This window comes from Stenotrophomonas sp. WED208, assembly GCF_040984485.1.
Taxonomy (GTDB): Bacteria; Pseudomonadota; Gammaproteobacteria; order Xanthomonadales; family Xanthomonadaceae; genus Stenotrophomonas; species Stenotrophomonas riyadhensis.
The window spans coordinates 4,061,032-4,118,702 of the sequence record NZ_JAZARB010000001.1 but is presented as its reverse complement, the minus strand read 5'-3'; the positions used below and the strand labels follow the sequence as shown (position 1 = coordinate 4,118,702).

General features: G+C 66.1%; 48 protein-coding genes (2 of these 48 only partly in view). 20 read left to right on the top strand and 28 right to left on the bottom strand.

What is annotated here, in order from left to right; translation table 11 throughout:
• Nucleotides 1-79: the beginning of a TfoX/Sxy family protein gene (locus VPH47_RS18770; RefSeq protein ID WP_032128727.1), read on the bottom strand. 284 nt of this gene lie to the left of the window's left edge; only the first 79 of its 363 coding nucleotides appear in the window; it begins with the start codon at nt 77-79; its stop codon lies beyond the left edge, outside the window.
• The gene (locus VPH47_RS18765; RefSeq protein WP_368851466.1) at nt 76-558 is read right to left on the bottom strand and encodes a GAF domain-containing protein; all 483 of its coding nucleotides are present in this window, start codon (nt 556-558) and stop codon (nt 76-78) included. Before VPH47_RS18765 ends, VPH47_RS18770 begins: the two co-directional genes overlap by 4 nt.
• 68 nt (nt 559-626) lie before the next feature.
• Between VPH47_RS18765 and bioD the strand changes: the two genes are divergently transcribed.
• Nucleotides 627-1,310: a dethiobiotin synthase gene (gene bioD / locus VPH47_RS18760; RefSeq protein WP_312591265.1), complete on the top strand. Its 684-nt coding sequence runs from the start codon at nt 627-629 to the stop codon at nt 1,308-1,310.
• Nucleotides 1,311-1,385: 75 nt separating this feature from the next.
• Here the strand turns inward: bioD and VPH47_RS18755 are convergent, their stop codons facing one another.
• From VPH47_RS18755 to msrB, 4 genes are all read right to left on the bottom strand, one after another.
• Nucleotides 1,386-2,834 (bottom strand): PLP-dependent aminotransferase family protein, encoded by a 1,449-nt coding sequence (locus VPH47_RS18755; protein WP_368851465.1) that lies wholly within the window; start codon nt 2,832-2,834, stop codon nt 1,386-1,388.
• Nucleotides 2,835-3,039: 205 nt separating this feature from the next.
• On the bottom strand, nt 3,040-3,777 hold the full coding sequence (msrA, locus tag VPH47_RS18750) for a peptide-methionine (S)-S-oxide reductase MsrA (protein WP_049398354.1): 738 nt from the start codon (nt 3,775-3,777) through the stop codon (nt 3,040-3,042).
• 14 nt (nt 3,778-3,791) lie between these two features.
• Nucleotides 3,792-5,561, bottom strand: a complete 1,770-nt coding sequence (locus VPH47_RS18745; protein WP_368851464.1) for a cytochrome c biogenesis protein DipZ — start codon at nt 5,559-5,561, stop codon at nt 3,792-3,794.
• 2 nt (nt 5,562-5,563) lie between these two features.
• Nucleotides 5,564-6,136, bottom strand: a complete 573-nt coding sequence (msrB, locus tag VPH47_RS18740; protein WP_110710953.1) for a peptide-methionine (R)-S-oxide reductase MsrB — start codon at nt 6,134-6,136, stop codon at nt 5,564-5,566.
• Between the two features lie 144 nt (nt 6,137-6,280).
• Between msrB and VPH47_RS18735 the strand changes: the two genes are divergently transcribed.
• Nucleotides 6,281-7,000 carry a response regulator transcription factor gene (locus tag VPH47_RS18735; RefSeq protein ID WP_368851463.1) on the top strand — a complete coding sequence of 240 codons (720 nt, stop codon included), beginning with the start codon at nt 6,281-6,283 and terminating at the stop codon, nt 6,998-7,000.
• Nucleotides 6,997-8,466 (top strand): sensor histidine kinase KdpD, encoded by a 1,470-nt coding sequence (locus VPH47_RS18730; protein ID WP_164161807.1) that lies wholly within the window; start codon nt 6,997-6,999, stop codon nt 8,464-8,466. Before VPH47_RS18735 ends, VPH47_RS18730 begins: the two co-directional genes overlap by 4 nt.
• Here the strand turns inward: VPH47_RS18730 and VPH47_RS18725 are convergent.
• Both VPH47_RS18725 and VPH47_RS18720 read right to left on the bottom strand, forming a co-directional pair.
• Nucleotides 8,463-9,809 carry an ATP-binding protein gene (locus VPH47_RS18725; RefSeq protein ID WP_110710956.1) on the bottom strand — a complete coding sequence of 449 codons (1,347 nt, stop codon included), beginning with the start codon at nt 9,807-9,809 and terminating at the stop codon, nt 8,463-8,465. The two genes, VPH47_RS18730 and VPH47_RS18725, sit on opposite strands and share 4 nt — an antisense overlap.
• Nucleotides 9,806-10,495 (bottom strand): winged helix-turn-helix domain-containing protein, encoded by a 690-nt coding sequence (locus tag VPH47_RS18720; protein ID WP_004154050.1) that lies wholly within the window; start codon nt 10,493-10,495, stop codon nt 9,806-9,808. The genes VPH47_RS18725 and VPH47_RS18720 overlap by 4 nt, the downstream gene beginning before the upstream one ends.
• 350 nt (nt 10,496-10,845) lie before the next feature.
• Here VPH47_RS18720 and asnB point away from each other — a divergent pair, with 350 nt between their 5' ends.
• Entirely contained in the window at nt 10,846-12,747 is a 1,902-nt protein-coding gene (asnB, locus tag VPH47_RS18715; RefSeq protein ID WP_110710957.1) for an asparagine synthase (glutamine-hydrolyzing), read from the top strand.
• A 666-nt stretch (nt 12,748-13,413) separates the two neighbouring features.
• Here asnB and VPH47_RS18710 read toward each other — a convergent pair.
• Together VPH47_RS18710 and queD are read right to left on the bottom strand one after the other, a co-directional pair.
• Nucleotides 13,414-13,761: a phasin family protein gene (locus VPH47_RS18710; protein ID WP_107432464.1), complete on the bottom strand. Its 348-nt coding sequence runs from the start codon at nt 13,759-13,761 to the stop codon at nt 13,414-13,416.
• 117 nt (nt 13,762-13,878) lie between these two features.
• Nucleotides 13,879-14,241: a 6-carboxytetrahydropterin synthase QueD gene (gene queD, locus VPH47_RS18705; RefSeq protein ID WP_005407953.1), complete on the bottom strand. Its 363-nt coding sequence runs from the start codon at nt 14,239-14,241 to the stop codon at nt 13,879-13,881.
• 192 nt (nt 14,242-14,433) lie between these two features.
• Here queD and VPH47_RS18700 point away from each other — a divergent pair, with 192 nt between their 5' ends.
• Complete coding sequence (locus tag VPH47_RS18700) at nt 14,434-17,073, top strand: TonB-dependent receptor (RefSeq protein ID WP_180847378.1); 2,640 nt, start codon at nt 14,434-14,436, stop codon at nt 17,071-17,073.
• 74 nt (nt 17,074-17,147) lie between these two features.
• Complete coding sequence (locus VPH47_RS18695) at nt 17,148-19,742, top strand: M14 family zinc carboxypeptidase (protein ID WP_368851462.1); 2,595 nt, start codon at nt 17,148-17,150, stop codon at nt 19,740-19,742.
• A 544-nt stretch (nt 19,743-20,286) separates the two neighbouring features.
• Here the strand turns inward: VPH47_RS18695 and VPH47_RS18690 are convergent.
• Nucleotides 20,287-21,702, bottom strand: a complete 1,416-nt coding sequence (locus VPH47_RS18690; protein ID WP_049461652.1) for a DEAD/DEAH box helicase — start codon at nt 21,700-21,702, stop codon at nt 20,287-20,289.
• 896 nt (nt 21,703-22,598) lie between these two features.
• On the opposite strand from VPH47_RS18690, the gene VPH47_RS18685 reads away from it, so the two are divergent.
• Nucleotides 22,599-23,588, top strand: a complete 990-nt coding sequence (locus tag VPH47_RS18685; RefSeq protein WP_368851461.1) for a fumarylacetoacetate hydrolase family protein — start codon at nt 22,599-22,601, stop codon at nt 23,586-23,588.
• Nucleotides 23,589-23,602: 14 nt separating this feature from the next.
• Nucleotides 23,603-24,271 carry a maleylacetoacetate isomerase gene (maiA, locus tag VPH47_RS18680; protein WP_110710961.1) on the top strand — a complete coding sequence of 223 codons (669 nt, stop codon included), beginning with the start codon at nt 23,603-23,605 and terminating at the stop codon, nt 24,269-24,271.
• A gap of 76 nt (nt 24,272-24,347) precedes the next feature.
• Here the strand turns inward: maiA and VPH47_RS18675 are convergent, their stop codons facing one another.
• Nucleotides 24,348-25,475 carry a PilT/PilU family type 4a pilus ATPase gene (locus VPH47_RS18675; RefSeq protein ID WP_014645840.1) on the bottom strand — a complete coding sequence of 376 codons (1,128 nt, stop codon included), beginning with the start codon at nt 25,473-25,475 and terminating at the stop codon, nt 24,348-24,350.
• Between the two features lie 121 nt (nt 25,476-25,596).
• On the opposite strand from VPH47_RS18675, the gene VPH47_RS18670 reads away from it, so the two are divergent.
• The 8 genes from VPH47_RS18670 to VPH47_RS18635 all read left to right on the top strand — a co-directional run bounded on the left by VPH47_RS18670 (nt 25,597) and on the right by VPH47_RS18635 (nt 35,938).
• Nucleotides 25,597-25,962, top strand: coding sequence for a DUF4398 domain-containing protein (locus VPH47_RS18670; protein ID WP_005415160.1), 366 nt, complete (start codon nt 25,597-25,599; stop codon nt 25,960-25,962).
• Complete coding sequence (locus tag VPH47_RS18665; RefSeq protein WP_164162109.1) at nt 25,959-26,843, top strand: hypothetical protein; 885 nt, start codon at nt 25,959-25,961, stop codon at nt 26,841-26,843. Before VPH47_RS18670 ends, VPH47_RS18665 begins: the two co-directional genes overlap by 4 nt.
• A 324-nt stretch (nt 26,844-27,167) precedes the next feature.
• Nucleotides 27,168-27,404 carry a YdcH family protein gene (locus tag VPH47_RS18660; protein ID WP_005407964.1) on the top strand — a complete coding sequence of 79 codons (237 nt, stop codon included), beginning with the start codon at nt 27,168-27,170 and terminating at the stop codon, nt 27,402-27,404.
• Between the two features lie 300 nt (nt 27,405-27,704).
• Complete coding sequence (locus VPH47_RS18655; RefSeq protein WP_110710963.1) at nt 27,705-29,075, top strand: pyridoxal-phosphate dependent enzyme; 1,371 nt, start codon at nt 27,705-27,707, stop codon at nt 29,073-29,075.
• A 123-nt stretch (nt 29,076-29,198) separates the two neighbouring features.
• Nucleotides 29,199-30,383, top strand: coding sequence for a cystathionine gamma-synthase (locus VPH47_RS18650; RefSeq protein ID WP_368851459.1), 1,185 nt, complete (start codon nt 29,199-29,201; stop codon nt 30,381-30,383).
• On the top strand, nt 30,383-31,177 hold the full coding sequence (locus tag VPH47_RS18645) for an ABC transporter permease (RefSeq protein ID WP_010480643.1): 795 nt from the start codon (nt 30,383-30,385) through the stop codon (nt 31,175-31,177). The genes VPH47_RS18650 and VPH47_RS18645 overlap by 1 nt, the downstream gene beginning before the upstream one ends.
• The gene (locus VPH47_RS18640; protein ID WP_368851458.1) at nt 31,167-32,522 is read left to right on the top strand and encodes an ABC transporter ATP-binding protein; all 1,356 of its coding nucleotides are present in this window, start codon (nt 31,167-31,169) and stop codon (nt 32,520-32,522) included. The genes VPH47_RS18645 and VPH47_RS18640 overlap by 11 nt, the downstream gene beginning before the upstream one ends.
• Nucleotides 32,522-35,938, top strand: a complete 3,417-nt coding sequence (locus VPH47_RS18635) for a glycosyltransferase (protein ID WP_368851457.1) — start codon at nt 32,522-32,524, stop codon at nt 35,936-35,938. Before VPH47_RS18640 ends, VPH47_RS18635 begins: the two co-directional genes overlap by 1 nt.
• Before the next feature lie 601 nt (nt 35,939-36,539).
• Here the strand turns inward: VPH47_RS18635 and VPH47_RS18630 are convergent.
• From VPH47_RS18630 to VPH47_RS18570, 13 genes are all read right to left on the bottom strand, one after another.
• Nucleotides 36,540-38,453 (bottom strand): hypothetical protein, encoded by a 1,914-nt coding sequence (locus tag VPH47_RS18630; RefSeq protein WP_368851456.1) that lies wholly within the window; start codon nt 38,451-38,453, stop codon nt 36,540-36,542.
• On the bottom strand, nt 38,450-39,583 hold the full coding sequence (gene rffA / locus VPH47_RS18625; RefSeq protein ID WP_368851454.1) for a dTDP-4-amino-4,6-dideoxygalactose transaminase: 1,134 nt from the start codon (nt 39,581-39,583) through the stop codon (nt 38,450-38,452). Before rffA ends, VPH47_RS18630 begins: the two co-directional genes overlap by 4 nt.
• A gap of 30 nt (nt 39,584-39,613) precedes the next feature.
• The gene (locus tag VPH47_RS18620) at nt 39,614-40,240 is read right to left on the bottom strand and encodes a class I SAM-dependent methyltransferase (protein WP_368851453.1); all 627 of its coding nucleotides are present in this window, start codon (nt 40,238-40,240) and stop codon (nt 39,614-39,616) included.
• Between the two features lie 3 nt (nt 40,241-40,243).
• On the bottom strand, nt 40,244-40,609 hold the full coding sequence (locus VPH47_RS18615; RefSeq protein ID WP_010480655.1) for an EamA family transporter: 366 nt from the start codon (nt 40,607-40,609) through the stop codon (nt 40,244-40,246).
• 4 nt (nt 40,610-40,613) lie between these two features.
• Entirely contained in the window at nt 40,614-41,837 is a 1,224-nt protein-coding gene (locus tag VPH47_RS18610; protein ID WP_368851452.1) for an acyl-CoA reductase, read from the bottom strand.
• On the bottom strand, nt 41,834-42,940 hold the full coding sequence (locus tag VPH47_RS18605) for an acyl-protein synthetase (protein WP_368851451.1): 1,107 nt from the start codon (nt 42,938-42,940) through the stop codon (nt 41,834-41,836). Before VPH47_RS18605 ends, VPH47_RS18610 begins: the two co-directional genes overlap by 4 nt.
• Complete coding sequence (locus VPH47_RS18600) at nt 42,937-44,337, bottom strand: AMP-binding protein (protein ID WP_368851450.1); 1,401 nt, start codon at nt 44,335-44,337, stop codon at nt 42,937-42,939. The genes VPH47_RS18605 and VPH47_RS18600 overlap by 4 nt, the downstream gene beginning before the upstream one ends.
• The gene (locus tag VPH47_RS18595) at nt 44,338-45,081 is read right to left on the bottom strand and encodes an SDR family NAD(P)-dependent oxidoreductase (RefSeq protein ID WP_368851449.1); all 744 of its coding nucleotides are present in this window, start codon (nt 45,079-45,081) and stop codon (nt 44,338-44,340) included.
• Between the two features lie 2 nt (nt 45,082-45,083).
• Nucleotides 45,084-45,332: an acyl carrier protein gene (locus VPH47_RS18590; RefSeq protein ID WP_368851448.1), complete on the bottom strand. Its 249-nt coding sequence runs from the start codon at nt 45,330-45,332 to the stop codon at nt 45,084-45,086.
• A complete protein-coding gene (locus VPH47_RS18585) occupies nt 45,329-46,087 on the bottom strand; it encodes an N-acetyltransferase family protein (protein WP_368851447.1) in 759 nt (252 codons plus the stop codon). The genes VPH47_RS18590 and VPH47_RS18585 overlap by 4 nt, the downstream gene beginning before the upstream one ends.
• Entirely contained in the window at nt 46,084-47,007 is a 924-nt protein-coding gene (locus VPH47_RS18580; RefSeq protein ID WP_368851446.1) for a glycosyltransferase family 2 protein, read from the bottom strand. The genes VPH47_RS18585 and VPH47_RS18580 overlap by 4 nt, the downstream gene beginning before the upstream one ends.
• 507 nt (nt 47,008-47,514) lie before the next feature.
• The gene (locus VPH47_RS18575; RefSeq protein ID WP_368851445.1) at nt 47,515-48,456 is read right to left on the bottom strand and encodes an electron transfer flavoprotein subunit alpha/FixB family protein; all 942 of its coding nucleotides are present in this window, start codon (nt 48,454-48,456) and stop codon (nt 47,515-47,517) included.
• Nucleotides 48,456-49,202 carry an electron transfer flavoprotein subunit beta/FixA family protein gene (locus tag VPH47_RS18570; protein ID WP_153856243.1) on the bottom strand — a complete coding sequence of 249 codons (747 nt, stop codon included), beginning with the start codon at nt 49,200-49,202 and terminating at the stop codon, nt 48,456-48,458. The genes VPH47_RS18575 and VPH47_RS18570 overlap by 1 nt, the downstream gene beginning before the upstream one ends.
• Nucleotides 49,203-49,467: 265 nt before the next feature.
• Between VPH47_RS18570 and rfbB the strand changes: the two genes are divergently transcribed.
• The 4 genes from rfbB to rfbD are packed head-to-tail and all read left to right on the top strand — an operon-like array spanning nt 49,468 to nt 52,869.
• Nucleotides 49,468-50,523 carry a dTDP-glucose 4,6-dehydratase gene (gene rfbB / locus VPH47_RS18565; protein ID WP_197611123.1) on the top strand — a complete coding sequence of 352 codons (1,056 nt, stop codon included), beginning with the start codon at nt 49,468-49,470 and terminating at the stop codon, nt 50,521-50,523.
• A 14-nt stretch (nt 50,524-50,537) separates the two neighbouring features.
• Complete coding sequence (rfbA, locus tag VPH47_RS18560) at nt 50,538-51,425, top strand: glucose-1-phosphate thymidylyltransferase RfbA (RefSeq protein WP_368851444.1); 888 nt, start codon at nt 50,538-50,540, stop codon at nt 51,423-51,425.
• Nucleotides 51,422-51,979, top strand: a complete 558-nt coding sequence (gene rfbC, locus VPH47_RS18555; protein ID WP_368851443.1) for a dTDP-4-dehydrorhamnose 3,5-epimerase — start codon at nt 51,422-51,424, stop codon at nt 51,977-51,979. Before rfbA ends, rfbC begins: the two co-directional genes overlap by 4 nt.
• Entirely contained in the window at nt 51,976-52,869 is an 894-nt protein-coding gene (gene rfbD / locus VPH47_RS18550) for a dTDP-4-dehydrorhamnose reductase (protein ID WP_368851442.1), read from the top strand. The genes rfbC and rfbD overlap by 4 nt, the downstream gene beginning before the upstream one ends.
• 103 nt (nt 52,870-52,972) lie before the next feature.
• Here the strand turns inward: rfbD and VPH47_RS18545 are convergent, their stop codons facing one another.
• The 3 genes from VPH47_RS18545 to VPH47_RS18535 form a co-directional block, all read right to left on the bottom strand.
• Complete coding sequence (locus VPH47_RS18545) at nt 52,973-54,376, bottom strand: mannose-1-phosphate guanylyltransferase/mannose-6-phosphate isomerase (RefSeq protein WP_368851441.1); 1,404 nt, start codon at nt 54,374-54,376, stop codon at nt 52,973-52,975.
• A gap of 12 nt (nt 54,377-54,388) precedes the next feature.
• Nucleotides 54,389-55,735, bottom strand: a complete 1,347-nt coding sequence (locus VPH47_RS18540) for a phosphomannomutase (RefSeq protein WP_368851440.1) — start codon at nt 55,733-55,735, stop codon at nt 54,389-54,391.
• A gap of 96 nt (nt 55,736-55,831) precedes the next feature.
• Nucleotides 55,832-57,671: the 3' portion of a DEAD/DEAH box helicase gene (locus VPH47_RS18535; protein WP_368851439.1), read on the bottom strand. 785 nt of this gene lie beyond the right edge of the window; only the last 1,840 of its 2,625 coding nucleotides appear in the window; the start codon falls outside the window, past its right edge; the stop codon is at nt 55,832-55,834.

Below are 57,671 nucleotides of genomic sequence, written 5' to 3'. Positions count from 1 at the left end.
CCTCCCGGCTGCGCAGGCCGACCTGACGCAGCCACGCCGCACTCTTCGGGCCGATGTTGCGCAGCTTCGGTGCGCTCATCCCAGCGCCTCGACGAACACGCGGGCGATCGCCTCCAGACCGGCCTGGTCATCGGCATCGAAGCGGCCCACCTTCGGGCTGTCGATGTCGAACACGCCGATCAGTTCATCGTCGCGCAGCAGTGGCACCACCAGTTCCGAACGCGAGGCCGAATCGCAGGCGATGTGGCCGGGGAAGGCATCGACGTCCTCCACGCGCTGGGTCACGCGCTGGCTGGCGGCGGCACCGCACACGCCCTTGTCCAACGGGATGCGCACGCAGGCTGGCAGGCCTTGGAACGGCCCGACCACCAGCTCCTTGCCGTCGTTCAGGTAGAAGCCCACCCAGTTCAGGTCGGGCAGTGCGTGGTAGACCAGTGCGGAGAGGTTGGCCGCGTTGGCGATGCGGTCGGACTCGCCGTAGACCAGGCCACGGGCCTGTTCCAGCAGCTGGGCGTATTGTTCCGGCTTGCTGCCGGTAAGCGAGGCATTGGCGAACATGCCCGCAGTCTAGCAAGCGCGCCGGGCCGGCGATAATGCACGCTCTGTTGCCCCGCTGGAGCTTATCGATGCCGTTGCCCGCCACGCTGCCGCCCGCCCTGTTCGTTACCGGCACCGATACCGAGATCGGCAAGACCGCAGCCAGCACCGCGCTCTTACATGCACTGCGCCGGCGCGGCCTGCGTGCGGTGGGCATGAAGCCGGTGGCCAGTGGCAGCGAAGACCTGGGGCAGGGCCTGCGCAACGAGGACGCGCTGGCATTGCAGGCGGCCAGCTGGCCGGTGCCGGACTATGCCGACCTGAACCCGTACGCGCTGCGGCAGCCGCTGGCGCCAGAGCTGGCCGCTGCCGAGGATGGCGTGCAGGTGGAGCTGGCGCCGATCGTGGCCGCGTTCGAACGTCTGCGAGCGCGGGCCGACGTTGTGGTGGTGGAGGGCGTGGGCGGTTGGCTGGCGCCAGTCTCGGCCACGCTGGACCAGCTTGATCTGGTGCGCGCACTGCAGCTGCCCGTGCTGGTGGTGGTGGGCATGCGGCTGGGCTGCGTCAACCATGCGCGGCTGACCACGCAGTCGTTGCAGGCTAGCGGCGTGGAGTGCCTGGGCTGGATCGGCAACCACATCGACCCGGCGATGCAGCGCCAGGACGAGAACATCACCACGCTGCAGCAGCGCCTGCCGATGCCGTGCTGGGGGCGGCTGCCGTATCTGCCGGGAGCGGATGGCGAAGCGCTGTCGGCGTACCTGCTTGCGTGACCCTGGGTAGTGCCGGCCGCTGGCCGGCAACTGCATCCACCCGGCGATCCCGAGGTTGCCGGCCAGCGGCCGGCACTACCGTGCCGCAGCCGCCAGCTCCTTCGCGATCGCACCGAGCCGCTCCACCGCACCGATGAAGCGCGCATCCAGCGTCTGGCAGCACGACAGCCGCAGGCAGTGGCGATAGCGCGCACCACGTGAATACACCTGGCCGGGCATGAACACGATGTCCTCTGCCAGCGCACGCTCGAACAGCTCACGCGTATCCACGCCCGGCAGTTCCAGCCACAGCAGGAAGCCGCCCTGCGGCTCGGTGGCACGGGTGCCGGCCGGGAAGTGTTCGGCCACCAGCTGGCGCAGCCGTCCCACCTGTTCGCGGTACAGCCGGCGCATGCGATGCAGGTGGTGTTCGTAGCTGCCTGCTTCCAGATACGCCGCCACCGCATCGCCCAGCAGCTGCGGTTCGCCACCGGTGGACTGGAACTTGAGCAGTGCGATGCGCTCGGCGAAGCGCCCCCCGTCCAGCCAACCGATGCGGTAATCCGGCGCCAGCGTCTTGGAGAAACCACCGACCACCATCACCCAGCCATCGCGATCAAACGCCTTCAGTAGCGGTGCCGGCGGCTCGCAGAACTGCAGTTCGGCGTACACCGCATCTTCGATCAGCGGTAGCTGGAGAGCGTTGACCAGTTCGGCCAGGCGTTGCTTGGCGGGTGTCGGCATGGTGCAGCCCAGCGGATTGTGCACGGTGGGCATCACCACCAGTGCGGCCAGCGGCGTGTGCTCCAGCAGCGCATCCAATGCGTCGACATCCAGCCCGTGCTGCGGGTGGGTGGGCAGCTCGATGGCCTGCAGGCCGAGGTTGGCCAGCAACGGGTACAGGTTGAAGTAGGACGGCGCCTCGATGCCCACCGCATCACCGGGCTGGGTAACCGCACGCAACGCCAGCTGCAGGGCCTCCATCGCGCCGTGGGTCAGCAGGAGCCGCTCGCTGTGGGTGTGCAGGCCCATGCGTGGACCACGGCGCACGATCTGCGCCAGCAGCCGGGGTGAACCGTTGGGGCGCGCGTAGGTCTCCACCGTCTGCTGGCCGTGACGCAGCACCTGCGCGGTGTGACGGGCCAGCTGTGCGCCCGGATAGAACTGGCGACCGCGCGGACCGGCGAACGCCAGGTCGATCACTCCGGAGCGACGTTGTGCCTCCAGCACGCGAGCCATCAACACCTGCTGCAGCGGCGCGGTGGGCGCAGACGGCGTGTCGCGCAGCGAACGTTCCGGCACCGACAATCGCGGCGCGACCTCGAAGCCGGCTTTGGGCCGCGGAATGACCAGGCCGGCGTCCTCCAGCTGGCGATAGGCCGCGATCACCGTGTTCAGGCTGAGCCTTCGCTGCAGGGCCATCTGCCGCAGTGAAGGCAGGCGGCTGCCGACCGGAAGGCGTCCGCCGTGGATGGCTTCGGCCAGTTCATCGGACAGCCGTTGGTAGCGGGGTGGGATCATCGCGCTCTGGTTATCTGTATCCATCGAACTTCCCGCCATCTGGTGCTGTACCCATGATGATGGCGAGCCTAGCATGTCATCGTCGGACGGGCCTGATCGGGGCACGGCCGATACTTCCCAAGCGCACGGCTGGATGGCCGTGCGTCTTTTTTTGGGAGGTGGTACCGGCCGCTGGCCGGCGATCCCCAGATCCGCAGGAGCCGGCCAGCGGCCGGCACTACCCGGGTCGTTACCGCATCGGCACCAGCGCCGCGTCGCGCCGGTACAGCGCCGGGAACTGCTTGCCCAGTGCCGCCAGCTTCGGTGCGTCGTAGTAGCGGATGTAGGCCGCCTGCGGGTAGTTGGTCATGTAGTTCTGGTGGTAACTCTCGGCCGGGTAGAAGTGCTGGCCGCTGACCAGCTGGGTGACGATCGGTGCGCGGTAGCTGCCGGCCTGGCCGAGCTGGGCGATGTAGGCGCGGCTGGCCGCCTGCTGGCGTGCGTCATCACTGAAGATCGCCGAGCGGTACTGGCTGCCCTGGTCCGGTCCCTGCCGATTGAGCTGGGTCGGGTCGTGCACCACCGAGAAGAACACCTGCATCAGCTGGCCATAGCTGACCTGGCGCGGGTCGTAGTCGATCTTCACCGCCTCGGCATGACCGGTCTGGCCACCGCTGACGCGCTCATAGCGCGCATTGGCCGCGCTGCCACCGATGTAGCCGGACACCGCATTGCTCACGCCTTTGACGTGCTGGAACACGCCCTGCACGCCCCAGAAGCAACCGCCGGCGAACACCACGCTGGCATGGGTGGCGTCATCGCGGAACGCGGCGTCGCCGCTGGGCGCCGGTAGTGCCTTGGCCTGCGCGCTGGCTTCCAGCGGTGCCGCGACTGCGCCGTGGTCGACCAGCAGCACGCCAGCGATCAATGCAGTAGCTACCAAGCCGGCGACACCGGCGGCGATACCTTGTTCAAAAGAGAGTTTCATCGTGTGCTCCCGTTTCAACCGAAGGTGAAGGCATAGGCCTGCACGCCCGCATCGAGGAATTCGATCTCGAAGCGATGCGGGCCGACCGCGCCGTGCTGGCGCACCAGCTGGTACAGGCGGTGTTCGTTGACCACGCCGCTGCCATCGGCGCCGACATCGCTGCCGGCATCGGCGGCGGGCAGCGGCTTGCCATCCAGCCAGACGCGGAAGCGCACTGGCTTGCCGTCCTCGTTCGGTGCCAGCACCAGGTGCAGGTCACGTGCGTGGAACTGGAAGGCGATGCGGCCACCGGCCTGCTGCAGCTGTGCGGCCTCGTCGGTGACGGTCCAGCGCCCGGACAGTCCCCATTGGTTCAACGCCAGAGTGGTGGGCAGCGTGTAGTCGAACGCGGTGTCGCTGCGCTGCCCGCCGGGCGAGGCGAACTGCTCGGCGCGGGCGTGGCCCAGGTAGGTTTCCGGCGAACGCAGGTTGCCCATGTCGGCCTGCACGGCCACGCCCTTCAGGTCGGCGGCAGCGGGATCGGCCGGTGGTGGCAGGTTGGTCTGCCCGGCTTCGGTCAGCAGGCGACGGATCATCTGTTCCGAGCGCGCATAGTTGCCCTCGCCGAACTGGTGGCCGCGGATATTGCCCTGCGCGTCGACGAAGTACTGCGCCGGCCAGTAGCGGTTGTTGAACGCGCGCCAGATCGTGTACTGGTTGTCGAGCGCCACCGGGTACTCGACCTTCAGTTCCTGCACCGCTTTCATCACGTTGCTCGGGTTGCGTTCGAAGGCGAACTCCGGCGTGTGCACGCCGATCACCACCAGCCCATGGTCACGGTAGCGACGCTCCCATTCGTGCACGAACGGCATCGCGCGCAGGCAGTTGATGCAGGAATAGGTCCAGAAATCGACCAGCACCACCTTGCCGCGCAGCTGCTGTGCACTCAGTGGCGGGCTGTTGAGCCAGCCGGTGGCGCCATCCAGCGCGGGCAGGGTGCCCTCCACCGGCAGCGGTGCATCGGCACCGGCATTGGCACCGGCCATCATCATCATCGGCGGTGCAGCCGGCTGCGCGCCCGGCACTGCGTCCAGCAGGCTTTGCTCGATGCGCGCGGTGCTGACCGTGGACAGTCGGGTCAGCAGGCCGGTATCCCAGCCGAGGCCGATCGCCACGACGGCCAGCAGCGCGGCCACGCCCAGTACCTTGCGCAGGACATCGCCGAGGCCGAGCCGCGCCTGCATCGCGCGGAACACCCGGCCGCCGATCCACACCGCCAGCGCCAGTGCGGTGATCGCACCCAGTGCATAGGCCAGCAGCAGCGCAGTGGTGCCGACGCTGGCGCCATGCAGGGCGGCGCCGGTCAGCACCAGGCCGAGGATCGGCCCGGCGCACGGTGCCCACAGCAGGCCAGTGGCGATGCCGATCAGCAGCGAGGTCCACGCGCCGCCGTGCCCCGCGGCATCCGCCGCATCGGCGCGTGCGCTCAGGCGGGCACCCACGCGCTGGAACGGTGCCAGCAGGTGGTCGGCCAGCCGCGGCCAGAGCAGCGCGATCGCGAACAGCGCCATCAGCAGCAGGGCGATCCAGCGTCCGACCTGGTTGGCCTGTGCCACCCATTGGCTGCCCACCGCGGCAAGGCTGGCGACCACGGTGAAGGTGAGCGCCATGCCCAGCAGCAGCGGCAGCGTGCTGCGCAGGAACGGACGGTCGGCACGCGCGAACACGAACGGCAGCACCGGCAGGATGCAGGGGCTGAGCAGGGTCAGCGCGCCCCCCAGATAGGCAAGCAGCAACAGCAGCATCGTCAGGCTCCGGAAGCAGGGGAAGAACCGACCGGCACCCGCCAGCCGTCGGCAGTGCCATCAGTGGCACCGGGAACGAACACCATCGCCGCACCGTTCATGCAGTAGCGCAGTCCGGTCGGGCGTGGCCCATCGTTGAACACATGGCCGAGATGGCCGCCGCAGCGGCGGCAGTGCACCTCCACCCGCAGCATCCCGAAGGTGACGTCGCGGTCTTCGCCGATGGCGTTGTGCAGCGGCGCCCAGAAGCTGGGCCAGCCGGTGCCGCTCTCGAACTTGGTGGAGGAGGAGAACAGCGGCAGTGCACAGCCGGCGCAGGCGAAGGTGCCCTGCCGGTGTTCCTTGTTGAGCGGGCTGCTCCACGGCCGTTCGGTGGCCTGCTGGCGCAGCACCGCGTACTGCGCCGGGGTCAGGCGCTGGCGCCACTCGGCATCACTGTGCATGACCTCGAACTGTCGCGACGGACGCGCTTCGGCGGCGGCCGGGGCGGCGCGGCTGCAGGCCCCCAGGCCGAGCAGCCCGGCGGCGGTGGCAACACCGCCCAGGCCCAGCAGATGGCGGCGGGAGAGGGACATGGCGGACTCCGGGAAGGGGCGACGGGGCCATGCTGCGCCCGCCCGGGTCAACGAATCCTCACGCAGGATTCAATTTTTCGTGAGGTATCGGCGGCCGTCCCGCGCCACAATGCAGCCAGCCTCCCCACTGGCCCCGAGCTGCCGATGTCCGCCAAACGCGTGCTGATCGTTGAAGACGATGCCCACATCGCCGACCTGCTGCGCATGCATCTGGGCGATGAGGGTTACGACGTCGCCCATGCCGCCAGCGGCGATGCCGGCCTGAGCCTGCTCGAGCAGGACGGCCCGTGGGATGCGCTGGTGCTGGACGTGATGCTGCCCGGCGTGGACGGGCTGCAGGTGTGCCAGCGCGCACGCGCGATGGCGCGCTACGTGCCGATCATCATCATCAGTGCGCGTGGCAGCGAAACCCAGCGCATCGTTGGCCTGGAACTGGGCGCGGACGATTACCTGGCAAAGCCCTTTTCGATGCCGGAACTGGTGGCACGGGTACGCGCGCTGCTGCGCCGCGCCGAGGCGATGGCGCAGAGCGCGCGCATCGATGCCGGTGCGATCGAGCTGGGCGGGCTGCGGCTCGATCCGGTGGCGCGCACCGCATCGGTGGATGGCAATGCGCTGGAGCTGACCCCGCGCGAGTTCGACCTGCTGTTGTTCTTCGCCCGTCATCCGGACCAGGTGTTCGCACGCATGGAACTGCTCAACCAGGTCTGGGGCTACCAGCACGATGGTTACGAGCACACGGTCAACACCCACATCAACCGCCTGCGCAGCAAGATCGAACCCGACCCGGCGAACCCGCGGCGATTGCTGACGGTGTGGGGCCGCGGCTACAAGCTGGTCGATCCGGCCGGGGCGGCGGCATGATCAAGCCGAACCTGTGGCAGAAGCTGGCGGTGGTGACCGCCGCGCTGATGCTGATGTGCTGCATGGCGCTGCTGGCACTGCAGATGCGCGCCAACACCCGCCACGAGCAGGAGGTGGTGCAGCGGTTGTCGCTGGGCCTGGCCGAGCACATCGCCCAGCGCAGCGAGCTGATGGATACCAGCGGCATGCGCGATGCCGCGGTGCGCGCGCTGTTCGGCCAGTTGATGGCGGTCAATCCCAGCGTCGAGGTCTATCTGCTGGACGACCAGGGACGCATCCTGGGCCACGATGCGCCCAGCGGCCATCTGGTGCGCAACAAGGTGGACGTGGCACCGCTGCGCCGCCTGCTGTCGGGTGCGCCGTTGCCGATCCTCGGTGATGACCCGCGCAGTGCCGATGGCCGCAAGGTGTTCAGTGCCGCACCGTTGATCGTGCAGGGCCGCCAGGCCGGCTATGTGTACGTGGTGCTGGTCGGCGAGCACCGGCAGATGCTGGCTGACGATCTCGCCGCCGGCAGCCAATGGAACACCACGCTGTGGTCAGTCGTGCTGGTGGGGGGCCTCGGCCTGCTGGCCGGGCTGGTGGCGTTCTACTGGGTGACCCGCCCGCTGCGGCGGCTGACCCGGCGCATCCAGGCGTTCGACATCGACGCGCCGACCCCACTGCCGCCGCCGGCGCCACTGCGGCCCGGTGAGCGCGATGAACTGGTGATCCTGGAACAGGCGCATGCGCAGATGGCGCAGCGGCTGGGTGAGCAATGGCAGCAGTTGCGCCAGCAGGACCTGCAGCGGCGCGAACTGGTGGCCAACATCTCGCATGACCTGCGCACGCCGTTGTCGTCGCTGCACGGCTATCTGGAAACGCTGGCGCTGAAGGACGCCACGCTGTCGCCGGACGAGCGCCGCCGCTACCTCGGCATTGCGCTGGCGCAGAGCGCCAAGGTCGGTCGCCTGGCACGCGCGCTGTTCGAGCTGGCGCGGCTGGAACATGGCGAAGTGCGCCTGGAGTGGGAAGTGTTCGCGCTGCCGGAACTGCTGCAGGACGTACTGCAGAAGTTCGAGCTGGCCGCGCAGGCGCGTGGCCAACAGCTGCACGCGGCGTTTCCGCCCGGCCTGCCGCTGGTCCGCGCCGACCTGGGCCTGGTCGAGCGGGTGCTGACCAATCTGCTCGACAACGCGCTGCGGCATGCGCCCGACGGTGGCCAGATCGAGGTGCGCCTGCGTGCCACGCCCGACAGCGTGGAGGTCAGCGTGGCCGATGATGGCCCCGGGGTGGCGCCAGCGCTGCGAAACCAGTTGTTCCAGGCGCCGGCCGCGCTGGGCGCGCGGCGCGGCGAGAACGGCGGATTGGGCCTGTTGATCGTGCAGCGCATCGTGCAGCTGCATGGCCGCAGGATCGAGCTGCGCGACAGCGAGCGGGGCGCGCTGTTCGTATTTGCCTTGCCGCGTGCGGAGCCAGCGGCCTAGCAGGCCGCTTCGCACTCCACGATGCCGCCGGTCTCCAGCGGCAGGTGCAGGCGAATACAGGCACCGCCCAACTCCGAATCGGTGACCTCGACGTGGCCGCCATGCTTATCGGCCACCACCTGCACCAGCGCCAGGCCGAGGCCGAAACCGGGGCTGCCCGGGTCCAGCCGGACGTAAGGCTGCAGCACCTGGCCGCGCAGTTCCGGCGCGATGCCGGGACCGTCGTCCTCCACCTGCAGGCACAGCCAGCCGTCGTTGACCGTGCTGGCGATGCGGATCTGCCGCCGTGCATAACGAAGGGCATTGCCGAGCAGGTTGCGCAGCGCCAGTTCCAGCATGTGCCGATTGACGTTGACCAGGCCTACCGGTGATAGCGCCTGCTGCACCGGCATTGGCAGCGGTGCGAACTGGGCCACCACGCCACGTACCAGCGCCGCCAGCTGCAGGCGCTGGCGGGTCAGCTGATGGCAGCGACCGAGTGCGGCGTACTCGACGCCGGCATCGGTGAGGTGCTGCAAGCGATCGACGTCGGTGCGCAGCCCGCCCAGTGCATCGCGCTGCACATCATCGAGCGCGGTGTCCTCCAGGTCGGCCAGGCCGAAACGCATCCGCGCCAACGGCGTGCGGACTTCATGCGCCACCGCCTGCGCCAGCACGCGCTGGCTTTCCAGCAGCTGCTGCAGCTGCTCGGCCATGTGGTTGAAGGCATTCGCCAACGGCCGTACCAGGGCAGTACCGGCACGCGGTGCACGCGTGTCCAGCTGGCCGTCGCGCATCTGCCGTGCCGCCTGGGCCAGCTGAGAGACGTCGCGCCACAGCCGGTAGACCATTACATACATCGGCAGTGCCACTGCCACCATCAGGATCAGCAGCAGGATCGCCACACCGGATACTTCGCTGTCCTGCCAGCCTTCATCCGGCAGCGCTTCGTCCAGCGGCCCCAGCATCACCGCATAGTCGCTGTCGCCGATCCGCTGCAGGCTGCGCATGTGCTCCAGGTCGATCTGCACGCGGCCGTTGTTGAACGGCGGGCGTTGGCTGGCCGGCAGCTCCTTTACTGCCTCGGCCAGCGGCACCATGCGCAGCGCGTAGGCGAAATCGGCGTCGAGTTCGCGCGCCAGCGCCGGCCACTGCTCGCGTGGAGTCTCGGCGAAGCGATGCTGCAGCAGCGCATGTGTGCCGCGCATCTCGGCCTGCAGTCCGGCTTCGGTGCGGTCTTCCAGCAGGGCATCCCAGGCCCACAGGCCCAGCACGATCAGCAACAGGTGGGCAACCAGGAAGCCGATGCCGTAGCGCAGGAAGTGGAAGGCGTGGCCGCGCATCGCCGAGGGTGTGCGTTTCATCCCCATGCCGAGCGGCTGAACAGGTAGCCGCGGCCACGAACGGTCTTGATCCGTTCCGGCTGCTCGGGGTTGTCGCCCAGCTTGCGGCGCAGGCGCGAGATGCGGGCATCGATCGAACGATCCAGGCCATCGAAGGCGATGCCACGCAGGCCGCGCAGCAGCGCGTCGCGGTCCAGGATCTGGCCGGCATTGCTGGCCAGCAGGAACAACAGGTCGAACTCGGCGGTGGTGAGCTCCAGCAGGGCGCCCTGCAGGTGCACATTACGGGTGGACGGGTCGATGTTCAGCTCGCCGAAGCGCAGGCTGCCATCCCGCGGTTCGACCCGGCGGTGGCGGCGCAGGTGGGCGCGCAGGCGGGCCAGCAGCACCCGCGGCTCGATCGGCTTGCCGATGTAGTCGTCGGCGCCCAGCTCCAGCCCCAGCACCTGGTCGATGTTGTCGGTACGGGCCGTCAGCACGCAGATGATGCCATCGTAGTGGGGTCGGATCTGCCGACACACTTCGAAACCATCCTGGTCCGGCAGGCCGACATCGAGCAGGACCAGGGCCGGCTTCTCGGCCAGGATCCGGGTCACCGCACGCTCGCCGCTGCGTTCGTGGGCGACCTGGTAACCATGCCGCTGCAGATAGTCACTGACCATCGTACCCAGGCGGGCATCGTCTTCGACCAGTACGATATCCAGCATTTTCAAGGCCTCCGTGGGCGCAAACGTACCGCCACGGCACGAGCGCGGCGATGCTATCCCAGCCGTCGGGCCACCCGGGTCCAGGGGGCGGGCGCCATTCAGCCGGGGTTGCTGGCGCACGGGCCGGGTCTCAGCCCCGGCAACAACTTGGCGCCCAGCATAGCCGGTTGCCGTTACAAAACGTTACCTTCGTGATACGTCCGGTGACCATCGCTGACAGCAAAGCGACTGACGCCGGGTGGGGGACGGGCCGAGCATGGAGTCTCCTCCGTTCCGCGTGCCGTCCCCATGTCGCCCGCCGCCCTCTGCCTGCTGAACCCGTCCCGCCGTTGCCGCTGCGGAGGTGCCCGATGAGCGGCGTGGTCGGGGCCTGGCTGCCGCCGGCCGAGGACGAGCACCTGCTGCAGCAGCTGGCGCCGATGCTGCGTGCCCTGCAGCAACGCGGCCGCGGCCGGATCGGCTACTGGACCGACGCGGAGGCCGGCCTCGCATTGGGCCACTGCCGGGCGCCGACCGACACCCCGCTGCAGCCGCTGAGCTCGGACTGCGGCCGTTACGTGCTGTGCCTGGATGGGCGCCTGTACAACCGCGTTGATCTGCAGTCGCAGCTGCGTGATCTGCCGCGCAGCTGCAGCGATGCCCGCGTGCTGCTGCAGGCGATCGTCGAGTGGGGCGTGGAGCGGGCGCTGTCGCGCATCGAGGGCGCCTTCGGTTTCAGTGTGTGGGACCGCGAATCGCGTGAGTTGTGGCTGGCCCGTGACCCGGTGGGCGAGCGGCCGCTGTATTACGGCTGGTACCAGGGGCAGTTCCTGTTTGCCTCCGAGCTGAAGGCGCTGCAGGCGTTCGCCGGCTTTGCCCCAAGCATTGATCAGGACGCACTGAGCCTGCTGCTGCGCCATGACTATGTGCCGGCGCCGCACACCATCTACCGCGGCATCCACAAGCTGGTGGCGGGCGCGATGCTGCGCATCGATCTCAGCGACCATGCCGCGGGTTACTCCAGCCAGGCCGCGCAGGGGGGCGCGCGCTACTGGTGCGCACGCGATGCGATGCAGAGCGCACTGCAGGAACCGCTGCAGCCGGCGCCGAGCCTGGAGCAGGCGACCGACCAGCTGGAAGCTGTGCTGCAGAAGGCCATCGCCGCACGCATGCATTCGCCGCTGGCCTGCGGTGCGTTCCTGTCCGGCGGCACCGATTCCTCGCTGGTGACGGCGATGATGCAGGCGCAGTCGACGCTTCCGATCGAAGCGTGGACGGTCGGCTTCGATGATCCCGGCCATGATGAGAGCGACTGGGCCTCGCAGGTCGCGCGCCATCTGGGTGTGCAGCACCACCTGCACCGGATGGACGCGCGGCAGGGCCTGGATCTGCTGCAGCGGCTGCCGCAGGTCTGGTGCGAGCCGTTCGCTGATGCGTCGCAGCTGCCGACGCTGCTGGCCAGTGAACTGTTGGGCGCGCGCAAGCCGGTGGCGCTGACCGGCGATGGCGGTGATGAACTGTTCTTCGGTCATCCCAGCTATGGCCGCGCACTGCGCAATGCACGCCTGTGCGGTGGCTTGCCGGACTGGGTGCGTGACCTGGCGCGGCGCAGTGGCAACCGCATGAACGTGGAGCGTGGCCGCCTGGGCGGCTGGCGTGCGCTGGTGGCCGAGGTTGCCGCCAACGATGTGGAAGGGCATTACCTGCAGCGAGTGACGCGCTGGCGGCAGCCGGCGCAGGTGGTGCTGGGCGCACGTGAGCCGATGACGATCTTCCAGCAGCAGGACACTGCGCTGCCGGCCGAGGCGCGCATCCAGCTGTTGGATTTCCGCATGGATCTGGCCGAGGGCATCCTCGCCAAGGTCGATCGCGCGGGCATGGCGGCGGGCGTGGAGACGCGTGCGCCGCTGCTGGACATGGAGGTGGTGCGCCTGGCCTGGCGCCTGCCGCAGCACCTGAAGTACCACGATGGCGAGCACAAGCGGATTCTGAAGCACCTGCTGGCGCGCTACCTGCCGGAACCGCTGGTGTATCGCCCCAAGCGCGGTTTCGGTCCGCCGATGGCGCGCTGGTTGGCCGGCCCGCTGCGCGATTGGGCGGAGGCGCTGCTGGATCCGCAGCTGCTGCGCAACCAGGGGTGTTTCGATGTTGCGCGCGTGCGCGGTATCTGGGAGGCGTTCCTGCGTGGTGAGCGCAAGTGGCACACGCACCTGTGGAACGTGCTGATGTTCCAGGCGTGGCATCAGCACTGGCACGGTGGTCGCGGGCGCTGAGGTTCCTTCGCGGTGTGTTCTGCAAGGCGCAGGGCGGAGGCCCTTGCGTACGAATGTCCTCCGGCGCCGGCCGTTGGCCGTCACCTCCCCCTTTACTTCGTACGCAAGGGCCTCCGCCCTGCGTTCGGAGTTCGTCGGCGCCTCATTGAGAGGCTGCCGCGCGCTGCGCTCTACTCACCGCAAGCCTGCCCCGGCGGGGCCCATCAGTTCGCGGCGAATCCGGACGAAGACGCGCTTGTGGCGGTTTGTTCTGCGCGGCGCAGGGCGGAGGCCCTTGCGTACGAATGTCCTCCGGCGCCGGCCGTTGGCCGTCACCTCCCCCTTTACTTCCTACGCAAGGGCTTCCGCCCTGCGTTCGGAATTCGTCGGCGCCTCCTTGAAAGGCTGCTGCGAGCACTACGCTTTACCTGCCGCAAGCCGAGCCTCGTCGGGGCGGGCAGGGGTCTGGGCAAAGTAAAGGAGGAGGTGACGGCCAACGGCCGGCGCCGGGGGACATTTGCCCAGATCCCTGCCCACCCCGGCGGGGCCCATCAGCGGGCGGAGAGTCCAGACGAAGAAGCGCTCCTCAATCCAGACGACAGGCAAAAAAAGACCCGGCAGAGGGAGGGATCTGCCGGGTCCGGATTGCGTGGGGGGAGGGACCCACGCAATGAGCGTTGCGTCGCGTCAGTGGTTGCTCGCGTCCGCCGTTGATTCGTTGTAGCCCTGCACCAGTTCGGACCAGGCCTTGCCGGCCTGCAGGCCGAGGCCGACCACGTCCTGCTGGGCCTGGCCCAGCCGCTGCAGGTTGTCCTGCCACAGCTGCGCCCCCTTGTTGAGCATCCCGGCCGCATCCTCGCTGCGGGCCAGTTCGCCCAGCCAGCCGCTGGTCGCGGTCAGGTTGCGCTCCATCACCTTCAGCTGCACGCCGAACATGCTTTCCGCGTTCTCCAACGCCAACCGGTTCGCACGCGTTGCCGCGGCGGCCAGCTGGCGGGTGGCATCACTGAAGCGATCGCTGAAGGCGGCGGCCATGGGGGCATCAGGGAGTGGCTTGATGCAATGCAGCATACGCCGTTGATGCGGCAATGCAACAAAAATAACAAAGGCGCCCAAGGCGCCTTTGAAACACCTTTCAGATCAATGGGTTGATCAGGCAGTGGGGCCGCGGTAACGGCACCCCGACGTGCAGGTTTCGTGCACGGTGATCTCGCTCAGCGCCGGCAGGCTCGGCTTGAGTTCGTTCCAGATCCACACCGCCAGGTTCTCGCTGGTCGGATTCTCCAGGCCGGGGATGTCATTGAGGTAGTGATGGTCCAGGCGGTCATAGATCGGCTGGAAGGCCGCCTTGACGTCGCCGAAGTCCATGATCCAGCCGGTCTGCGCACCCGGCTCGCCCTCGACCTTCAGTTCCACCCGGAACGAGTGGCCGTGCAGGCGCGCGCACTTGTGCCCCGGCGGCACGTTGGGGAGGCGGTGCGCCGCCTCGAGCATGAAGACTTTGAAGATTTCCATGGCGCGATTGTACGCCGCAGGTGGCCGGGCAGCCTGAGCGGATGTTGGGTCTTCGTGAAGAAGTTCTTTCCATCCGGATGAAGAGATGATAGTTTCTCTTATATCCGTATGAAGAGATGTTATTGGCCGGACCCCGGCCAGGCATGGACTACTGCGGAACTTCGTCGTCCTTTCCACCTCCCCAACATCGTCATGCCCAAGCACACCCTGCTCGTGGCGGCCCTGGCCGTCGCTCTGGCCGCGCCTTTGTCCGCCGCCGCCGAAACCTCCGCCGACGCCAGTGGCGAAGCCAGCACCCTGGCCGCTGTGCGCGTCACCGGTTCCAACATCAAGCGCACCGATACCGAGGCCTCCAACCCGGTGCAGGTGATTGGTCGCCAGCAGCTGGAACAGACCGGCAAGGCCACCGTGGCCGACGTGCTGCGTTCGATCTCGGCCAACACCGGCAACGCCAGCAACGAAACCACCAACAACGGCTGGGCCTCCGGCTCGGCCGGCATCGGCCTGCGTGGCCTGTCGCAGAAGAACACGCTGGTGCTGCTCAACGGCCGCCGCCTGGCCAACTACGGCTTCCCCGCCGGTGGCCTGTCAGACACCTTCGTCGATCTCAACGCGCTGCCGCTGGTCGCGGTCGAGCGCATCGAAGTGCTCAAGGACGGTGCCTCGGCGGTGTATGGCTCCGACGCCGTGGCCGGCGTGGTCAACATCATCACCCGGCAGAACTTCGAAGGCGCCGAGATCGGCGGCAGCTTCGGCGGCGCCGACCAGGGCGGCCTGCACGAGCAGAACCTGAAGTTCGTCGGCGGCCTCGGTGATCTCGACACCGATGGCTACAACATCCTCTTCAGCCTGCAGGGCTACAACCGCGAACGCCTGGACCAGGACGAACGCAACCTGACCAGGAGCGGCATCTACACCGACAAGCCCGGCGGCCGCTGGAACGGCTGGTCGGCCAAGGGCGCGCGCTACCTGGTCAACGGCGTGTCGGTGCCGATGCTCGATGCCAACGGTAACTGCCCGACCGGTACCACCCGCGTTGCCAGCGCACCGATCGACGGTCTGGCCGGTGATACCTGCGGCTTCAACCAGGCGCCGTTCACCACGCTGATTCCCTCGACCAAGCGCTACCAGGCCTATGCCAACGGCACCTTCCGCCTGAACGACAACGTCGAAGCCTTCGGCGAAGTGCTGTACAGCCAGATCAAGAGCACCGCGTGGTTCGGCAGCAGCCCGTTCTTCACCCTGGAGAGCGGCCGCTTCGCCTTGAACGCAGACAGTGGCCTGGCCGAGCCGGTGTCATCGCTGCTGCCGGCCAACAATCCGTACAACCCCTACGGTCGTGCGATTCCGATCGAATACACCTTCTTCGACTTGGGCGGCACGCTCAAGACCAACCGCTCCACCGCCTACCGCGGCGTGTTCGGCCTGCGTGGCACCACCGCGAACTGGGACTGGGAAGTGGCCGCGTTCGGCGCGCGCAGCAGCGAGCGTGAGAGTGTCTCTGGCGGTTTCGCCAACCGCTGGGCGCTGGCCGATGCGCTGGCCACCGGCAGTTACAACCTGTTGAATCCTGCCGCCACGCCGCAGTCGGTGCGCGACTCGATCAACATCGCCACGCTGCGTCCGGCCGAATCCAAGCTGCAGGGCATCGATGCCAAGATCTCCGGCAGCCTGGGCCACACCTGGGCCGGCGAGATCGGCTTCGCTGCCGGTGCCGAGTGGCGCCGCGAGAAGCTCGATTCCAACAACCCGTGGCAGATCGACGCCGGCCTGCAGGTGCGCCCGGCCATCGCCGAAGTGCACGGCCAGCGCCAGGTCAGTGCGGCCTACGCCGAAGTGAACGTGCCGCTGGCATCGACGCTGGAGCTGTCCGCTGCCGCGCGCGCCGATCACTACGATGATTTCGGCGATGCGTTCTCGCCGAAGATCGGCCTGCGCTGGCAGCCGCTCGACTTCCTGCTGGTGCGTGCCTCGGCGTCGAAGGGCTTCCGTGCGCCGTCGCTGTCGGAGAACTCCAACAGCACCAGCATCGCCTACGGCAGCGTGGTCGATCCGCGTGATCCGGACGTGCCGGGCTCGCGCCAGAACCCGACCTTCTTCACCGTCGGCAACAACGAACTGAAGCCCGAGCGTACCAAGAGCGTGAACTTCGGCGTGGTGCTGTCGCCGTGGGCCAACACCAACCTGAGCGTGGACTATTACCGCATCCAGCTGGACAACCTGGTCGGCACCAACAACACCCAGACCCTGGTCAACGACAACGTGGCCGGTGCGGTGCAGCGCGATGAGCGCGGCAAGCTGCAGGCGGTCTACAACCGCTACCAGAACCTGAGCGAGCTGAAGACCTCGGGCATCGACGTCGAGCTGCGCCAGCGCATCCCGACCGCTGCGCTGGGTGATTTCACCGTGTCCTCGGCCTACACCCACGTGCGCGACTACCGTCGCCCGACCGTGGTCGGCGGCCCACTGGTGGACTACGCCGGCAGCAACCTGGGCGCGACCCTGCCCAAGGACAAGGCCACCACCACGCTGGACTGGACGTACGGCGACTTCAACGCGGCCGTGACCTGGTACTACACCAGCAGCTACCGCCAGGAAGCCAGTACCGCGGCCAAGGCCGTGCAGCAGCGTGTCGGCAGCTACAGCCAGTACGACCTGTACCTGGCCTACACCGGCATCGACAAGCTGACCGTGTACGCCAAGGTGCAGAACCTGGCCGACAAGACGCCGCCGTACGACGCCTCGTTCCCGGGCATCCGCGCGCCGTACGACTTCAGCCAGTACGACCTGCGTGGCCGCTACTTCACGCTGGGCTTCGATTACCGCTTCTGATCCATCCGCCGCGGCCGGTCACCGGAAGGGACCGGCCGCGCGACTGTCTGCCGTTGTGTTCCAGGGGAGTCATCGTGTCCTTGCATCGTCGTGCTGTTCTTCCGTTGCTGCTTGCCGCCGCCACCGCACTGTCCTCGCCGCAGCCGGTGCAGGCACAGAGCGCGTATTTCTTCCCGCAGTCCACCGAAGCGGCGGCGTTCGATACGTCTATTCCCACACCGGAACAGTTCCTTGGCTACCCGATCGGCAGCCGTTACACCCGGCACGACCAGCTGGTGGCGTACTTCCAGGAACTTGCGAAACGCTCGGACAGGATCAGCGTGCGCGAGATCGGTCGCAGCTATGAAGGTCGCCCGCTGCTGATCGCCACCGTCACTGCTGCAGGCAACCACGCGCGGCTGGAACAGATCCGCCAGCAGCACGCGACCCTGGCCGATCCGGCGCAGCCGCGCAGTGCGGCGGGCGACAGCCCGGTGGTGGTGTGGCTGGGCTACAGCGTGCATGGCAACGAGACCTCCAGTGCCGAGGCGGCGATGCTGACGGTCTACTACCTGGTGGCCAACCGCAGCGCCGAAACCCAGCAGTGGCTGCAGCAGGCGGTGGTGCTGTTCGACCCGGCGCAGAACCCGGATGGCCGTGATCGTGCCGCCAACTGGCACAACGCCTGGGCCTCCGATCCGGCCTCGGCCGACCCGGCCGACAAGGAACACGTCGAGCCGTTCCCGCAGGGCCGCACCAACCACTACTTCACCGATCTCAACCGCGACTGGCTGGCCCTGACCCAGCAGGACTCGCGGCCGAAGGTGGAGGTGTTCCACCAGTGGTACCCGAACGTGCAGATCGACTTCCACGAGATGGGCAAGGACAGCACCTACTACTTCGAGCCGTCTCCGAAGAGCATGCACAGCCCGCTGATTCCGGCGGCGTCGTATGAATTCAACAAGACCCTGGCCAAGTACCACGCGCAGGCGCTGGATGCGCTGGGGTCGCTGTACTACACCGGCGAGAACTTCGACAACTTCTCGCCGGTCTACGGCTCCACCTACCCGGACTTCCATGGCGCTGTCGGCGTTACCGTCGAGCAGGCCAGCTCGCGCGGTCGCGTGCAGGAGTCGGTGAATGGCCTGCTGACGTTCCCGTTCACCATCCGCAACCAGGTCGCTACCGGGCTGGGCACGGTGCGTGGCGCGGTAGCCGAGCGCAGCGGCCTGTTCGACCTGCAGAAGCAGTTCTTCCAGAGCGCGCTGAAGCAGGCCGCACAGCAGCCGGTGAAGAGCTTTGTGTTCGGCGATGCGCATGATCCGGCACTGACCCGGCGCCTGCTGGAACTGTTGCTGCTGCATCGCATCGAGGTGCGAGCGCTGGATCGTGCCGTCACTGTCGATGGCCAGCGCTTCGATGCCGGCAGCGCCTACGTGGTGCCGGTGCAGCAGGCGCAGTTCCGCCTGGTGCATTCGATCTTTGCCGAGACGCCGCCGATCAAGGGCGATGTGTTTTACGGCAGCACCAGCTACGCGATCGCACCGGCCTACGGCGTGGCCTTCGCCGGTAGCCGCAGCCGTATCGATGGTGGCCCACGCGTGACCGCGCTGCCGGCCGAGCCGGGCGTGGTGCTGGGCGGCCAGGCTGGATTCGCCTACGCGATTGACTGGCGCGACTACAACGCCGGGCGCGCGCTGGCCGCGCTACAGGGCAAGGGCGTGAATGCGCGCGCGGCATTCCAGCCGTTCACCACCGCGACCGCGCAGGGCGAGGTCAGCTTCGCCGCCGGCAGCCTGGTGATTCAGGTGGCCGGGCAACCATTGCAGGGCACGGCGCTGCTTGAGGCAGTGACATCTGCCGCACGCGAGGCAGGTGTGCAGGTGCACGCGCTGTCCAGTGGCCGCAGCCGCGAAGGCATCGACCTCGGCAGTGACGGCGTCAAGGCGCTGCGCAAGCCTGCGGTGGCACTGGTGATGGGCGAGGGCGTGGCCGCCACCGAGATCGGCTCGGCGTGGTTCCTGTTGGACCAGCAGCTGCGGTTGCCGGCCAGCAAGCTGGATCCGCAACAGTTGGGCAAAGTGCCGCTGGACCGCTACACCACCATCGTGTTGTCCGGCGGCACCTATACCGGCGTCGATGCCACGGCGGTGGCTGCACTGAAGCGCTGGGTGCAGGCCGGTGGTTCACTGGTGACCTACGGCAGTGCCTCGAAGTGGGCGATCGAACAGAAGCTGGCCGACGGCGAGAAGCTTGGCAAGGAAGAAGAAACCGCTGACGAGAGCCGCCGTGCGTTTGGTGACCAGCGTGACATCGCTGCCATCGAGCGGGTCAGCGGCAACATCCTCAGTGCCGACGTGGATACCAGTCATCCGCTGGCGTTCGGTGTGCCACGCCGGCAGCTGGCGATCAACAAGGAAAACACGGTGACGTTGCAGCCGAGCGCGAACCCGTTCTCGACGGTGGTGCGCATCGACGCGCCGCCGCGGGTGAATGGCTATCTGTCCGAGCGCAACCGCGCGAGGGTGGCAGGCAGCGCGTGGCTGCTGGTGTCGGCGCAGGGGCAGGGCAACGTGGTGCTGTTTGCCGATGATCCGGCGCATCGCAAGTACTGGCACGGGACGGATCGACTGCTGATCAACGCGGTCTTCTTCGGGAATCTGGTGAATCCGAGTAAAGCGCGGGGTTGAGGCGTTTGGCGCCTTGATTTTTACCTGGCTGGGGGAGGCCCGGAGGCCCAGTCAGGACACGCCGTAAACCCATCCATGGGGGCTCGATGGCGCCATCCATGGCGCCAACGGTCCTGCCTGGACCTCCTGGCCTCCCCTCGACAATTTCCTGCGGGCGCGGACGCATCGAACCCCAAGACGGGAGCAAGGGCAAAAGCAAAGCCAGGAATTGCGACTTCGGCTTTTGCCTTTGAATTTGAATTTGAATTTGAATTTGAATTTGATCTTCTTCTCCCGGCTACCCGGCGGGACAAGTAGGCGCTGGCGATCTTTGAAGCGGCGCAGGGCGGAGTGGGGGCAAAACCGTGAGCGCCATGGATGGCGCGATCGAGCCCCCATGGATGGGTTTACGGCGTGTTTTGCCCCCACTCCGCCCTGCGCCGCCCCAAGCCAAACCATCCGCGTGCTTTCACCCACGGTAGCCGGCAAAAAAAAAGACGGCGCGTCAGCGCCGTCCCTCGATAGCCTCCCGCGCAGCGGGAAGCACAACAGCTGTCAGCTGGGGTCAGCCGGCGCGACCGCCGCCGTTGCCACCCTGGCCGCGGCCACGGCCGCCACCATTGCCGCCACCGCCACGACGCTGGCCCTGACCGGCGCCTGCACGCTGCTGGCCATTGCCACCGCCCTCGCGACGGCCACCACCGGCCTTCTTTGGGCCCGCATGTGCATGGCGCGGCGCATCGCCGTGCGGACGGCGCGCGTGGCTCTTGCGCGGTGCGCGCTCGCCGGTATCGTGCTCGGCTTTGCCCGGCGCACTGTTGCCCCAGCGGATCGGCGTCTGCAGCTCGAAGCCCGGCACATCGCGGATGTCCATGTCGCGGCCCAGCAGGCGCACGATCGCGCGCAGCAGCTTCACTTCATCCTGCGCCACCAGCGAGATCGCCTGGCCGGTCGCGCCGTTGCGGCCGGTGCGGCCGATGCGGTGCACGTAATCTTCGGCCACCATCGGCAGGTCGAAGTTGATCACCTTCGGCAGCTCGTTGATGTCGATGCCGCGCGCGGCGATGTCGGTGGCCACCAGCACGGTCACGCGGCCGGCCTTGAAGTCGCCCAGTGCACGCAGGCGCTGGCCCTGGCTCTTGTTGCCATGGATCGCCGCGGTCTTGATGCCCGACTTTTCCAGGAACGTGGCCAGCTTGTCGCTGCCGTGCTTGGTGCGGGCGAACACCAGGGTCTGCTCGCGGCTGTCCTGCGCCAGCAGGTGCAGCAGCAGGTCACGCTTGCGACCGGCATCGACCGGGTGCACGCGGTGGGTGATGGTTTCGGCCACGGTGTTCTTCGGCGTCACCTGGATCTGTTCCGGGTTGCGCATGAACTCCAGCGCCAGCTGGCGGATGTTGTCCTCGAAGGTGGCCGAGAACAGCAGGGTCTGGCGGTTCTGCTTCGGCAGCTTGGCCAAGATGCGCTTGATCGACGGCAGGAAGCCCATGTCGAGCATGCGGTCGGCTTCGTCCAGCACCAGCAGTTCAATGCCGGACAGGTCGATGCTGCGACGCTCCAGGTGGTCGATCAGGCGGCCCGGGCAGGCCACCAGCAGGTCCACGCCACGGCGCAGGATGTCCAGCTGGTTGCCCATGCCGACGCCACCGTAGATGCAGGCGCTGGGGATGCGCAGGTACTTGCTGTAGCCGCGCAGGCTGTCATGCACCTGGGTGGCCAGCTCGCGGGTCGGGGCCAGGATCAGCGCGCGCGGCTTGCGCGGGCCACTGCGGACTTCCTGCGAGGCGGTGCCCAGGTGCTGCAGCAGCGGCAGGCCAAAGGCAGCGGTCTTGCCGGTACCGGTCTGTGCACCAGCCAGCAGGTCGCGACCGGCCAGCGCCAGCGGGATCGCCTGCTGCTGGATCGGGGTCGGGTTTTCGTAGCCCTGCTCGGCAAGCGCACGCAGCAGGAAGGGCGCCAGGCCCAGCGATTCAAAAGACATTGAGTTTGCTCCAAGTACAAGAAACGCCTGTCCGACTGGACAGACGGGGGCAGATCAAACTGATCGGCTGACTCGGAGCGTTCCCGTGAACCGCGCTGCGAGAATTGGGTGCAGCCGGCACGAAGCGCAGGCTGGAATGCGTGACGAACGGCGTCGGAGTGGGGGCGGGCGAAGAGGGCGGACCCAGGTCGCCGGCGGTCCCGGAGGGAAACGGACGGCCGCTGCAGACCCTGCAAGTCTAAACGATGTTTGAGACTTCACGCAAAAAGGCCTGTTCAGGTAGGGGGTCTCTCTGCAGGGCTGCGCCCTGCACCTGCAGAGGCCGAAGCAACGTCAAAAGCTGGTTTCCTGAGGGATGGCGGGGTGGGTCCGGTGGCAGGGGGCGCCGTGAATACGTCCATGTAGGCTCGGTCGCGGCATCCATGCCGCTCACGCCCCTGCCACCGGACCCACCCCGCCTTCGACAGTTTTCCGCGATCTGTCGGAACGGCTTGGGGTCAGATCCGTTTTCCTCCGGAAAACGGATCTGACCCCGGAATTCCATTCGATATCTGACAGATTTCATCCACGCATGGCGTGGATCTACTGGCCACCGGCCCACTGTCGAAGGCGGGGTACTGTGGATTTGCGGGGTGTGAGCGGCATGGATGCCGCGACCAAGCCCCCATGGATGGGTTTACGGCGTCCCCGCAAACCCACAGTGCCTCGCCATCCCACGGAATGTCCGCTTTTGCTGTTGCGTCGGCTGTTGCCTTGGCTTGAAGCAGGTGCAGGGCTGCAAGCCCTGCCAAACCCCCCACTACGGTAGGGTGGGCCGATGCCGCGCTGCAGCTTGGCGCCGCCGCAGATTTGATTACACTTGAAACTTGTTTGCCCACGACTCCGGACACCCACCCATGAAGCTTGGTTCTTTGAAGGAAGGCGGCCGCGACGGCACCCTGATCGTCGTCTCGCGTGACCTGCGCCACGGCGTGCGCGCCACCGGCATTGCCGCCACCCTGCAGCAGGCCCTGGAGGACTGGAGCCACATCGCGCCGCGCCTGAACGCCCTGTACGAATCGCTCAACGCGGGCGACGCCGATGGCGTGCTCGACCTGGACCCGCAGGCGCTGGCCGCGCCGATGCCGCGCGCCTATGAGTTCGTCGATGGCAGCGCCTACCTGCCGCATGTCGAGCGCGTGCGCCGCGCCCGTGGTGCCGAGGTGCCGGAGAGCTTCTACACCGACCCGCTGATGTACCAGGCGACCAGCGCCGGTTTCTACGGTCCGCGCGATGCGGTGAAGGTGGTCAGCGAGGACTACGGCATCGACCTGGAAGCGGAGATCGTGGTGATCACCGACGACGTGCCGATGGCCGCCACCCCGGAACAGGCCGCAGGCCATATCCAGCTGGTCGGCCTGGTCAACGATGTCTCGCTGCGCAACCTGATTCCGGGCGAGCTGGCCAAGGGCTTCGGCTTCCTGCAGTCCAAGCCGCGCTCGGCGCTGTCGCCGGTGTTCGTCACCCCCGACGAGCTGGGCGCCGCGTGGCAGGACAGCAAGGTGCACCTGCCGCTGCTGACCCACATCAACGGCCAGTGGTTCGGTGCGCCGGAAGCGGGCGTGGACATGCAGTTCAATTTCGCCCAGCTGGTCGCGCATGCGGCCAAGACCCGTCCGCTGGGCGCCGGCACCATCGTCGGCTCGGGCACCATCGCCAACGAAGACACCAGCAAGGGCGCATCGTGCTTCGCCGAGCAGCGCGTGGTCGAAACCCTGCGTGACGGCAAGCCGAGTACGCCGTTCATGTCGTTCGGGGACGTGGTCCGCATCGAGATGCTCGATGCCGCCGGCAACAGCATCTTCGGTGCGATCGAGCAGCGCATCGAACAGGCGACCAGGCCCTGAGCAGGGAGGCGGCGATGGAGATCCCGGTCGACGACGGCATCGTGCTGTACACCTACTGGCGATCCAGCGCCGCCTACCGCGTGCGCATCGGCCTGGAGCTGAAGGGCCTGGCCTGGGAAGCCCGGCCGGTGCACCTGGTGCGCGACGGTGGCGAGCAGCACCTGGACGCCTATCGCGCGCTCAATCCGCAGCAGCTGGTGCCAACCCTGCTGCATGACGGGCATGCACTGACCCAGTCGCTGGCGATCCTTGAATACCTGGAAGAACGCTTCCCGCAGGTGCCGCTGCTGCCGGCCGATGCCGCCGGCCGTGCGCGGGTGCGTGCGCTGGCCCAGCTGGTGGCCTGCGATATCCACCCGATCAACAACCTGCGGGTGATGCAGTACCTGGAGCGCACCCTGCAGCTGCCGGCCGACGCCCGCACGCAGTGGACCCTGCACTGGATCGCCGAGGGTTTCACTGCGATGGAAGCGATGCTGGCCAACAGCAGCGCGACGGGCACCTTCTGCCACGGTGACCGTCCCGGCCTGGCCGATATCTGCCTGCTGCCGCAGCTGTACAACGCGCATCGCTTCGGCCTGGACCTGACGCCGTACCCGACCCTGCGCCGCATCGAAGCGGCGTGCCAGGCAGTGGACGCCTTCGACCACGCGCGCCCGGAAAACCAGCCCGACGCCGCCTGAAAGAAAAAGGGGACGGAGGGGATTAAGTCGTATGTGCACTTACGACTTAATCCCCTCCGTCCCCTTTTTCGTGCGGTCAGAACCCGTGGGTGATGCTGGGTGCGCCCGCCGAGAAATCGGCGTATGGGTCGTGCTCGCCGCTGCTGCCTTCGGACAGGCGGAACTTCAGGGCCAGGCCATCGCGCGAGTCGGCCGCGCGCAGCGCTTCCTCCTGCTCGATGATGCCCGCCTTGGCCAGCCGGAACAGGCACTGGTCGAAGCTCTCCATGCCTTCCTCCAGCGAGCCTTCCATCGCGGCCTTGATCTCGTGCACCTGGCCGCGGCGCAGCAGGTCGCGGATCATCGGCGTGTTGATCAGCACCTCGGTGGCCGGCAGGCGACGGCCCTCCTTGTTCTTCACCAGGCGCTGGCTGATCACCGCACGCAGGTTCAGCGCCAGGTTCATCAGCACGTTCTTGTGCGCGCTTTCCGGGAAGAAGTTGAGGATGCGCTCGATGGTCTGGTCGGCGTTGTTGGAGTGCAGGGTGGCCAGGCACAGGTGGCCGGTTTCGGCGAAGGCGATCGCCGCCTCCATCGTCTCCGCATCCAGGATCTCGCCGATCAGGATCACGTCCGGCGCTTCACGCATCGCATTCTTCAGCGCGTTGTGGAAGGCATGGGTGTCCAGCCCGACCTCGCGCTGGTTGACGATCGACATCTTGTGCTTGTGCAGGTACTCGATCGGGTCCTCGATGGTGAGGATGTGACCGGTGGTGGTGCTGTTGCGGTGGTCGATCATCGACGCCAGCGAGGTGGACTTGCCGGAACCGGTGGACCCCACCACCAGCACCAGCCCACGCGGGGTCATGATGACGTCCTTCAGCACCTGCGGCAGGTTCAGCTCCTCGATGCTCGGGATGCGGCTGCGGATGGCGCGGATGACCATGCCCACTTCGCCGCGCTGCTTGAACACGTTGACGCGGAAGCGCCCGGCATCGGGCAGGGCGATGGCCATGTTGAGCTCCAGCTCGCGCTCGAACTGCGGCACCTGGCCTTCGTCCATCAGCGAGTAGGCGATCTTCTTGACCATGCCCGGCGGCAGGCCGGTGTTGCCCAGCGGATAGAGCTTCCCCTCGATCTTGATGTAGACCGGTGCCCCGGTGGTCAGAAACATGTCCGAAGCGTTCTTTTCGGTCATCAGCTTCAGGAAGTAGCCGATATCCATTGCGAATTTTCCCCAACGAAACGGCCGACGCCCGTTGCCAGCACGGTGTCGGCTTGACGACAATGGCCGTGAACCGACAACCGGTACGGCCTCCCCAATGAAACGACTTAGCTTCGCACGAATGCGCCATGGCCTGTATGTGATGGCGTTTGCATTCGCACTGTCTGCTCCCGCCTGGGCGCAGGACGCCGCGCTGGAACTGGCGCAGGCCCGGCAGGCGGTCGACAAGGCCACCCAGGCCGATGCCGACCAGTACGCCCCGGACCTGATCGGGCTGGCCCGGCAGGGGCTGGAGCAGGCCCAGCGCGCCGCCGGTGATCGCCGCGAGCGCAAGAACGCCCCGGCGATGGCCCTGCGTGCCGCCGCCGATGCCGACCTGGCCCGCGTCCGCAGCGAGGAAGCCACCGTCACCGCGCAGCTGCAGCTGCGCCGCAACGAGGTCAACCAGCTGCAACGCCAGCTGTCGACCGGGGAGGACCGCCGGTGAAGCCGATGACCGCCGCAACCCTGGCTGCGCTGCTGGCGCTGCCGACCCTGGCCATGGCCGCCGACAACCCGATGGTGGCGCAGCTGAGCCAGCGTCTGATGGCCATCCAGGCCAATCCCGACACGGCTGAGCTGGGCGCCTTCGAGCGCATGCAGGCCCAGCAGGCCATTGCCACCCTGGACAAGGCCAAGCGCCGTGACCAGGAACTGGCCACCTACCTGGCCGAGCGCCGGGTGGAGATTGCCGAGACCGCCGTGCGTACCGCACTGGCCGCGCGTGAGGTCGATCGTCTCGAACGCACCCGCAGCGACCTGCTGATCGAGGCCAGCCGCCGCGATGCCGCCCGTGCCCGCCAGGAGGCCGAGCAACTGCGCATGCAGGCGCAGATGCAGGCCGAGGAGGCTGAGCGCCTGCGCCAGGCCGCCGAGGCCGAGACCCTGGCCCGGCAGGACGCCGAGAACGCCCTGACCAGTGTGGCTGGCAAGCAGCAGCAGCGCCTCAGCGCCGCCCAGCAGAACGCCGCCAAGCTGGCCCGCGAGGAAGCCGAGCTGGTGTCCGGGCAGAAGCTGCCGGGCTCGAAGTTCGATGGCCGTGGCGAGGTCTTCACCTTCAGTGGTGACGCATTCGCCGCCGGCGCCTCCAGCCTGTCCGGTGGCGCCCGCAACCAGGCCAAGGCACTGGCCGAGTACCTGAACATCGGCAAGAAGGGCCGCCTGCGCATCGAGGCCTACGACAGTGCCAACGGCGTCGGCCAGAAACGCGCCGAAGCGCTGCGCGACGCCCTGGTCGCGGCCGGTGTCGCCAGCAACCGGATCCAGCTCAGCGGCAAGAAGGCGGCGTCCACCCGGGCACGCTCGGCCGAGGTCATCATCGCCCCGTAATTGCTTGATATTGTTTGTTTTTCGTTGCGATGAGCATTCAGCCTGAACCCCGCCCCGGCGGGGTTCGGTCTTTTTGCCGCAGGGGTCTTGTACCCCGCCTTGAGCAGGCGTAGGGTCAATCGTCCGGGACGCAATGCCGCGGACCGGACGATGGGAGGGCCGGGCCGATGCAAACAGGGCGCGAACCGCAGCAGATCGACGTGCGCAGGCCAGTGCCGCAGGTCGTTGCAGGCGTCCAGGTGGGCATCGACCGGCGCTCCTCCATGAACAACGCCCCGTGCCTTGCGGCCGGGGCGTTCGTGTATCTGTCGAAGGAGGTCCATCATGTTTGAAGATCAGCCCCAGAGCGAGATCGACGCCCGTCGCGCGCGTGATCCGGAGTTCAGGGCACTCCATGACCAGCACCGCAAGTTGAACAAGAAGTGCATGGACGCGGAGTTGGGTGTACTCCCGATCGATGATGTCACCCTGGGTCGCATGAAGCGCGAGAAGCTGCTGGCCAAGCAACGACTTCTGCGAATGTACGAAACACCGCTCCCAACGACGTCCCCCACGCTTTGACGCACCCCGTCGCGCCCGGAACGGCGTGACCCGGCCATCGATGGCCCCGCCGGGCGCTCCTGCCCCGGCATCGCGGCACCGCCGATGAGGCGGCCGCGCCAAGGCACCACAAGCGGTGGTGCCTTGGCCTGCAGGCACAGCTCACCGATGCGGGCGGTACCGGTCTCCTCGTCGATCCGGGGCCGTCCGCATCTCTTTTTTACGGTGGATGGGCTGCGGCCCTGCCGACCTGACTTTCATCGCCATCCGTCGGATAATCATCGGTCCGGCCCTGTGTGGCGCGAACCGAAAGTCCTCCGAATGCCCATCCATTCTTCCGTCCTCGAACTCATCGGCCAGACCCCGATCGTCAAGGCCCAGCGCCTGGACACCGGCGTCTGCGAGCTCTACCTGAAGCTGGAGAGCGCCAACCCGGGCGGATCGATCAAGGATCGCATCGGCCTGTCGATGATCGAGGCGGCGGAGCAGCGCGGCGACCTGAAGCCGGGCGCCACCCTGGTTGAAGGTACCGCCGGCAACACCGGTCTGGGCCTCGCCCTGGTGGCCCAGCAGAAGGGCTACAAGCTGATCCTGGTCGTTCCCGACAAGATGAGCCGCGAGAAGATCTTCAACCTGAAGGCGATGGGCGCCGAAGTGCGCCTGACCCGCTCGGACGTGGCCAAGGGCCATCCGGAGTACTACCAGGACCTGGCCAAGACCATCGCCGAGCAGACCCCGGGCGCCTACTTCATCAACCAGTTCGGCAACCCGGACAACCCGGCCGCGCATGAATTCGGTACCGGCCCGGAAATCCTCGAACAGATGGGCGGTGACCTCGACGCCATCGTGTTCGGCTGTGGCAGTTCCGGCACCATGACCGGCCTGTCGCGTGCCTTCGCCAAGCTGTCGCCGAAGACCGAACTGGTGCTGGCCGATCCGGTCGGTTCGATCCTGGCCGAGTACATCAACGACGGCAATCTGAACGACAAGTCGGGCAGCTGGCTGGTGGAAGGCATCGGCGAGGACTTCCTGCCGTCGATTTCCGATTTCAGCCGCGTCAAGAAGGCTTATGCCATCAGCGATGCCGAGAGCTTCCACACCGCACGCGAACTGCTGGGCAAGGAAGGCATCCTGGGTGGCTCGTCCACCGGCACCCTGCTGGCCGCCGGCCTGAAGTACTGCAGGGAGCAGACCACGCCGAAGAAGGTGCTGGTGCTGGTGCCGGACACCGGCAACAAGTACCTGTCGAAGATGTACAACGACTACTGGATGCTGGACAACGGTTTCCTGCAGCGCCCGCAGCACGGCGACCTGCGCGACCTGATCCTGCGTCCGTACGGCCAGCGCGACACCGTGGTGATCGGTCCGAACGACCTGCTGACCACCGCCTACCAGCGCATGAAGCTGTACGACGTGTCGCAGCTGCCGGTGATGGACGGCGAGCAGCTCGTCGGCATCGTCGACGAGAGCGACGTGCTGCTGCACGTCTATGGTGATGAGGCACGCTTCCGCGACACCGTCGCCACCGCGATGGTCAGCAAGCTGGACCGGCTGGACGTGAAGTCGCCGATCGAGGCGCTGCTGCCGGTGTTCGACCGCGGCCAGGTGGCGATCGTGATGGACGGAGACACTTTCCTGGGCCTGATCACCCGCATCGACCTGCTGAACTATCTGCGCCGTCGCGTGCAGTAAGCCGCTGATCGCTGCAGATCACCGCTGAATTCCGGTTTATTTGCGTCAAAGCTCGTTAAGGCTGCGCTGATAGACTCCCGATCCTTTGACGGCGCCGCACGCCGGCGCCATTCAGGAAACGACATGTCCAACACCTCCTCGCCCGACCGTGCGCTGGCCCTCGCCACGCTGGCCATCCACGGCGGCCAGTCGCCCGACCCCAGCACCGGCGCGGTGATGCCGCCGATCTACGCCACCTCGACCTATGCACAGTCCAGCCCGGGCGAGCACCAGGGCTTCGAGTACTCGCGCACCCACAACCCGACCCGCTTCGCCTATGAGCGTTGCGTGGCGTCGCTGGAAGGCGGCACCCGCGGCTTTGCCTTCGCCTCGGGCATGGCGGCCAGCTCGACCGTGATCGAGCTGCTGGACGCCGGCAGCCACGTGGTGGCGATGGACGACATCTACGGCGGCAGCTTCCGCCTGTTCGAGCGCGTGCGTCGCCGCACCGCCGGGCTGGATTTCAGCTTCGTCGACCTGACCGATCTGGCCGCGTTCGAGGCATCCATCACGTCGAAGACGAAGATGGTGTGGATCGAGACCCCGACCAACCCGATGCTGAAGATCGTCGACATCGCCGCGGTCGCTGCCATCGCCAAGCGCCATGGCCTGATCGTGGTGGTCGACAACACCTTCGCCTCGCCGATGCTGCAGCGTCCGCTGGAACTGGGTGCGGACCTGGTCCTGCATTCGGCCACCAAGTACCTCAACGGCCATTCGGACATGGTGGGCGGCATGGTCGTGGTCGGCGACAACGCTGAACTGGCCGAGCAGATGGCCTTCCTGCAGAACTCGGTGGGTGGCGTGCAGGGCCCGTTCGACAGCTTCCTGGCCCTGCGTGGCCTGAAGACCCTGCCGCTGCGCATGAAGGCGCACTGCGCCAATGCGCTGGCCCTGGCGCAGTGGCTGGAGAAGCACCCGGCCGTGGAAAAGGTGATCTACCCGGGCCTGCCGTCGCACCCGCAGCATGAGCTGGCCGGCAAGCAGATGGCCGGTTACGGCGGCATCGTTTCGATCGTGCTCAAGGGCGGTTTCGAGGCGGCCAAGCGCTTCTGCGAGAAGACCGAACTGTTCACCCTGGCCGAGTCGCTGGGCGGCGTGGAAAGCCTGGTCAACCACCCGGCAGTGATGACGCATGCCTCGATTCCGGTCGCGCGGCGGGAGCAGCTGGGCATCAGCGATGCGCTGGTAAGGCTGAGCGTGGGTGTTGAAGAGTTGGGGGATCTGCAGGTGGATCTGGAACGGGCGCTGGTGCAGCAGGCCGGCTGATGGGAATCCTCTCGGTTTTCGGCAAGCATCGTTCGCTGACGTTCGAACTGAGCCAGCGCGAAGTGCTGGGCCGCTATCGTGGCGCCAGTTTCGGCCTGCTGTGGTCGTTGATCAGCCCATTCCTGATGCTGCTGGTCTACACCCTGGCCTTCGGCTTCGTGATGAAAGGCCGCTGGCCGGGATCGACAGGATCGACCACCGACTTCGCACTGATCCTGTTCGCGGGACTGACCGTGCACGGGTTCTTCGCTGAGTGTTTCACCCGTGCGCCGCAGCTGATCGTAGCCAACACCGGCTACGTCAAGCGGGTGGTGTTCCCGCTGGACATCCTGGTGTGGAGCATGACCTTCTCGGCGCTGTTCCACCTGTTGATGAACATGGTGGTGCTGCTGCTGCTGCAGCTGGCGATCAAGGGCAGTATCCCAGCCACGGCCATCCTGCTGCCGGTGGTGGTCATCCCGCTGGTGATCCTTACCGCCGGCGTGGGCTGGATCGTCTCGTCGCTGGGCGTATACCTGCGTGACATCGGCCAGTTCGCCGGGGTGATGGCGGCGGCGATGCTGTTCCTGTCCTCCGCCATCGTGCCGGTTGAATCGGTGCCGGAAAGCTATCGCATCGTGTTCGAGCTGAACCCCCTGACATTCATCATCGACCAGGTACGCGAAGTGGTGATCTGGGGCCGCCTGCCCGACTGGGCCGGCCTTGGTGTCTACACCCTGATCGCGTGTGCGGTGGCTCTGCTGGGCCATCGCATGTTCAACAAGCTGCGCGTGGGGTTTGCCGATGTCCTCTGAGCTGACCGACGGCGACATCGTCATCGACGTGCAGGGCGTGGGCAAGTCGTACCACATGTACGAACGTCCCTCGCACCGCCTGTTGCAGGCCCTGGCCGGCAAGCGCAAATCCTTCTACAAGGATTTCTGGGCGCTGCGCGGCGTCAGTTTCTCGATCCGCCGTGGGCAGACGGTGGGCATTGTCGGTCGCAACGGCTCGGGCAAGTCCACCCTGCTGCAGATGATCGCCGGTACCCTCAACCCGACCGAAGGCCGCATCTCAGTCAAAGGGCGGGTTGCGGCCCTGCTTGAGCTGGGCAGTGGCTTCAATCCGGAATTCACCGGGCGCGAGAATGTGTACCTGAATGCCACGATCCTCGGCCTGACCCGGCCGCAGATCGAAGCGCGCATGGACAGCATCCTGGCTTTCGCCGACATCGGTGAATTCATCGACCAGCCGGTGCGCAGCTACTCCAGCGGCATGTCGGTGCGCCTGGCCTTTGCCGTGATTGCCCATGTCGATGCCGACATCCTGATCATCGACGAGGCACTGGCCGTAGGTGACGCCTTCTTCTCGCAGAAGTGCATGCGCTTCCTGCGCGAGTTCCAGAAAAACGGAACGCTGCTGTTTGTCAGCCATGACGCGGCCGCGGTGACCAATCTGTGCGAAAGCGCTGTGTGGCTGCAGCACGGCCAGATGCGCCTGTCGGGCACGTCGCAGGAAGTGATCGAAGCGTACATGACCGAGCAGCACGTGGTAGGCCGTCGCGAGGCGGGCGCGGACGACGTGGTGGTCGAAAAGAAGCAACGACGCCTGGCCACCGATGCGCCGGACTTCCGCCTTGAGGCGCTGCAGGCCGCTGGTGCCAGCAACCGCATCGCGTTGTTCCAGTTCGATCCGGACAATGTCGGACAGGAATTTGGTGCCCAGGGTGCGCGCATCGTCGATGTGGCGCTGAACGATGAGGAGGGGGCGCCGCTGGGCATGGCCGAGGGCGGCGAGCTGGTCCGCCTGCGCATCCGTGTCGAGCTGATGCAGCCGCTGGACAGCCTGATCGTCGGCTTCTACGTCAAGGATCGCCTGGGGCAGCGCCTGTTCGGCGACAACAGCTACTTCGCCTGCAAGGACAGCCCGGTGGGCGGCCAGGCAGGTGAGAGCATCGTGGCTTCGTTCCTGTTCCGCATGCCGGTGATGCCGTCCGGCTCCTACATGATCGATGCTGCGGTGGCCTCCGGCGACCAGCACGATCACACCCAGCAGCACTGGATCCACGACGCGCTGGAGTTCCGCGCGATCGACGAGACGATGCGCTTCGGCCTGGTGGGTCTGCCCATGCTGGCCATCGATGTCACCAAGGAATCCTGATGATCGAGTTCACCGGCGAACGTTTCGTCCCCACCGAACAGGGTGTCATCCGCCAGGAACACTTGCACCGGTACGCGTGGTGCCTGCCCCTGGTGGAAGGCAAGGACGTGCTGGATGTGGCCAGCGGTGAAGGCTATGGCAGCGCGATGCTGGCCAGTCGCGCGCGTTCGGTCAGGGGCGTGGACATTTCCCACGATGCCGTTGCGCACGCTGCGGAGCGCTACGCCGACCGCACCAACCTGCAGTACCTGCAGGGGTCCGCTGCAGCGATTCCGCTGCCCGACGACAGTGTTGACGTCGTGATCTCGTTCGAGACGATCGAACACCTGTACGAGCAGGAAGAGATGATGTCCGAGATCCGCCGCGTGCTGCGGCCGGATGGCGTGATGATCATGTCCTCCCCGAACAAGGAGGTCTACTCCGACCGCGCTGGCTACCACAACGAGTACCACGTGAAGGAGCTGTACCTGGGCGAGTTCCAGGCATTGGTCTCGCGGCATTTTCCTGCCTCGCGCCTGTGCGGGCACCGCATGTCGGTCTGTTCGACCATCACCCTGCTCGATGACGGCCCGGCACAGCCGGTGTACCAGGCGTTGACCGATACCGGCGAAGGCGTGCAGGAGCGTGCTGCCGTCATCCCCGATGCGGTCTACTTCGTGGTTGTGGCGGCGGCCGATGCCTCGCTGCTGCCGCAGTTGCCCGCGTCCATCCTGTATACCGAAGCCGAAGATCTCTACGCCCATCACCATGAAGTCGCGCGCTGGGCGCAGGCACAGGATGCTGAAATCGGTGAGCTGCGCGGCCATGTGGTACGCGAGCAGGGCGTGGTGGCCGAACTGCATGGCCAGCTTGATGCGGCGCGCGAGCAGCAGCAAGCGCAGCAGGATGCGGCGCGTGAGCGGCAACAAGCGCAGCAGGATGCACTGGCTGTCGAGAAGGCCAGGGCCGACCGCCTGGAAAAGGCGATGGCCAAAATCTGGGACGCACGCGCGCACCTGCAGCAGCAGATCAACACCATCTCCGGCCTGACCGATGCCGCGCGCAGTGCCCTGCAGCAGCAGCATGCGCAGATCGAGCAGCTGATGCAGCGTTCCGGTGTCGCCCAGCCGGCAGCGGCAGCGGTAGGGGGGCTGACCGCGGGAGGAGAGCCGAAGGACGTCTCAGCGGTACTGGAGTCGTATCGAGCCGAGCTCGAGTCGCTGCAGGCCTTGACTGCCTCGCTGATCGCTTCCCGCTCCTGGCGCATCACCAAGCCGATCCGCTTCGCGGGCCGTGTGCTGCGAGGCGAGTGGCACGCGGTGTTGCAGTCATTGCGCAACTCCGGGTTGGCTCGCCATCCCTTGATGAAGCCCTTCGTTCCAATGGCTAAACGCATGCTGCTGAGCCAGGTCGCAGCGCTTCCTGCGCCGCTGGATGGGCTGCTGCTGGAGGAAGTCCGCCGCGACCCGCTGGCGGTGCAGCAGGGACTGCGCTTTGCCGAAGCCGCGGATCCGATCGTCAGCATCGTCATACCCACCTACGGCAACTACGAGCAGAGTCTGGCCTGCGTGGCCTCGATCGCGCGCGTGGGAGCACGCGTTTCGTTTGAGGTGCTGGTATTGGAGGATGCTTCCGGCGATGCACGGATCGATGCGCTGGGCAGCATTCCGGGCCTGCGCTATCACGCCAATCCAAAGAACCTCGGTTTCCTGCGCTCCTGCAACCAGGCGTTGACGTTGGCCAAGGGCCGTTACGTCTACCTGCTCAACAACGACACCGAAGTGCGGCCGGGCTGGCTGGATGCCTTGGTGGATGTGTTCCAGTCGCATCCGGATGCCGGCCTGGTGGGCTCCAAACTGGTCTACCCGGATGGCCGCCTGCAGGAAGCCGGTGGCATCGTCTGGTCAGATGGCAGCGCGTGGAATTTCGGGCGCCTGCAGGATCCAACCCTGCCGGCCTATAGCTATCTGAAGGAGGCCGACTACATTTCCGGTGCCTCGATCATGCTGCCGATGCGGCTGTTCCAGGAGCTCGGTGGCTTCGACGAGCATTTTGCCCCTGCCTACTACGAAGACACTGATATCGCCTTCCGTGTGCGCGAGCGCGGGTTGAAGGTCTACATGCAGCCGGCGTCGGTCGTGGTGCATTACGAAGGCGTATCCAGCGGCACCGATGAGGGTAGTGGGGTCAAGGCATGGCAGGCGGTCAACCGTGACAAGTTCCTCGGACGCTGGATGCCGACCCTGGAGCAGGGCCAGTTCGCCAATGGCGAGCATGTGTTCCTGGCGCGGGACCGTTCACGCAACAAGCGCCACGTGCTGGTGGTGGACCACTATATTCCGCAGCCTGACCGCGATGCCGGCTCGCGTGCGACCTGCCAGGTGATGCATACCCTGCTGGAAGAGGGATGCCAGGTATCCTTCTGGCCCGCCAATGCTTACTACGATGACCAGTACGCACCGCCACTGCAGCGCAAGGGCATTGAAGTGATGTATGGGGGGAGCTGCGTTGGCGCGGCTGGGTTCGAGGCCTGGATGGCCGCCAACGGCCAGTATCTGGACGTGGTCATCCTCAACCGGCCACATGTGTCGGCTGAGCTGATAGCCAGCGTACGCCGCCATAGCAAGGCCACTCTCGTTTATTACGGACACGACATCCATCACCTGCGCATGCAGCAGCAGTTGCAGTTGCAGCCGGACGACGATCTGGCACGTGAGGCCGTGCGCTTCCGTGATTTCGAGTACGCCCTCTGGCAGCAGGCAGACGTGGTGCTGTATCCGTCCACGGACGAAACCGCCCATGTGCGTGCGTGGCTGGCCAGCCATGCGCCGTCGGCCGGGACCCGCGCCGAGACCATTCCGCTGTACGCCTATGAGCCTGTTGCCGATGCCGATGTGCCGGGCCCGGAGCAACGCCACGACATCCTGTTCGTGGCCGGCTTCGCGCATGCGCCCAATGTCGACGCGGCACAGTGGTTTGTCAGCGAAGTGCTGCCCCGGGTACAGGCACAGGTGCCGTCGGTCCGGTTGAGCCTGGTTGGCTCCAACCCGCGCCCGGAAATCCAGGCAATGGCGTCGGATCGCATCAACGTGACCGGATACGTCAGTGACGAAGTGCTGGCCGGTTGGTACAGGCGTTCACGTGTGGCCGTTGCACCGTTGCGTTTCGGCGGAGGGGTCAAGGGCAAGGTATTGGAAAGCCTGCGCAATGGCCTGCCGTGCGTGACCACTTCGATTGGCATGCAGGGCCTGGGCGATGCATCGGCATTCATGCCCACCGCTGAGGACGCTGAAGGCATGGCTGTGCAGATCGTGTCGTTGCTGGGCGATGACGCGCGGTGGCAGCAGGTGTCTGATGGCGGGCGGGCATTCATTGCGCAGCATTACTCCGATGACGCGCTGCGGCGAATTCTGATCGACGCCGTTGCTGCACACTGAGGCACCGTTCCGTCCCCGCCCGCACTGACGCTGGCGGGGACGAGGCCGACCGCCGTCGCGCCGGAGACATCGGAACAACGTCCGAGGCGCTGGGAATGTGGACTGCTGTGACCGACGCATCCGCTACTGTCATGAATCTGTTCCATGCCAGTCGCTGCAGACGTGCTTGTCGAACCCAACGTGCTCAAGCTGGATTGCCGCGGAGCGGCTGGCGCATCAGCCGAGATCCAGGTGGAGTAAGTCCGAGGTTCCGACCGCCGCCTTCGTGTGGATTACTGTTGGCAGCCTGACGCGGACACCCAGGGTCCGGGTGGTGAGGTATCCGATCTATCGGATCCACATCATGGTGGCAGTCTGGTTCGTCTGTGCCTCTGGATTTACCCGCCCGTTCGCGATCTTCTTCCTACCAGCGTTCACTGGCCACGGTCGCGCTGTCCTGGCTGATCGTCGTATTGATTGATCGCCCCTTGTCGCGCCTGAAGCGCAAGCTGCCTGCGCACGTGGTTGAGGCGCGCTGAGAAAGAGCAGCAGCATCAGCAAGGCTGAAGAAAGCCGGTGCGGTGAAGTCCGCACCGGCTTCTTTCGGGCTGGTGTTCTGGGCTCAGTGTGTTGTGGAGCCGGCTGTGCAGGGGGGCAGATCGAGCTGCTGCTGGGCCAGGACACCTTGGCTGTCCGAGCGGACCAACGACAGCACCGAGTGATCGGGGATTGCATGCTCCACGGTCAGCGTCGGGTCCGTCGGAGCGGTGCTGGCCAGCAGCGTGCGTTGCGCACCGATCGAATCGACCCACAACTGGGCGCCGAACGGTGCCAGGTCACGGGTGTCCAGATGGATGCGAACCGGTTGCGCTGCGGAGGTGCCACCGGCACAGCTTCCGGAAAGCGGCTCTGCCAGCAGCGAGGCCTTCACGGGCGCGCCTGCGATTCGATGATCGAAGTGCTGCTCCTGTACTGCCCCGGGACCAAAACCCGGCACCGTTGCCAGTGACGGATACAGGCGGTTCCGGATCTGGAAACGGTTGGAGAAGATATTCAGTTGCTTGTCCACCAGTAGTGAGATCAACTTGACCCGTTCCTCCTCGGGGTAACTGCACACCGTCATGATGTCGGGGCAGGCGGTTGGCGGCGTGCGCGGATCGGTGGCCAGGCGCTGCATGGCCAGGGCGGTGTTCTGCCAGTACGGGATCAGGTAGTGCGGCAAATTCCAGTTGTAGCGGGACGCCTGCCACTGCACGGCCAGCAGGCCGGCGGCCAGCAGCAGGATGGCACCCTGCTCGACGAACCGGGTCTTGGGTGATGTGTGCGCCGAGACCGGCGCGGATGCATCGGAACGGGTCAGCCGGTAGTGGAACATCATAGCGATGGCGACCAGATTGATCTGATAGGACATCACATAGCGCGGCTGATGCAGGTAGTTCCAGTCGAATGCCGGCACACGGCTGAGGATGATGCCGGCGGTCAATGCATACGCGAGCAGCATCAGGAACGTGGCCATTGCCAGTGTCCGGTTGTAGGTACGCTTGTGCCAGGCACCGAATACGGTCACCCAGAAGAACACCTGCAGGGCAAAGACGCTGCCGGCGCAGACCAGGACGGCTGTCTGCGTGGCCTTGGGGAATCGAGCCGACAACAGTTCCAGATGGATCAGGCCATCGGAGAACGGAATCAGCAACCCCTTCAGCGCGTCGGTGGTCAACAGCGATTCGGCAAGGCCACGGGTAGGCAGCATGGTTGCCTCTGTGCCTGCCCGCATGGCAGCCCACCACAGGAAGCCCCGGACCAGGATCAGGGCGACCACCGCAGCAATGAGGGCGATTGCCTTGTCGCGCCGTGAGACGGTCAGCAGCGGCATGCAGGCGAGCGCAGTTGCGATCACCAGAACAAGCGCGATCTCGTCGGTACACAGCCCCAGCAACAGCGTTGCAGCGAACACGAGCCACGGCCGGGCCTGCTGCAGCTGGGTCATCACGAGCGAGAAATACAACGCACCCAGCAGCAGTGGGATGTATCCAAGCGTCGCCAGCGGCCAGGTGAAGATGTTGGAGCTGTTGAGCGACAGGCCCAGCGCGAAGACCAGGCCGATGCACAACCAGGCGTACGCATTGCGCATCGGGCTGGCCAGTGCATGGCGTGGCATTTCACGTGCCACGGCACAGCACCAGGCAATACCGATGAGGATTCCGATGAGACCTTCAACACGGAAGTCCATGTCGAAGTACTTGGTGTGGAACAGCAGTACCAGTTTCTGCAGCGGTTGTGCGTGGTCGCCCGCGCCGCGCTGCATGAACAGATCCAGGAAGGTCAGCGAGCCGTCGAAGTAGCGCGGCAGGAAACTTTCCAGGAAATACCAGGCATCGGCTTGCACCAGCGGTGTAGCGACAGCGCCACTGAACAGCAGCGCATTGCAGGAGGCAGCGATTGCAAGCAGCACGCCGAACGCGCGCAGCATGAACGCGAGCGCCCCGGTGCCGGGCCGGGTCAGCTGCCTGGCGGGTGCCTTGTGGGCCTCACTCATGCGTACTGCCTCAGTGCCGCGTCGGCTGCCTCCATGACCGCCTCCAGTTGCGGTTCCACGCCAATCCACAGCGGCATGCGCACCAGGCGCTCGCTCAGGTTGTCAGTGACCTGCATCGTCGAACCGACGCGGCCATTGCTGACACCTGCAGGCGAAGAGTGCAGCGGGATATAGTGGAAGACAGCCTGCACGCCCTGCGTGCGCAGAGACTGGATGAACGCGGTGCGTGCCTCCAGCGTCGGCAGCAGCATGTAGTACATATGCGCATTGTGGGTCGTGTGCGCCGGAATGGTCGGCCGTACCAGGCGACCTGCAGCCTCATGCGGTGCTGCCCAGGCGTGGTAGCGGTCCCAGATGGCCAGGCGACGTGCGGTGATATCCTCGGCAGCGTCCATCTGGGCTGCAAGGAATGCCGCGGTAATCTCGCCGGGGAGGAAAGATGAACCCACATCCACCCAGGTGTACTTGTCGACCTGCCCACGGAAGAAGCGGCTGCGGTTGGTGCCCTTCTCACGGATGATCTCGGCACGTTCGGCGTGGGTGTGGTCGCGGCACAGCAGCGCACCACCTTCGCCGGAAATGATGTTCTTGGTCTCGTGGAAGCTCAGTGCGCCCAGGTCGCCGATGGTGCCCAGCGGGCGCCCCTTGTAGGTGGACATGATGCCTTGCGCAGCGTCTTCGACCACGGCCAGGCCGTGCCGGGAGGCGATGGCGAGAATCTCGTCCATTTCGCAAGCCACACCGGCGTAGTGCACTACGCAGATGGCCTTGGTGCGAGGCGTGATTGCCGCTTCGATCAGGGTCTCGTCGATGTTCAGCGTGTCGGCGCGGATGTCCACGAACACCGGCACCGCGCCACGAAGCACGAAGGCATTGGAGGTCGAGACAAACGTGTAGGACGGCATGATCACTTCGTCGCCGTCTTCCAGATCCAGCAGCAGAGCCGCCATTTCCAATGCGGCTGTGCACGAGTGGGTCAGCAGTGAAGCACTGGCACCGGTGCGCGCGTTGAGCCAGGCGTGGCACTGCTTGGTGAACGGGCCGTCGCCACTGAGATGGCCATTGGCGTGGGCGTGGGTGATGTTGACCAGCTCCTGGCCGGTCATGTACGGCTTGTTGAACGGAATCACTGTTGCTCCTGAACGTGACTGGGCCGCAGCTCAGCGCACGCATTCCATGATGTAGTGGGTATAGGGTACGTAGAGCATATCGCCCCTGACCCGGCCCGATACCGTCGAAAATTCGGCTTCGGCCAAGGCCCGATAGGCGTCGGGGGTGCGGATGCTCTGCCCGCGGTCACGCGCGATCAACGCGTGCGCGATGGCTGATTGGCCTTCGACATAGGTACCGTCAAGGGAGATGAAGCGGCCACCGGGCTTGAGCGCAGCGCGCGCGGTACGCATCAGTGCACGGGCGCGGTCGTCGTCGAGGTGGTGGAGAATGCCGATGGCCAGTACCAGATCGGCCTGCTGCTGCTCGCCACCGGCCAGCTGGTAGTCGGCCACGTCCATGCACTCGAAACGTGCACGTCCTTCAAAGCGCCGGCGGGCCGCCTGGATGTAGGCTTCGGAGAGATCGAAGCCGACGTAGTGCAGGCCGTCGGGCATCTGGCTGAAAAGTTCACCCGTGCCGCAGCCGATGTCCAGGATGCGGTCACCGGCACGCGGTCGTATGTGATCGCGGATCAACCGGGCGCGGGACCGGCGGGCTCCCAACAGGTTCTGCAGCAGGTCGTAGACCGCTGGGTGTGATAGCACTGCGTGCAACCCATCGGTCTTCTGCGACATGGTTCAGGCTCCGGAGCGAGACAGGACGATGACGCCCAGGATGATCAAGGCGGTGCCGGCGATCTTATGCGAGTCGAAGGACTCGCGGAAGAGCCATACCGCAAGGGTTGCCACCAGCGGGAAACTCAATGCGGTGAAGGGATAGGCCTTGCTCAGCGGCATCCGGCCGATGGCCGCCATCCAGCACAGCGAAGCGCCGAAAGCCGCCGCGAAGGCGCTGATCACCCAGGGATTGAGCAGCAGGGTGATGACCGCGCGCGGGTTCAGGCCGTCGATGGTCGCCCCGGGATTGAGGCTGACCTGCCACTTCAGCATGAGCTGGCCGTAGACGGTCAGCAGGATGGTCAGGGCAATGAAAACGTAGCTCATCGGATCAGGTCGCAGGCAGGGTGATCTTGCGGGTAAGGACATCGAGCAGGTCGGTGCCGTCCCAGACCGGATGGAAGTCCAGGGCGCGGCCGAATGGTACGACGCGGTCGATGGCACGGTTGCCGAGGCAGCACAGGAAGCCGCGCAGGTCCGAAGCCGTGAAGCCATGCTGGACAAGCGTCTGGTCGCGGTCGTCGAGCTGTGGCGCCAATGCATCCAGCGTGGGCAGCTCGATCTCCACCACCAGGCCGTGGCCGGACTGGATCTCGCGGATCCCGCCATCGGCACGCGAGGCTTCCAGGCGAAGTGGATACAGGCCGATGGCATCGGTCGCATGTACGCCATGCCCGGTGGCCGCCAGCAGGTTGGCGTCGGTCACCCGGGCCATCAGCGCTGCAGGCTCGTCGTCCAGGCTGGCGGCCTGGGCGCGTACCATCGGCCAGAAACGAGCCTTGGCCGCTGCGGTCTCTGCCTCATCACCAACCCAGTACAGGGTGCGCGGCGAAGAGCAGGCCTGCTGGCCGAACCAGAGCACGTCGTTGCAGAAGCGGTGGGCCAGTTCCTGAAGATCGGCATCGTTGGCTCCGACCAGCGTGGCTGCGCGCATGACCGCTACGCCGAACCGGTCCGGGAAGGCCAGCTCGAGAGCCAGTGGCGCGATCGGCAGTGAACGGATCTTGGCGACCGTTGCGTCGCCGCCCCAGATGATACGCGCATGGCAGTGACGGGAGATGGCCGTGGTGATCGCATCGTCATGCGGATACGTCAGCAGTACTGCGCGTTCCAGCACCTGCGGATGCAGGCCTTCATGCTGCATGTCGTGCAGGATCGAGACCAGCGCATCGCGTTGGGTGCTCTGCTTCTGCGACAGGCGGGCCACATTGGTGTTGCCTGACAGCACCGACATCAGCCAGGCATACGCGAACAGGACGTCCACGTTGGCCGGAGCCAGATGGAAGACCAGGCCGCGGGCCAGATCCAGCTCGGTCGGGCGCGTACCGATGCGCTGCGAAAGCTGGTTGACCGCGGCGCCGCGGAACCAGTGGCCAAGGGTGGCCAGCTCGGGATGCTGGCGCAGTTGCGGCAGTGTGAATACGCGGCGGGAGAAATCCGCAACGAACTCGCGCAGTGGCGCGCTGAACGGCAGCAGCGGTGGCAGTGCCGACAGGCGCGCCAGTTCAGCCTCCAGCGTGGCGTCCGGATGGATCGAGAAGAGCAGTCTGGTCATGCTTTGGGTACCGTGCGGGTATCGCTGCAGCCGCGGATTTCCACGTTCTTGATGCGGCCGAGCACGGCGAAGTGCTTGCCGGGGCGGCCGCAGGTGCAGTCGTCCTCGCCATGAATCACGCCAAGATCTTCGGTCAGCAGACTGTGGCCGGGGTAGCTTTCGGGCAGCAGGCTCAGTACCTGGATCGCACCGGTGGTGCCATGCGGCACCGGATGCAGGTCCTGCAGGTCGCGAACGATCACGTCGGCGTAGGCCGGCGCGTGCAGGTGTCCATGCTCGCATTCGAAGAAGATCGAGCCGACCTGCTCGACCATGCCGTAGTAGTTGTGAACGCGTTCGATGCCAAAGGTCTGCGACAGTGCGGCCTTGTAGGCAACATTGTCGACCTTCTGCTCGTCCATTTTCTTCCAGCCGCCGCCGTGCACCAGCATGCTGCCGGCCGGGAAGCGGATCTGCCGGCCATCACGGCGTGCTGCCTGCACGAACGACTGCCAGACGATGAAGGTGAAGCCGAACAGCAGCACCGGCTCATCTGGATGTGCCTGCAGCCATTGCTCCAGTGCAGTCCAGTCCGGTTGCAGGTCTTCGTCCAGCAGATACAGATGGTCACGGCCGAAATTGGAGAAGCCGAGGATGCCTGCGGCGCGCGCGTTGAAGCGGCTGCGATCACGCAGGAAGCTGGAGTCGTCGACCACCAGCATGCGCAGGCGCCTGCTACCCGCGAAATGGGAGAAGATGCGGGTCAGTGCGCGGGTCTGCGCGCGCGCGGTGTCGGCATCGAGGAAGATGCGGGAAACCGCAGCGCCGGTGGTGCCACTGGACACCAGTGTGCGCGACACCTTGTCGTCGTCGATGCTCTTGAGGTCCAGCAGCTTGAACATGCGTACAGGCAGCCACGGTACCTGTTCCAGGCTGGCCGCGTCGTCGGCCGGCCACAGGCCGTCGAGGATGCCGGCATACGGCGCGCACCGCGCTTGATGGTGGCGGGTCAGGCGATTGAGGCCGTCCAGCAGCCAGGCACGCTTCTGGCTGCGGTCCAGGCCGAAGACATCGACATCCAGGGCAGCGGCCGCGTTGGCAGCCGGCGTGGCAGGCAGGGTCACCTTGCAGCTCCTTGTCCGGCCATCTGCCGGAGACTCTGGTAATCCACCTTGCCGCTGGCCATCAGGGGCAGCGCATCCAGGTGGAGGGTACGGACGTGGCCACCGAACAGCTTGTAGCGTTCCTGCACCAGCTGGCGTACCTGCGCCTGCTCGGCGACCTGGGCACCGTGGCTGAAGGCCACCAGATCGTCATCGCTGCCCGAGCATACGATCTGCTGGCTCAGCACTGCCGACAGCATGGCCTCGACTTCGTCGAGGTTGACCCGGTTGCCGGAGATCTTCAGGAAGCGCTTGGCGCGTCCGGTGATGTAATGGAAACCGTCCTGGTCGACGCGGGCCAGGTCGCCGGTGTGCAGCACTCCTTTCAGCTCGTCACCCTTGGCCAGGTCGGCACGCGTGGTGGCATAGCCCATCATCACGTTCGGGCCGGAATAGACCAGTTCGCCGCTCGCGGCATCCACTTCCATGCGGCCTCCAGGAACCGGCACGCCGATGCTGCCGACCTTGTCGATGATGCGTGCAGCCGGAACATAGCTGATGCGCGGAGAGGCCTCTGTCTGGCCGTACATCACGAAGAACTCCAGGCCATGGGCCTGGCTGGATTCGGCGAAATGGGCGACCAGCTCATCGCGCAGGCGACCACCGGCCTGGGTCAGCATGCGCAGGCTGGGCAGCTGCAGGCGGGCCAGGCCCATGCGCCGCAGTATCTCGAAGGTGGCCGGAACGCCGGACAACGAGGTGATGCCATGGCGACGGGCGCTGTCCCAGAACTCGCGGGTCATCAGGCTGTCATCGCTCAGCACCACTGAGCCGCCAGCGGCAAGGTGGCTGTTGAGGATCGACATGCCGAACGAGTAAGCGAGCGGCAGCGTAGTGATCGCACGATCATCGGCACGCAGGCCCAGGTACTGGACAATGGCATTGGCATTGGTGTCCAGGCCCGTAGCGGACAATCGCACCAGTTTTGACGAGCCGGTACTGCCGGAGGTGCTCAGCAGCAGCGCCAGATCGGCGTGCGGTACCTCGTTGGCCAGGCCAGCGCCGCGCAGATGCAAGGCCAGCGCCTGGCCCTGGTGCACGGTCTGGTAGCCATCCGGCGCCGGACACGCGGCGGCGACCCAGTCAGGCTGGTAATGCGCCACCAGCGCCGCCAGCAGTTCCGGATCGGTGTCGGGTTGCAGCAGCAACGGAACCTGACGCCCGCTGCGCAGAGCGCCCAGGTAAAGCGCCACGGCCTCGGTATGGCTGGGCATGCACAGCAAACCCATGCCGCGTCTTTCGGGCAGCCGCGCGGCGTGCTGGTCGGAAAGGCGGGCGAGCGACGCGAAGTCCAGCGTCTGCCCGCCATCGATCAGCGCGATCCGCGACCCGTGTTGTTCAAGGTTCCAGAACGGCATTCAGACCACCATTTGTCCGTCGATGCCAATTACCTGCCCGGTGACATAGGCGGAAGCATCACTGAGCAGGAAGCCAACCAGTTCGGCCACCTCTGCAGGGGTGCCGGCGCGCCCCATCGCAATGGACGCGACACGCTTGGCGTGCGCGGCCTCCGGCATGCCACGCGTCATGTCGGTATCGATGAAACCCGGCGAGACCGCGTTGACGCGGATGCCGCGTGGGGCCAGTTCCTTCGAGGCCGAGCGGGTGGCGCCGACCAGTGCAGCCTTGCTGGCAGCGTACAGGCTGAGCCCGGCGGCACCATTGACACCCATGATCGAGACCAGATTGACGATGCTGCCCTTGCCGGCACGCGCCATCAGCCGCGAGGCGTACTGCATCGCCATCAGCGGTGCTTTGACGTTGACAGCCAGGACCTGGTCGATGTCCTCGGCACGGATCATGCCGAGCAGGCCCTCGTGCAGCACACCTGCATTGTTGACCAGCCCATCCAGCCGGCCGAAGCGGGCGAAGATCTGCTTGAACAGCCCCGCGATGGCATCGGCGTCGGTCAGGTCGAGCGCGGCACAGAGCGCAGCCGGCGCACCCAGCGCCTGGATCTGTGCATCCAGCCCCGCCAGTGCCTCTTCATCGCGGGCCACCAGTACCAGCTGCGCCTGCCGCGAGGCCTGCTGCAGGGCGATCTCGCGACCGATGCCGCGCGATGCTCCGGTGACCAGGATGACGGGTGCGGCGCCGGCCATGCTCAAACGGCTGCGCCGTGCTTGCGCAGGATTTCGCGCGCTTTGCCCACCGAGCTCATGTCGATCACTTCATCCATGTCGATCATCACGCAAAAGGCTTCTTCCAGTGCGGCGACCACCGACATATGGGCGATCGAATCCCACTGCGGGATGGTGTTGTAACGCAGATCGTCGCTCACGCTGTCGGCGGCGATGCCCAGCACGCGGGCGAATACGGCAACGACCTGATCTTCGGTAACGGTATCGTTCATAGGAATTTCCTGAACCCAAACAGGGTGCTGTTGAAGTGGAAGCCAAGCCGGGCATACAGATTGATGATGCCCGTATTCGCGGCGGAAACGAGGGTCGTACAGTGCGGGATGCCACGCGCGCCCAACGACTCGAGCGCGGTGATCCACAACGGGAGGGCCAGCATGGCGTAAGGGCCTGAAGCGCCGGTCAACAGCAGTTCGCAGTTGCTGCGGTCTGCAGCAACACGTTCGGCATGGAAGCCGATGACGCGGCCGCGCGATTCGGCCACGTAGGCCAGGCCCCCGGTGACCATGTCTTCGATCCAGTTGGCGGTGCGTACCGCGGCCCGCTGAGGATCGATGGCGGGATCTTCCAGGAAGCGGCCGTGCGCGAAGTCGGTGGCGGCAATCTGCCGCAGCTCGGCCACATCGCCAGCGGTCGCCGGACGCAGCGTCGGCAGCATGCCGCGCGGAACCTGGGGCAGGTTGGCGAAGCCGCTGCGCGAAACGGTCAATGAGGTCTCAACGAAGGCGAATCCGTGCTGGAGCAGGGCCGCCTTGGCCACCGGTTGTGTGGCATCGATGCGGCCGAACAGGTAGCGCACCGAGTGGGTGGCGCACCAACGCTCGAGTTCGACCAGCAATGGCGCTGCATGTGCCGAGGTGGCGACGTCCAGTGCGGTCACCTCTGCGGTGACGAAGCCCAGGGCGCGCTCGTCCCAGGGGGTCAGGCGCGCGGTGATCCGTCCTTCGCCGTTGTCGATGTGAAGGTTCATCGGGCTTCCTGTGCATCGTTCACCGCGTCGGCGACGATGTAGTACGGGCGCTTCTGCACATTGCGGAAAACCTGGCCGACATACAGGCCGACTACGCCCAGGCAGAACATCACCAGGCCGCCGATCAGCCACACCGAGCCGATGATGGATGTGTAGCCGGCCACTTCGATATCACCGTCCCACCAGCGCAGCAGGCTCAGCGCCACCAGCACGAAGGCGACCAGCGAACAGGCAATCCCGGTGCCGGCCACCATGCGCAGCGGCTTTTCCGAGTAGCCCAGCGCAATGTTGGTCGACAGGGTGAGCAGCTTGCGCAGGGTGTACGAGGTTTCGCCCACGGTACGGGCCTGGTGCTGGACCGGCAGCTTGCCGGTACGGAAGCCGGCCCACTTGACCATCAACGGGAACGAACGATCGCGTTCGGGCATCCTGCATACTGCATTGATGACCTTGCGATGGTAGATGCCGAAGTTGGCCGTGCTGGGGTCCTGCGGTACGCCGGTGAGCCAACCCAGCAGACCGAAAAAGGCCCACGAAGACAGCCGCTTGAGCGCTTTGTCCTGACGTTCCAGGCGTTGTGCGAACACAACATCGAGGTGTTCTTCGTTGGCCTTGCGGTACAACGCGGGAATTTCGCGGGGAACGTCCTGCAGGTCGCAGTCCATCACTACCGTCCAACGACCACGTGCGTGTTCTATGCCGGCCGAAATGGCCGAATGCTGGCCAAAGTTGCGCGACAGGCGCAGGCCGCGCAGCCAGGGCCGGGCAGCGGCCAGTTCGGTGATCCGGGCCCAGGCGCCGTCGGGGCTGGCGTCGTCGACCAGGATCATTTCAAAGCTGACGCCCAGTGTTGCGATCGCGGCCTCGACCTGGTCCACGAGGTCTTCCAGGCATCCCTGGCAGCCATAGACAGGCGCCACGACCGAGATTTCCAGTGGGAGTTCTCCACCATACGGCGGAGAGGGCGTCGCTTCTGTCATGGCGTAGTGGACCCTTGAGCGCCCTGCCTTGGCACGTGAATGACACCGCGTTGTTGCGCGAGGGGCGACAGGGAGTCTCCCGGCCTTCCGCCGCGCGCCACGTTCAGTGTCGGCAGTCGTTGATTATAGCTTTACCGGCCGCATGCACAGCGGCCGTCGCCAGTCATGCACCTGCGCGCGGCAGGGCTCTGCGGTCCCATCGCGTAGCCTGCTCGCCAGGACGGTTGCCATGCCGCGCTATCGGTGCGGCGTGGGCCGTCGAACCCGCTCCATCATTCATCTACATGATGATTGCCTGACGCGCCAGGCATTTCCGGCTACAGCGGGCAGTTCCCAGGATGTGGCTACCGGAAGAAGGCTGAACGTACCCCTGGAATGGCAAAACCCCCGCTGGAGCGGATGCTCCAGCCGGGGGCAGGCCCTGCAGCTGCGGGGATCGGGCTTGCGTCAGCCCAGCGCGGCTTCCAGCTCCGGCAGGATCGCAAACAGATCCCCCACCAGGCCGATATCGGCAATCTCGAAGATCGGCGCGTCGCCGTCCTTGTTGATCGCGACAATCGTGCCAGCATCCTTGATGCCGGTCAGATGCTGGATGGCACCGCTGATGCCGACGGCCACGTACAGTTCCGGCGCGATGATCTTGCCGGTCTGGCCGACCTGCAGGTCGCTGGGCACGTAGCCGGCGTCAACGGCGGCACGCGAGGCGCCGACGGCGGCACCGAGCTTGTCGGCCAGCTGGAAGATGACCTTGAAGTTCTCTTCCGAACCAACACCACGGCCACCCGACACCACACGCTTGGCGCTCTGCAGGTCCGGACGGTCGCTGGCACCGGCGGCCAGGCCGACGAAGCGGGTGTGGGTCGGCAGGGCAGCATCGACGTTGGCCGCTTCGATGGCGGCGCTGCCGCCCTGGGCGGCTTCCGGCCACGAGGCGGCACGCACGGTGGCGACCACGATCTGGTCGGCCGGGGCTTCCACGGTGATGATCGCGTTGCCGGCGTAGATCGGGCGCTTGAAGGTGTGGCTGCCTTCAACGCTCATCAGGTCGGAGACCTGGTTGACGCCGAGCAGGGCGGCGACACACGGCATCAGATCCTTGCCGAAGGTGGTCGACGGGCCGAATACGTGGGTGTAGCCCTTGGCCAGCTGTGCGATCTGCGGCGCCAGCACCTGGGCGATGGCCTGCGCGTTGGCGGCATTGGCCACGGTCAGGACCTTGGCGACGCCGGCGATCTTCGCGGCGTCAGCGGCCACGGCGCTCGGGTCGGCAGCCAGCACCAGCACGTCGATGCTGGCACCGCTGATGGCGGCGGCGGCACTGACGGTCTTGGCGGTGGCGGCGTTGAGCTTGCCGTCGTGGTGCTCGGCGATGACGAGAATCCTGCTCATTACAGCAACCCCTTCTGCTTGAGTGCGGCAACCAGTTCGGCCGCGTCCTTGACCATCACACCCTTGCTGCGCTTGGACGGCGCGGCGTAATGGGTGGTCTTGAAGGTGTCGGCGGTTTCAACGCCGAGGTCGGCCAGCTGCAGGGTCTCCAGCGGCTTGGCCTTGGCCTTCATGATGTCCGGCAGCTTGATGAAGCGCGGTTCGTTCAGGCGCAGATCGGTGGTGACCACGGCCGGCAGATCCACTTCCAGCGTTTCCAGGCCGGCGTCGACTTCACGGGTCACCGTGGCTTTGCCATCGGCAATTTCGAGCTTGCTGGCGAAGGTCGCCTGCGGGCGGCCCCACAGCGTGGCCAGCATCTGGCCAGTCTGGTTGGCGTCGTCGTCGATGGCCTGCTTGCCGAGGATCACCAGATCCGGCTGTTCCTTTTCGATCAGCTTGAGCAGGGTGCGCGATGCGGTCAGCGGCTGGATGGCCTGGTCGGTGACGACGTGGATGGCACGGTTGGCGCCCATGGCCAGGCCGTTGCGCAGGTGCGCCTGGGCGTCGGCCGGGGCGATGGTGGCAACCACGACTTCGCTGGCGATGCCCTTGTCGCGCAGGCGCAGGGCTTCTTCCAGGGCGATTTCATCGAAGGGGTTGGGGGACAGCTTGACGCCGTCGGTGACCACGCCGGAACCGTCCGGCTTGACCTGAATGCGGACGTTGTAGTCCACCACGCGCTTGTACGCGACGAGGATTTTCATCTGGTACGGGGTCCTTCAATAACGGGGAGAACGTCCGGTCCTGGAGCAGCAACCGGTTCGGGGGTGGGACCCCGATTCTAGCTGGCTTGAGGTGACCATGCGAATGCGTATGGTGACTGACTTTGGCTGTTGCGATGCAGCAATGCAGTCGGCCTGAGTTCACTTGTGTGATCGCGTGTTACCGCAGGCCCGTTGTATCCTTCAACGTTGCATTGTCGTGGCCATGAAGGCCCCGTCTCACGAATCACGATCAGGAGAACAGGTAGTGCCCACATGGCTTGTCACCGGCGGCGCCGGATTCATTGGCGGTAACTTCGTTCTCGAGGCCGTCGCGCGCGGCGTCAAGGTCATCAACCTCGATGTGCTGACCTACGCGGGCAACCTGAAGACCCTGTCCAGCCTGGACGGCAATCCCAACCACCTGTTCGTGCAGGGCGACATCGGCGACCGCGAACTGGTCGCCCGACTGCTGGCCGAGCATCAGCCGGATGCCGTGGTGAACTTCGCCGCCGAAAGCCACGTTGACCGCTCCATCGATGGTCCCGGCGCCTTCATCCAGACCAATGTGGTGGGCACCCTGGGCCTGCTGGAAGCGGTCCGTGACTACTGGAAGGCGCTGCCGGCCGAACAGGGCGCGGCGTTCCGTTTCCTGCACGTGTCCACCGACGAGGTGTACGGCACGCTGGGTGAGACCGGAAAATTCAGTGAAACGACCCAGTACGCGCCCAATTCGCCGTATTCGGCGTCGAAGGCGGCTTCGGACCATCTGGTGCGTGCGTTCCACCACACCTACGGGTTGCCGGTGCTGACCACCAACTGCTCCAACAACTACGGCCCGTACCACTTCCCCGAGAAGCTGATCCCGCTGGTGATCGCCAAGGCGCTGGCCGGTGAGCCGCTGCCGGTGTACGGCGATGGCAAGCAGGTGCGCGATTGGCTGTTCGTGTCTGACCACTGCGAGGCGATCCGCACCGTGTTGGCCAAGGGCCAGGTCGGCGAGACCTACAACGTCGGCGGCAACTCGGAAAAGCAGAACATCGAAGTGGTGCAGGCCATCTGCGCGCTGCTTGACCAGCGCCGCCCGCGTGCGGATGGCCAGCCGCGCAGCAGCCAGATCACCTACGTCACCGACCGCCCCGGCCATGACCGCCGCTATGCGATCGATGCCTCCAAGCTGAAGAACGACCTGGGCTGGGAGCCGGCCTACACCTTCGAGCAGGGCATCGCCTTCACCGTCGACTGGTATCTGGACAACCAGAACTGGGTCAACGGCGTGCTCGACGGCAGCTACCGCCTGCAGCGCATCGGCACTGCCGCCTGAGGCCGGGAGAGAACATGACGCAACGTAAGGGCATCATCCTGGCCGGCGGTTCCGGCACGCGGCTGTATCCGATCACCAAGGGCGTCAGCAAGCAGCTGCTGCCGGTGTACGACAAGCCGATGATCTATTACCCGCTCAGCGTGTTGATGCTGGCGGGCATCCGCGAAGTGTTGATCATCAATACCCCGCACGAACAGGCACTGTTCCAGCAGTTGCTGGGCGACGGCTCGCAGTGGGGCATGGACATCCAGTACGCGGTGCAGCCGAGTCCGGATGGCCTGGCCCAGGCCTATCTGATCGGCCGCGATTTCGTGGCCGGCAAGCCGAGCTGCCTGGTGCTGGGCGACAACATCTTCCACGGCCACGGCCTGCGCGACGTGCTCAAGCGCGCCGACGAGCGCGTGGATGGCTCGACCGTGTTCGGCTACTGGGTCAATGATCCAGAACGTTACGGCGTGGCCGAGTTCGACACCAGCGGCAAGGTCATCGACCTGGTGGAGAAGCCGGAGAACCCGCGCTCGAACTATGCGGTGACCGGCCTGTATTTCTACGACGGCAACGCCAGCGATTACGCAGCCGAACTGAAGCCGTCGCCGCGTGGCGAACTGGAGATCACCGATCTCAACAAGCGCTACCTAGCCCAGGGCAACCTGCACCTGGAAGCGCTCGGCCGTGGCTATGCCTGGCTGGATACCGGCACCCACCAGTCGCTGCTGGAAGCGTCCAACTTCATCGAGACCATCCAGACCCGCCAGGGCCTGCAGGTGTGCTGCCCGGAAGAAATCGCCTTCGGCAAGGGCTGGATCAACGCCGAACAGCTGGAAGCGCTGGCTGCACCGCTGATCAAGAATGGCTACGGCCAGTACCTGCATAAACTCGCGCTGCGTGGAGTTGTTCCGTGAAAGTGATTGAAACCAAGCTTGCCGGCTGCAAGATCATCGAGCAGGCCGTGTTTGGCGATGCGCGTGGCTATTTTTTCGAAACCTGGAATGCCGAGCGCTTCGCTGTGCTGGGCCTGCCGGACCGTTTCGTGCAGAGCAACGTATCGACGTCCGCACAGGGCGTGCTGCGTGGCCTGCATTACCAGTGGCCGCGCCCACAGGGCAAGCTGGTCAGCGTGCTGGAGGGCGAGGTCTATGACGTGGCCGTGGACATCCGTCGTGGCTCGCCGACCTTCGGCCAGTGGGAAGCGGTGGTGCTGAGTGCGGAAAACAGGAAGCAGTTCTGGATTCCAGAAGGCTTCGCGCATGGGTTTGCCGTGCTCTCCGAACGTGCGCTGTTCAGCTACCTGTGCACCGATGTCTACGTCAAGGAAGCGGATGCGGGTATCCGCTGGAACGATGCTGACATCGCAATTGACTGGCCGATCAGTGCACCGACCTTGTCGGCGAAAGACGAGAACGCTCCGTTCCTGAAGGACATTGCTGAAGACCGCCTGCCGGTCTACATCCCGTGACGGTGCTGGTGTTCGGCGGCAATGGCCAGGTCGGCCAGGAGCTGCTGCGCGCGCTGGCGCCGCTGGGCAAGGTGGTCGCAACGACCCGCAGCGGGCAACTGCCCGACGGAAGTGCCTGCGAAACCGCCGATTTCGGCCAGCCCGACAGCCTGCCGGCATTGCTGGATCGCCTGCAGCCATCGGTGGTGGTCAACGCGGCCGCCTACACGGCGGTTGATCGTGCCGAGCAGGATGCCGAGGCCGCCTTCGTCGCCAATGCGGAGGCGCCGGGCATGATCGCGCGCTGGTGTGCGGCGCACGGCGTGCCGTTCGTGCATTACTCCACCGACTACGTGTTCGATGGCCAGGGCAGCGCGCCCTACCGCGAAGACGAGCCGACCGCGCCATTGGGCGTGTACGGCACCAGCAAGCGCGATGGCGAGCATGCGGTTCGCGCGGCCGGCGGTCGTCATCTGATCTTCCGCACGGCGTGGGTGTATGCCTCGCATGGCGCCAATTTCCTGCGCACGATGCTGCGGGTGGGCGCCGAGCGCGACCAGTTGCGTGTGGTGGCCGATCAGATCGGCACGCCGACACCGGCCGCGCTGATTGCCGATGTCACCGTGCAGGCGCTGCAGCATCCGGGCGCGCTGTCGGGAACGTGGCACCTGACGGCGTCGGGGCAGACCAGCTGGCATGGCTTTGCCGAAGCGATTTTCGCTGAAGCGCTGGCGACGGGCGTATTGGCCAAGGTGCCGGCCGTCGAAGCGATTCCCAGTTCCGAGTATCCGACCCCGGCCAAACGCCCGGCCTGGTCGGTGCTGGACAATCGCAAGCTGCAGCAGGATTTCGGCATCGTACTGCCGAGCTGGCAGGATGGTCTGAAGCGGGTGATGGCCGGGCTGACCTGATGGCAGTAGCGCCGGGCAACGCCCGGCGACGCAGTGCTGCCGGGCCGATCAGGAACGGGTCAGAGCCCGTTGCGCAGCAACGGGATCCGACCCCGGGCAAACCTCAACTGCGTCCGTAGGTATCCTCGAAGCGCACGATGTCATCCTCGCCCAGGTAACTGCCGGACTGCACCTCGATCAGTTCCAGCGGTAGCTTGCCCGGATTGCGCAGGCGATGGGTCACGCCCAGCGGGATGTACGTGCTCTGGTTTTCGCTGAGCAGGATCACCTCGTCGCCGCGGGTTACCTCGGCGGTGCCGCTGACCACGATCCAGTGCTCGGCACGGTGGTGATGCATCTGCAGGCTGAGCGTACCGCCGGGCTTGACGGTGATGCGCTTGACCTGGAAACGCTCGCCGTTGTCGATCGAATCGTAGGCCCCCCAGGGGCGGTAGACCTTGCGATGCCAGGTGGCCTCGCTGCGGCCTTCAGCCTTCAGCTGAGCGACCACGGTCTTGACCTCCTGCATGCGGTCAGCCTTGCCGACCAGCACTGCGTCGTCGGTCTCGACCACGATCACGTCATCCAGGCCGACCAGTGCCACCAGGCGCTGTGCATAGGCATAGGTGTTGCGGCAGTCGATGGCGATCACGTCCCCCTGGTGCGCATTGCCATCGCCATCCTGATGCGAGACATCGCGCAGTGCGGTCCACGAACCGACGTCGTTCCAGCCGGCGTCCAACGGAATCACCACGGCGTCTTCGGTTTTTTCCATCACCGCATAGTCGATCGAGTCGGATGCAACGGCGGTGAAGGTAGCCTTGTCCAGACGGGTGAAGTCGGCATCGCGGCGCGCCTGCTGCCAGGCCTGGCGGCTGCCGGCCAGCATCGCCGGCTGGAAACGCTCCAGCTCCTGCAGGTAACGCGAGGCCTTGAACAGGAACATGCCACTGTTCCAGTAGTACTGGCCGCTGCTGACGTAGCCGGTGGCGGTGTCCAGGTCGGGCTTCTCGACGAAACGCTCGACCGCGCGCAGGCCCTGGCCGTCGGCAGCCTTGATATAGCCGTAGCCGGTTTCCGGACCGGCCGGCACGATGCCGAAGGTGACCAGCTTGCCGGCTTCGGCGGCACTGGCTGCAGCCTTCACGGCTGCATGGAACGCGGCTTCATTGGCAATCACATGATCCGAGGGCAGCACCAGCAGCAGCGCGTCGGCGCCGTCTCGGGTAGCTTCCAGCGCGGCCACGGCGATGGCCGGGGCGGTATTGCGGCCGACCGGCTCAAGGATGATCGCAGCCGGCTCGGCGCCGACCTGCTGCAGCTGTTCGGCAGCGACGAAGCGGTGCTCCTCGTTGGCGATCACCAGCGGACCGTGCGCGGCGATGGGAGCGACGCGCTGCCAGGTGGCCTGCAGCATCGTCAGTTCTCCCGCCAATGGCAGGAACTGCTTCGGATACGCCTCGCGCGACAGTGGCCACAGGCGGGTACCGGAACCACCGGAGAGGATGACGGGCTGGATGTTGCTCATGGTCTTCCTTGGTTACTGCTGGAGGAGATGGGAAATTTCGTCGGTACGCGCCTGCATCAGCGCTGCATCACCGCGGGCTTCGACGTTCAGTCGCAGCAGCGGCTCGGTGTTGGAGCTGCGCAGGTTGAAGCGCCAGTCGCCGAAGTCGGCGCTGATGCCATCGGTATGGTCCAGCGCCGGCGACTGCGCGGCGAAGTGCTCCATCACGCGTGCCACCGCAGCCTTGGCATCGGCCACCTTGAAGTTGATTTCTCCGCTGCAGGGATACGCCGCCATGCGGTCTTCGACCCAGTCGGCCAGCGAGCGGCCGCTCTCGGAAACCAGTTGCGCGATCAGCAGCCACGGGATCATGCCGGAGTCGGCATAGGCGAATTCGCGGAAGTAGTGGTGAGCGCTCATTTCGCCGCCGTACACCGCATCTTCGGCGCGCATCTTTTCCTTGATGAAAGCGTGACCGCTCTTGCACAGCACCGGCACGCCGCCTGCCTGCTCAACCATTTCCACGGTGTTCCATACCAGCCGCGGGTCATGCACGATCTTGCCACCGGGATTGCGTGCCAGGATGGCCTTGGCCAGCAGGCCGACCAGGTAGTAGCCCTCGATGAAGCGGCCGGTATGGTCGAAGAAGAAGCAGCGGTCGAAGTCACCGTCCCAGGCAATGCCGAAGTCGGCGCTGTGTTCGCGCACTGCGTCGGCGGTGGCGGCGCGGTTTTCCGGCAGCAGCGGGTTGGGAATGCCGTTGGGGAAGCTGCCATCGGGTTCGTGGCAGATGCGGATGAACTCGAACGGCAGGTGCGGCGCCAGCAGGTCGACGATGGCACCGGCACCACCGTTGCCGGCATTCACCACCAGCTTCAGCGGCTTGAGCTTGGCGGCGTCGACGTAGCTCAGCAGATGCTGGATATAGGCGCTCTTGTCATGCTGGGCGGTCTGCCCGGCGCTCGGCGGCTGGGCCTCGGACGCATCGGCGGCGACCGCATCGGAGATCGCGAACAGGCCGGTATCGGAGCTGATCGGACGGGCGTTCTCCTTGACCAGCTTCATCCCGTTGTAGTCCATCGGGTTGTGGCTGGCCGTCACCATCACGCCGCCGGCTGCGCCGCGGTGATCGGTCTGGAAGTAGACCTCTTCGGTACCGCACAGGCCGATGTCGATCACCTCACGACCGGTACCACGCAGGCCTGCGGCCAGTGCATCCTGCAGCGCCGGGCTGGTCAGGCGCACATCGTGGCCGAGGACCACCGGGCCGGGAGCGAGCTGCGCGGCCAGGGCGACGCCGATGCGGCGGGCCAGGTCTTCGTTCAGTTCTTCCGGCACGCGGCCGCGGATATCGTAGGCCTTGAAGGCGGGCAGGGGCATCGATCAGATCCTTTGTGAGCTCAGCCCTCAATTGTAGTCCCAGTCCCGTATGGGAATCGTTTCCATCGGAGAACGCCACCTGACTGGCGCCCCGGATCAGGCCTGCGGTGGTCGCCGGCCTGGCCGGCGGGTGCGCTTGGCCGGCAGGCCCGGCAACGGCGCCAGCAGCGCCTGGACGTCCTCCTCGCTGAAACGTGGCCCCGTGCTGCCGCCGCCTTCGAGAATCGAGTCGGCCAGCAGGGCCTTGCGTTCCTGCAGCTCGGCAATCCGTTCTTCGATGCTGCCTGCGGCGATCAGCCGGTAGACGAACACCGGCTGCTGCTGGCCGATCCGATGGGCGCGGTCACTGGCCTGGTTTTCGGCGGCCGGGTTCCACCAGGGATCGAAGTGGATGACGGTGTCTGCAGCAGTCAGGTTCAGCCCCACGCCACCGGCCTTCAGGCTGATCAGGAACACAGGTACTTCGCCCTGCATGAAACGCTGCACCGGCGTGGCCCGGTCCTGGGTATCGCCGGTCAGGGTCACATAGGCCAGTCCCAGATCGTCCAGCGCCTGCGCGATCAGCGAAAGCATGCCGGTGAACTGCGAAAACACCAGGATGCGCCGGCCTTCCTCGACCATCGACGGCAGCATCTCTCGCAGCAGCTCCAGCTTGGCCGAGCCGGCATTGCGTGCCGGGGCGTCGCCCGGCAGCAGGCGCGGATCACAGCAGACCTGACGCAGCTTCAGCAGCGCATCCAGCACCCTGATGTGGTTGCGCGCCAGTCGGCTGTCGCTGATCGCCTCGCGGACCTGCTTTTCCATCGCGGCACGCACGGTCTCATAGAGATCACGCTGCCCGCCCTCCATCGCTACCGCGCGGGTGATGAGGGTCTTCGGTGGCAGTTCGGCGGCGACCTGGTCCTTGCGCCGTCGCAGGATGAAGGGGCGCAGCCGCTGCGCCAGCAGCTGGGCTCGGCGGTGATCGCTGCCGCGCTCGATCGGGTGGCGCCAATGCTGGTTGAACTGTTTTTCGCTGCCGAGCAGGCCGGGCAGCAGGAAGTCGAACTGCGTCCACAGTTCGCCGAGGTGGTTTTCCAGCGGCGTGCCGGTCAGGCACAGCCGGTGACGCGCCTGCAGCGTGCGCAGGGTGATTGCGGCGCGCGACTTTGGATTCTTCACCTGCTGCGCTTCGTCGAGGATCAGCAGGTGGTAGGCATGGGCCTTCAAGGCCTCTTCATCACGCCAGAGCAACGGATAGGTGGTGATCACCAGGTCATGCTCGGGGATGGACGCGAACGAAGCTTCACGCCCGGGCCCATGCAGGGCCAGCACGCGCAGGCCCGGGGTGAAGCGCGTCGCCTCGCTCTGCCAGTTGTGCAGCAGTGAGGTCGGCACCACCAGCAGCGCCGGCCGGTCCAGGCGGCCACCTTCCTTCTCGACCAGCAGGTGGGCCAGGGTCTGCAGGGTCTTGCCCAGCCCCATGTCATCGGCCAGTACGCCGCCCAGGCGCTGCTGCCGCAGGTACTGCAGCCACGACAGGCCTTCGCGCTGATAGCCACGCAGCGTCGCCAGCAATCCGGCCGGTGGTGCCACGTCTTCCGGCGCAGGCGCCTGCAGCAGGCGCTGTACGAGTGCCTGGGTGTCCCCGTGGCCCCGGAGCCGCAGGTGTGCGTCGTCCTGCAGCGCCTGCAGGCGACCGCGGTCCTGCGTCGACAGCCGTAGCGGCGCGCCGCGCTGGGTAAACAGATCGGCGAGCAGGGCAATGACTGGCTTCAATCGCGATGCCCGCAGTGCCAGGCGCGTGTTGCCGCCGGCAGTCAGCAGGATGTTCTCGTCATCGCCAATCGCGTCCAGCTGCGCGCGCGACCAGCGTGGGTCGGCGTGCAGCACCTGCTGGAGCAGCGGAACCATGGGCACGGTGTGGCCGTCCACCTCGATCTCGAGGCCCAGATTG

Excerpts from the sequence above, each read along its gene's own strand:
- VPH47_RS18745 (WP_368851464.1), bottom strand. The coding sequence starts at position 5,561 with ATGCTGCTGTTGCTGCTTGCCTATCTGGGGGGCGCGCTGACCCTGCTC.
- msrB (WP_110710953.1), bottom strand. The coding sequence starts at position 6,136 with ATGTCCCTCTCCCGCCGCCATCTGCTGGGCCTGGGCGGTGTTGCCACC.
- VPH47_RS18720 (WP_004154050.1), bottom strand. The coding sequence starts at position 10,495 with ATGCTGGATATCGTACTGGTCGAAGACGATGCCCGCCTGGGTACGATG.
- VPH47_RS18655 (WP_110710963.1), top strand. The coding sequence starts at position 27,705 with ATGCCCATCCATTCTTCCGTCCTCGAACTCATCGGCCAGACCCCGATC.
- VPH47_RS18585 (WP_368851447.1), bottom strand. The coding sequence starts at position 46,087 with ATGAACCTTCACATCGACAACGGCGAAGGACGGATCACCGCGCGCCTG.
- VPH47_RS18670 (WP_005415160.1), top strand. The coding sequence starts at position 25,597 with ATGCGCCATGGCCTGTATGTGATGGCGTTTGCATTCGCACTGTCTGCT.
- VPH47_RS18545 (WP_368851441.1), bottom strand. The coding sequence starts at position 54,376 with ATGAGCAACATCCAGCCCGTCATCCTCTCCGGTGGTTCCGGTACCCGC.
- VPH47_RS18600 (WP_368851450.1), bottom strand. The coding sequence starts at position 44,337 with ATGCCGTTCTGGAACCTTGAACAACACGGGTCGCGGATCGCGCTGATC.
- VPH47_RS18575 (WP_368851445.1), bottom strand. The coding sequence starts at position 48,456 with ATGAGCAGGATTCTCGTCATCGCCGAGCACCACGACGGCAAGCTCAAC.
- VPH47_RS18630 (WP_368851456.1), bottom strand. The coding sequence starts at position 38,453 with ATGAGTGAGGCCCACAAGGCACCCGCCAGGCAGCTGACCCGGCCCGGC.
- VPH47_RS18765 (WP_368851466.1), bottom strand. The coding sequence starts at position 558 with ATGTTCGCCAATGCCTCGCTTACCGGCAGCAAGCCGGAACAATACGCC.
- VPH47_RS18735 (WP_368851463.1), top strand. The coding sequence starts at position 6,281 with ATGTCCGCCAAACGCGTGCTGATCGTTGAAGACGATGCCCACATCGCC.
- VPH47_RS18730 (WP_164161807.1), top strand. The coding sequence starts at position 6,997 with ATGATCAAGCCGAACCTGTGGCAGAAGCTGGCGGTGGTGACCGCCGCG.
- maiA (WP_110710961.1), top strand. The coding sequence starts at position 23,603 with ATGGAGATCCCGGTCGACGACGGCATCGTGCTGTACACCTACTGGCGA.
- VPH47_RS18650 (WP_368851459.1), top strand. The coding sequence starts at position 29,199 with ATGTCCAACACCTCCTCGCCCGACCGTGCGCTGGCCCTCGCCACGCTG.
- asnB (WP_110710957.1), top strand. The coding sequence starts at position 10,846 with ATGAGCGGCGTGGTCGGGGCCTGGCTGCCGCCGGCCGAGGACGAGCAC.
- VPH47_RS18595 (WP_368851449.1), bottom strand. The coding sequence starts at position 45,081 with ATGGCCGGCGCCGCACCCGTCATCCTGGTCACCGGAGCATCGCGCGGC.
- VPH47_RS18690 (WP_049461652.1), bottom strand. The coding sequence starts at position 21,702 with ATGTCTTTTGAATCGCTGGGCCTGGCGCCCTTCCTGCTGCGTGCGCTT.
- VPH47_RS18640 (WP_368851458.1), top strand. The coding sequence starts at position 31,167 with ATGTCCTCTGAGCTGACCGACGGCGACATCGTCATCGACGTGCAGGGC.
- VPH47_RS18675 (WP_014645840.1), bottom strand. The coding sequence starts at position 25,475 with ATGGATATCGGCTACTTCCTGAAGCTGATGACCGAAAAGAACGCTTCG.
- VPH47_RS18660 (WP_005407964.1), top strand. The coding sequence starts at position 27,168 with ATGTTTGAAGATCAGCCCCAGAGCGAGATCGACGCCCGTCGCGCGCGT.
- queD (WP_005407953.1), bottom strand. The coding sequence starts at position 14,241 with ATGGAAATCTTCAAAGTCTTCATGCTCGAGGCGGCGCACCGCCTCCCC.
- VPH47_RS18540 (WP_368851440.1), bottom strand. The coding sequence starts at position 55,735 with ATGCCCCTGCCCGCCTTCAAGGCCTACGATATCCGCGGCCGCGTGCCG.
- VPH47_RS18725 (WP_110710956.1), bottom strand. The coding sequence starts at position 9,809 with ATGAAACGCACACCCTCGGCGATGCGCGGCCACGCCTTCCACTTCCTG.
- VPH47_RS18685 (WP_368851461.1), top strand. The coding sequence starts at position 22,599 with ATGAAGCTTGGTTCTTTGAAGGAAGGCGGCCGCGACGGCACCCTGATC.
- bioD (WP_312591265.1), top strand. The coding sequence starts at position 627 with ATGCCGTTGCCCGCCACGCTGCCGCCCGCCCTGTTCGTTACCGGCACC.
- VPH47_RS18700 (WP_180847378.1), top strand. The coding sequence starts at position 14,434 with ATGCCCAAGCACACCCTGCTCGTGGCGGCCCTGGCCGTCGCTCTGGCC.
- VPH47_RS18635 (WP_368851457.1), top strand. The coding sequence starts at position 32,522 with ATGATCGAGTTCACCGGCGAACGTTTCGTCCCCACCGAACAGGGTGTC.
- VPH47_RS18620 (WP_368851453.1), bottom strand. The coding sequence starts at position 40,240 with ATGTCGCAGAAGACCGATGGGTTGCACGCAGTGCTATCACACCCAGCG.
- VPH47_RS18590 (WP_368851448.1), bottom strand. The coding sequence starts at position 45,332 with ATGAACGATACCGTTACCGAAGATCAGGTCGTTGCCGTATTCGCCCGC.
- VPH47_RS18615 (WP_010480655.1), bottom strand. The coding sequence starts at position 40,609 with ATGAGCTACGTTTTCATTGCCCTGACCATCCTGCTGACCGTCTACGGC.
- VPH47_RS18755 (WP_368851465.1), bottom strand. The coding sequence starts at position 2,834 with ATGGATACAGATAACCAGAGCGCGATGATCCCACCCCGCTACCAACGG.
- rfbA (WP_368851444.1), top strand. The coding sequence starts at position 50,538 with ATGACGCAACGTAAGGGCATCATCCTGGCCGGCGGTTCCGGCACGCGG.
- msrA (WP_049398354.1), bottom strand. The coding sequence starts at position 3,777 with ATGAAACTCTCTTTTGAACAAGGTATCGCCGCCGGTGTCGCCGGCTTG.
- VPH47_RS18610 (WP_368851452.1), bottom strand. The coding sequence starts at position 41,837 with ATGACCAGACTGCTCTTCTCGATCCATCCGGACGCCACGCTGGAGGCT.
- VPH47_RS18645 (WP_010480643.1), top strand. The coding sequence starts at position 30,383 with ATGGGAATCCTCTCGGTTTTCGGCAAGCATCGTTCGCTGACGTTCGAA.
- VPH47_RS18710 (WP_107432464.1), bottom strand. The coding sequence starts at position 13,761 with ATGGCCGCCGCCTTCAGCGATCGCTTCAGTGATGCCACCCGCCAGCTG.
- VPH47_RS18570 (WP_153856243.1), bottom strand. The coding sequence starts at position 49,202 with ATGAAAATCCTCGTCGCGTACAAGCGCGTGGTGGACTACAACGTCCGC.